Source organism: Arthrobacter sp. B2060 (genome assembly GCF_059090445.1).
The window spans coordinates 56449-112346 of sequence record NZ_JBNHFR010000012.1; the positions used below are offsets into that span (position 1 = coordinate 56449).

55 protein-coding genes (1 of these 55 running past the window's edge) are annotated in these 55898 nt (G+C 65.6%); 18 read left to right on the top strand and 37 right to left on the bottom strand.

Translation table 11 applies throughout. The annotated features are described in order from the left end of the window. Positions 1 to 963 precede the first annotated feature (963 nt). Positions 964 to 1395 (bottom strand): hypothetical protein, encoded by a 432-nt coding sequence (locus AC5RUM_RS18400; protein WP_494036303.1) that lies wholly within the window; start codon positions 1393 to 1395, stop codon positions 964 to 966. A gap of 1119 nt (positions 1396 to 2514) precedes the next feature. Here AC5RUM_RS18400 and AC5RUM_RS18405 point away from each other — a divergent pair. Continuing rightward, the gene (locus AC5RUM_RS18405; protein WP_494036304.1) at positions 2515 to 2913 is read left to right on the top strand and encodes a hypothetical protein; all 399 of its coding nucleotides are present in this window, start codon (positions 2515 to 2517) and stop codon (positions 2911 to 2913) included. A 133-nt stretch (positions 2914 to 3046) separates the two neighbouring features. Here AC5RUM_RS18405 and AC5RUM_RS18410 read toward each other — a convergent pair whose 3' ends face one another. From AC5RUM_RS18410 to AC5RUM_RS18420, 3 genes are all read right to left on the bottom strand, one after another. Beyond that, positions 3047 to 3277 carry a hypothetical protein gene (locus AC5RUM_RS18410; RefSeq protein WP_494036305.1) on the bottom strand — a complete coding sequence of 77 codons (231 nt, stop codon included), beginning with the start codon at positions 3275 to 3277 and terminating at the stop codon, positions 3047 to 3049. 3 nt (positions 3278 to 3280) lie between these two features. After that, the gene (locus AC5RUM_RS18415) at positions 3281 to 3514 is read right to left on the bottom strand and encodes a DUF7336 domain-containing protein (RefSeq protein WP_494036306.1); all 234 of its coding nucleotides are present in this window, start codon (positions 3512 to 3514) and stop codon (positions 3281 to 3283) included. A 171-nt stretch (positions 3515 to 3685) separates the two neighbouring features. Further along, positions 3686 to 4150, bottom strand: coding sequence for a hypothetical protein (locus AC5RUM_RS18420; protein ID WP_494036307.1), 465 nt, complete (start codon positions 4148 to 4150; stop codon positions 3686 to 3688). A 1369-nt stretch (positions 4151 to 5519) separates the two neighbouring features. Between AC5RUM_RS18420 and AC5RUM_RS18425 the strand changes: the two genes are divergently transcribed. Further along, positions 5520 to 5735, top strand: coding sequence for a hypothetical protein (locus AC5RUM_RS18425; protein WP_494036308.1), 216 nt, complete (start codon positions 5520 to 5522; stop codon positions 5733 to 5735). Positions 5736 to 5866: 131 nt separating this feature from the next. On the opposite strand, the gene AC5RUM_RS18430 is transcribed toward AC5RUM_RS18425, so the two are convergent. After that, the gene (locus AC5RUM_RS18430; RefSeq protein WP_494036309.1) at positions 5867 to 6424 is read right to left on the bottom strand and encodes a hypothetical protein; all 558 of its coding nucleotides are present in this window, start codon (positions 6422 to 6424) and stop codon (positions 5867 to 5869) included. A gap of 84 nt (positions 6425 to 6508) precedes the next feature. After that, positions 6509 to 6919 (bottom strand): hypothetical protein, encoded by a 411-nt coding sequence (locus AC5RUM_RS18435; protein WP_494036310.1) that lies wholly within the window; start codon positions 6917 to 6919, stop codon positions 6509 to 6511. Positions 6920 to 7190: 271 nt separating this feature from the next. Here AC5RUM_RS18435 and AC5RUM_RS18440 point away from each other — a divergent pair, with 271 nt between their 5' ends. The 3 genes from AC5RUM_RS18440 (at position 7191) to AC5RUM_RS18450 (ending at position 9614) form a co-directional block, all read left to right on the top strand. Continuing rightward, positions 7191 to 7820 (top strand): recombinase family protein, encoded by a 630-nt coding sequence (locus tag AC5RUM_RS18440; protein WP_494036311.1) that lies wholly within the window; start codon positions 7191 to 7193, stop codon positions 7818 to 7820. Positions 7821 to 8010: 190 nt separating this feature from the next. Beyond that, positions 8011 to 9150, top strand: coding sequence for an LLM class flavin-dependent oxidoreductase (locus AC5RUM_RS18445; protein ID WP_494036312.1), 1140 nt, complete (start codon positions 8011 to 8013; stop codon positions 9148 to 9150). Beyond that, positions 9150 to 9614 (top strand): MarR family winged helix-turn-helix transcriptional regulator, encoded by a 465-nt coding sequence (locus tag AC5RUM_RS18450; RefSeq protein WP_494036313.1) that lies wholly within the window; start codon positions 9150 to 9152, stop codon positions 9612 to 9614. Before AC5RUM_RS18445 ends, AC5RUM_RS18450 begins: the two co-directional genes overlap by 1 nt. Before the next feature lie 23 nt (positions 9615 to 9637). Here the strand turns inward: AC5RUM_RS18450 and AC5RUM_RS18455 are convergent, their stop codons facing one another. From AC5RUM_RS18455 to AC5RUM_RS18465, 3 genes are all read right to left on the bottom strand, one after another. Then, on the bottom strand, positions 9638 to 10375 hold the full coding sequence (locus tag AC5RUM_RS18455) for a VOC family protein (RefSeq protein ID WP_494036314.1): 738 nt from the start codon (positions 10373 to 10375) through the stop codon (positions 9638 to 9640). Between the two features lie 45 nt (positions 10376 to 10420). Then, a complete protein-coding gene (locus AC5RUM_RS18460) occupies positions 10421 to 11239 on the bottom strand; it encodes a transglutaminase-like domain-containing protein (RefSeq protein WP_494036315.1) in 819 nt (272 codons plus the stop codon). 72 nt (positions 11240 to 11311) lie between these two features. Next, positions 11312 to 12103, bottom strand: a complete 792-nt coding sequence (locus AC5RUM_RS18465; protein WP_494036316.1) for a hypothetical protein — start codon at positions 12101 to 12103, stop codon at positions 11312 to 11314. A gap of 121 nt (positions 12104 to 12224) precedes the next feature. Here AC5RUM_RS18465 and AC5RUM_RS18470 point away from each other — a divergent pair, with 121 nt between their 5' ends. After that, positions 12225 to 12887: a DUF1684 domain-containing protein gene (locus AC5RUM_RS18470; protein ID WP_494036317.1), complete on the top strand. Its 663-nt coding sequence runs from the start codon at positions 12225 to 12227 to the stop codon at positions 12885 to 12887. A gap of 63 nt (positions 12888 to 12950) precedes the next feature. Further along, a complete protein-coding gene (locus tag AC5RUM_RS18475; RefSeq protein ID WP_494036318.1) occupies positions 12951 to 13817 on the top strand; it encodes a fumarylacetoacetate hydrolase family protein in 867 nt (288 codons plus the stop codon). A gap of 23 nt (positions 13818 to 13840) precedes the next feature. Here AC5RUM_RS18475 and AC5RUM_RS18480 read toward each other — a convergent pair whose 3' ends face one another. The 6 genes from AC5RUM_RS18480 to AC5RUM_RS18505 form a co-directional block, all read right to left on the bottom strand. Beyond that, positions 13841 to 15004 (bottom strand): cysteine desulfurase family protein, encoded by a 1164-nt coding sequence (locus AC5RUM_RS18480; RefSeq protein ID WP_494036319.1) that lies wholly within the window; start codon positions 15002 to 15004, stop codon positions 13841 to 13843. Between the two features lie 7 nt (positions 15005 to 15011). Next, positions 15012 to 15884 (bottom strand): carboxylating nicotinate-nucleotide diphosphorylase, encoded by an 873-nt coding sequence (gene nadC / locus AC5RUM_RS18485; RefSeq protein WP_494036320.1) that lies wholly within the window; start codon positions 15882 to 15884, stop codon positions 15012 to 15014. Further along, on the bottom strand, positions 15877 to 17604 hold the full coding sequence (gene nadB / locus AC5RUM_RS18490) for an L-aspartate oxidase (protein ID WP_494036321.1): 1728 nt from the start codon (positions 17602 to 17604) through the stop codon (positions 15877 to 15879). The genes nadC and nadB overlap by 8 nt, the downstream gene beginning before the upstream one ends. A 20-nt stretch (positions 17605 to 17624) precedes the next feature. Beyond that, entirely contained in the window at positions 17625 to 18929 is a 1305-nt protein-coding gene (gene nadA / locus AC5RUM_RS18495; protein ID WP_494036322.1) for a quinolinate synthase NadA, read from the bottom strand. Beyond that, positions 18926 to 19636, bottom strand: coding sequence for an NUDIX hydrolase (locus tag AC5RUM_RS18500; protein WP_494036323.1), 711 nt, complete (start codon positions 19634 to 19636; stop codon positions 18926 to 18928). The genes nadA and AC5RUM_RS18500 overlap by 4 nt, the downstream gene beginning before the upstream one ends. A gap of 153 nt (positions 19637 to 19789) precedes the next feature. Beyond that, positions 19790 to 20269, bottom strand: coding sequence for an Lrp/AsnC family transcriptional regulator (locus tag AC5RUM_RS18505; protein WP_494036324.1), 480 nt, complete (start codon positions 20267 to 20269; stop codon positions 19790 to 19792). Between the two features lie 178 nt (positions 20270 to 20447). On the opposite strand from AC5RUM_RS18505, the gene AC5RUM_RS18510 reads away from it, so the two are divergent. From AC5RUM_RS18510 to AC5RUM_RS18535, 6 genes are all read left to right on the top strand, one after another. Continuing rightward, positions 20448 to 21899: an amino acid permease gene (locus AC5RUM_RS18510; protein ID WP_494036325.1), complete on the top strand. Its 1452-nt coding sequence runs from the start codon at positions 20448 to 20450 to the stop codon at positions 21897 to 21899. A 143-nt stretch (positions 21900 to 22042) separates the two neighbouring features. Beyond that, the gene (locus AC5RUM_RS18515) at positions 22043 to 23080 is read left to right on the top strand and encodes a thiamine pyrophosphate-dependent dehydrogenase E1 component subunit alpha (RefSeq protein ID WP_494036326.1); all 1038 of its coding nucleotides are present in this window, start codon (positions 22043 to 22045) and stop codon (positions 23078 to 23080) included. Then, positions 23073 to 24116, top strand: coding sequence for an alpha-ketoacid dehydrogenase subunit beta (locus tag AC5RUM_RS18520; RefSeq protein ID WP_494036327.1), 1044 nt, complete (start codon positions 23073 to 23075; stop codon positions 24114 to 24116). Before AC5RUM_RS18515 ends, AC5RUM_RS18520 begins: the two co-directional genes overlap by 8 nt. Next, positions 24109 to 24438 carry a biotin/lipoyl-containing protein gene (locus tag AC5RUM_RS18525; RefSeq protein WP_494036328.1) on the top strand — a complete coding sequence of 110 codons (330 nt, stop codon included), beginning with the start codon at positions 24109 to 24111 and terminating at the stop codon, positions 24436 to 24438. The genes AC5RUM_RS18520 and AC5RUM_RS18525 overlap by 8 nt, the downstream gene beginning before the upstream one ends. Before the next feature lie 4 nt (positions 24439 to 24442). Continuing rightward, positions 24443 to 25270: an alpha/beta fold hydrolase gene (locus AC5RUM_RS18530; protein ID WP_494036375.1), complete on the top strand. Its 828-nt coding sequence runs from the start codon at positions 24443 to 24445 to the stop codon at positions 25268 to 25270. A gap of 159 nt (positions 25271 to 25429) precedes the next feature. Further along, complete coding sequence (locus AC5RUM_RS18535) at positions 25430 to 26170, top strand: phosphoribosyltransferase (protein WP_494036376.1); 741 nt, start codon at positions 25430 to 25432, stop codon at positions 26168 to 26170. 103 nt (positions 26171 to 26273) lie between these two features. Here AC5RUM_RS18535 and AC5RUM_RS18540 read toward each other — a convergent pair whose 3' ends face one another. From AC5RUM_RS18540 to AC5RUM_RS18550, 3 genes are all read right to left on the bottom strand, one after another. Further along, complete coding sequence (locus AC5RUM_RS18540; RefSeq protein ID WP_494036329.1) at positions 26274 to 27605, bottom strand: MFS transporter; 1332 nt, start codon at positions 27603 to 27605, stop codon at positions 26274 to 26276. A 153-nt stretch (positions 27606 to 27758) separates the two neighbouring features. Further along, positions 27759 to 29213 carry a 4-hydroxyphenylacetate 3-monooxygenase, oxygenase component gene (hpaB, locus tag AC5RUM_RS18545; RefSeq protein WP_494036330.1) on the bottom strand — a complete coding sequence of 485 codons (1455 nt, stop codon included), beginning with the start codon at positions 29211 to 29213 and terminating at the stop codon, positions 27759 to 27761. 54 nt (positions 29214 to 29267) lie between these two features. Beyond that, positions 29268 to 29798 (bottom strand): flavin reductase family protein, encoded by a 531-nt coding sequence (locus AC5RUM_RS18550; RefSeq protein WP_494036331.1) that lies wholly within the window; start codon positions 29796 to 29798, stop codon positions 29268 to 29270. A gap of 186 nt (positions 29799 to 29984) precedes the next feature. Between AC5RUM_RS18550 and AC5RUM_RS18555 the strand changes: the two genes are divergently transcribed. Then, the gene (locus tag AC5RUM_RS18555; RefSeq protein WP_494036332.1) at positions 29985 to 30719 is read left to right on the top strand and encodes an IclR family transcriptional regulator; all 735 of its coding nucleotides are present in this window, start codon (positions 29985 to 29987) and stop codon (positions 30717 to 30719) included. Between the two features lie 97 nt (positions 30720 to 30816). Here AC5RUM_RS18555 and AC5RUM_RS18560 read toward each other — a convergent pair whose 3' ends face one another. The 4 genes from AC5RUM_RS18560 to AC5RUM_RS18575 all read right to left on the bottom strand — a co-directional run bounded on the left by AC5RUM_RS18560 (position 30817) and on the right by AC5RUM_RS18575 (position 37664). Next, the gene (locus AC5RUM_RS18560) at positions 30817 to 32247 is read right to left on the bottom strand and encodes an MFS transporter (protein ID WP_494036333.1); all 1431 of its coding nucleotides are present in this window, start codon (positions 32245 to 32247) and stop codon (positions 30817 to 30819) included. A gap of 129 nt (positions 32248 to 32376) precedes the next feature. Continuing rightward, positions 32377 to 35406, bottom strand: coding sequence for an AAA family ATPase (locus AC5RUM_RS18565; RefSeq protein ID WP_494036334.1), 3030 nt, complete (start codon positions 35404 to 35406; stop codon positions 32377 to 32379). Beyond that, positions 35403 to 36584, bottom strand: a complete 1182-nt coding sequence (locus AC5RUM_RS18570; RefSeq protein WP_494036335.1) for an exonuclease SbcCD subunit D — start codon at positions 36582 to 36584, stop codon at positions 35403 to 35405. The genes AC5RUM_RS18565 and AC5RUM_RS18570 overlap by 4 nt, the downstream gene beginning before the upstream one ends. Positions 36585 to 36656: 72 nt before the next feature. After that, complete coding sequence (locus AC5RUM_RS18575; RefSeq protein WP_494036336.1) at positions 36657 to 37664, bottom strand: aquaporin; 1008 nt, start codon at positions 37662 to 37664, stop codon at positions 36657 to 36659. Between the two features lie 205 nt (positions 37665 to 37869). Here AC5RUM_RS18575 and AC5RUM_RS18580 point away from each other — a divergent pair, with 205 nt between their 5' ends. Beyond that, positions 37870 to 39000 (top strand): ADP-ribosylglycohydrolase family protein, encoded by a 1131-nt coding sequence (locus tag AC5RUM_RS18580; protein ID WP_494036337.1) that lies wholly within the window; start codon positions 37870 to 37872, stop codon positions 38998 to 39000. Here the strand turns inward: AC5RUM_RS18580 and AC5RUM_RS18585 are convergent. Next, a complete protein-coding gene (locus AC5RUM_RS18585) occupies positions 38987 to 39523 on the bottom strand; it encodes a DUF4395 domain-containing protein (RefSeq protein ID WP_494036338.1) in 537 nt (178 codons plus the stop codon). The two genes, AC5RUM_RS18580 and AC5RUM_RS18585, sit on opposite strands and share 14 nt — an antisense overlap. A gap of 9 nt (positions 39524 to 39532) precedes the next feature. Further along, positions 39533 to 40630, bottom strand: a complete 1098-nt coding sequence (locus tag AC5RUM_RS18590) for a 3'-5' exonuclease (RefSeq protein ID WP_494036339.1) — start codon at positions 40628 to 40630, stop codon at positions 39533 to 39535. 68 nt (positions 40631 to 40698) lie between these two features. Here AC5RUM_RS18590 and AC5RUM_RS18595 point away from each other — a divergent pair, with 68 nt between their 5' ends. Beyond that, positions 40699 to 41466 carry a DedA family protein gene (locus tag AC5RUM_RS18595; protein WP_309987298.1) on the top strand — a complete coding sequence of 256 codons (768 nt, stop codon included), beginning with the start codon at positions 40699 to 40701 and terminating at the stop codon, positions 41464 to 41466. 82 nt (positions 41467 to 41548) lie between these two features. Here AC5RUM_RS18595 and rdgB read toward each other — a convergent pair whose 3' ends face one another. From rdgB to clpS, 6 genes are all read right to left on the bottom strand, one after another. Next, on the bottom strand, positions 41549 to 42226 hold the full coding sequence (rdgB, locus tag AC5RUM_RS18600) for an RdgB/HAM1 family non-canonical purine NTP pyrophosphatase (RefSeq protein WP_494036340.1): 678 nt from the start codon (positions 42224 to 42226) through the stop codon (positions 41549 to 41551). Positions 42227 to 42240: 14 nt separating this feature from the next. After that, complete coding sequence (rph, locus tag AC5RUM_RS18605; protein ID WP_240460304.1) at positions 42241 to 42999, bottom strand: ribonuclease PH; 759 nt, start codon at positions 42997 to 42999, stop codon at positions 42241 to 42243. Positions 43000 to 43045: 46 nt separating this feature from the next. After that, the gene (locus AC5RUM_RS18610; protein ID WP_494036341.1) at positions 43046 to 43843 is read right to left on the bottom strand and encodes an MBL fold metallo-hydrolase; all 798 of its coding nucleotides are present in this window, start codon (positions 43841 to 43843) and stop codon (positions 43046 to 43048) included. Then, positions 43840 to 44865: a glutamate racemase gene (gene murI, locus AC5RUM_RS18615; RefSeq protein WP_400578391.1), complete on the bottom strand. Its 1026-nt coding sequence runs from the start codon at positions 44863 to 44865 to the stop codon at positions 43840 to 43842. Before murI ends, AC5RUM_RS18610 begins: the two co-directional genes overlap by 4 nt. A 139-nt stretch (positions 44866 to 45004) precedes the next feature. Next, positions 45005 to 45571: a DUF2017 domain-containing protein gene (locus AC5RUM_RS18620; protein WP_494036342.1), complete on the bottom strand. Its 567-nt coding sequence runs from the start codon at positions 45569 to 45571 to the stop codon at positions 45005 to 45007. Then, positions 45564 to 45944: an ATP-dependent Clp protease adapter ClpS gene (clpS, locus tag AC5RUM_RS18625; protein ID WP_494036343.1), complete on the bottom strand. Its 381-nt coding sequence runs from the start codon at positions 45942 to 45944 to the stop codon at positions 45564 to 45566. Before clpS ends, AC5RUM_RS18620 begins: the two co-directional genes overlap by 8 nt. Positions 45945 to 45981: 37 nt before the next feature. On the opposite strand from clpS, the gene AC5RUM_RS18630 reads away from it, so the two are divergent. Next, complete coding sequence (locus tag AC5RUM_RS18630; RefSeq protein WP_494036344.1) at positions 45982 to 47310, top strand: nicotinate phosphoribosyltransferase; 1329 nt, start codon at positions 45982 to 45984, stop codon at positions 47308 to 47310. Positions 47311 to 47319: 9 nt separating this feature from the next. Beyond that, entirely contained in the window at positions 47320 to 47955 is a 636-nt protein-coding gene (locus AC5RUM_RS18635; RefSeq protein WP_400578398.1) for an isochorismatase family protein, read from the top strand. A 108-nt stretch (positions 47956 to 48063) separates the two neighbouring features. Here the strand turns inward: AC5RUM_RS18635 and AC5RUM_RS18640 are convergent, their stop codons facing one another. The 7 genes from AC5RUM_RS18640 to AC5RUM_RS18670 all read right to left on the bottom strand — a co-directional run. Beyond that, entirely contained in the window at positions 48064 to 48735 is a 672-nt protein-coding gene (locus AC5RUM_RS18640) for a hypothetical protein (protein ID WP_494036345.1), read from the bottom strand. Between the two features lie 202 nt (positions 48736 to 48937). Beyond that, a complete protein-coding gene (locus AC5RUM_RS18645; protein WP_494036346.1) occupies positions 48938 to 50803 on the bottom strand; it encodes a vWA domain-containing protein in 1866 nt (621 codons plus the stop codon). Between the two features lie 305 nt (positions 50804 to 51108). Beyond that, positions 51109 to 52887 carry a DEAD/DEAH box helicase gene (locus AC5RUM_RS18650; RefSeq protein ID WP_494036347.1) on the bottom strand — a complete coding sequence of 593 codons (1779 nt, stop codon included), beginning with the start codon at positions 52885 to 52887 and terminating at the stop codon, positions 51109 to 51111. After that, a complete protein-coding gene (locus tag AC5RUM_RS18655) occupies positions 52887 to 53228 on the bottom strand; it encodes a DUF3039 domain-containing protein (protein ID WP_400578402.1) in 342 nt (113 codons plus the stop codon). The genes AC5RUM_RS18650 and AC5RUM_RS18655 overlap by 1 nt, the downstream gene beginning before the upstream one ends. A 78-nt stretch (positions 53229 to 53306) precedes the next feature. Then, positions 53307 to 54089 carry a glucosamine-6-phosphate deaminase gene (nagB, locus tag AC5RUM_RS18660; protein WP_494036348.1) on the bottom strand — a complete coding sequence of 261 codons (783 nt, stop codon included), beginning with the start codon at positions 54087 to 54089 and terminating at the stop codon, positions 53307 to 53309. Between the two features lie 133 nt (positions 54090 to 54222). Next, positions 54223 to 55794, bottom strand: a complete 1572-nt coding sequence (locus AC5RUM_RS18665; RefSeq protein ID WP_494036349.1) for a transporter — start codon at positions 55792 to 55794, stop codon at positions 54223 to 54225. Then, positions 55776 to 55898 carry the final stretch of an ABC transporter ATP-binding protein gene (locus AC5RUM_RS18670; RefSeq protein ID WP_494036350.1) on the bottom strand. 642 nt of this gene lie beyond the right edge of the window, so the window shows 123 of its 765 coding nt (coding positions 643-765); its start codon lies off the right edge, out of view; the stop codon is at positions 55776 to 55778. The genes AC5RUM_RS18665 and AC5RUM_RS18670 overlap by 19 nt, the downstream gene beginning before the upstream one ends.

Below are 55898 nucleotides of genomic sequence, written 5' to 3' on the forward strand. Positions count from 1 at the left end.
TCTCTTAAATTGGGGATTTTCTCCGGAAATGCTGCGTGAAAAAATTCGCTCGGTTGTGCAGAGCGAGAGAAGGTTTTCAAGAGTTGAAGAGACTCCCGGCGGCGGAGTAAAGGTTTTTGTCCGACATAATCTGTGGACCTGGGGTGAGGTCATCGAGGTTACATTCACTGAGACCGCAGACGGCACCGAAATCAACGCAACGTGCCGTCCCCGAGTCCCCACGACGCTTTTCGACTATGGCCAGGGCGGCAGTGACCTGGGCTTGTTTATCGACTTGCTGGTACACAGGACGGAATCCGGCCGGCGGGGCTATGGGACATAGGCTGTTGCGTCAGTTGGGTCATCAGCCGAACCTCAATCGGGCTCGAGAGGAACCTCCGACACTATCTGATGTAGTTCGCCGTGATTGTTTGCACTGCACCCCAAACGACCAAGAGCAAACCAAATAGAACTATGGCTATTGAAACCTTGCGCCTTGTGTCAAAGGGTTCACCTTTGACGCGAGGTTTGCTCGCGCCGTAGAAGGCAGCAGCCAGGCCGAGTACGGTTCCCGTCATCACGAGTATTAGGTTCATGCCTCACTCATTTCCACAGACTGTGGTAGCGGCAAATAATGAGTTGTGCGTGAGCCTACTGCTCTCCATCACCGGAGTAAATGGCGATCCGAACACTGCTCACGGCCCCTGAGCGCCAAGCAATCAACGACGACCGAACAGTCCCTATCGGGAACCCTTCACGGCACACTTCGATAGGTCTAGTCCATGTTTGCCCTTCCGGAACCCAGAACGTCGGAGCGTTTAGGGTTCCCGAGAATCCTCCTTAGGCGGGCAGTCCAAAGTCCTGGGACTCGTCCCCTTCATTCGGAGTTGACATGTCGTTTTCGCAATATCGGTTCGATCGAGCAACCCGGTTCGCTTGCCGATGTTCAGCCACAGAATTAGCGGAGGCAATCACGGGCGCTGCCTAGCCGTGACTCGGAAGACCGCCGCGGCGGGCGTCGAGCTGATCCTCGAGTGCCTGGATCTGCCGCAGCCTCTGTCGTGTGGTGGCTTCACCTTTGACGGCTATGACTGCATAGAAAAGCGCACTGATCCAGTAAAACCATGCACCGTCCGGGTCAACGAATGAGTCATAGAAGTTTAGGCCGACAATTCCGACCATCAAGATCGGAATCAGCCAGCGGCCAGACTTCAGATCTCGTCGCCTCTTGTTTAGGGCGGGACCCCAGTCAGCAAAAAGACTGGCGACGGGAAGCACGCCCGTGCGCAGCGCCAGCTCCAATGCCGCCGTCTGCTCGTCGCTGAGCCGGGTATCGTCCTCGACGGCGACATCGTCCTTGACGATAAGCCGCCCGAGGAGCGGGGCAAGAAAAGTGACCCCAAAGGCAAAGATCACTGACCATGGCCACAGATGATCCCGGAAGGAGGTTTGGGGAACAAGGGCCACTTGAGTGGCAACCCAAAGCTGGGCTGTTGCTATTAGCTGGAATGCATAGGGTAACCAGAAACCCGGACGACTCAACTTCCGGCTCCAAGTCCTCTTCATTGCTGCATGCCCCCATAGGCCATCAACCATGTCGGCGTTTCTTGAGAGGACTCTACGCCTTCCGCGACGACTGACAAGCGGAACGCGCTCAACGGACAGTTTCGCAGCACGAACACCGTCGAACCTGTTAACGCCCGCTACCGGCGCCCAGATCCTGGCCAACGGACGTTTCCCCGACCGGCGCTGAGCACCTTCGCTATCACTTTTAGGAGGAATCAACTAAATGCCGCCTGTGGAACCACCGTTAGACTGACAATCCCAAGGTGCTAGGAGCTAGCGGTGCGAATACTCATTGGATCCAGCAGTGCACAAAGCGTCCATGCTGTCGTAGCATCCACAGCCGCAGAGAAGGCTTCATGGCTTACTGGGATCGCTCTTGTCCCAGCAGCTCCTGGCGGGATCACGTTATCGACTCATGCGGAGTTGTTGGGCTCAGGAACGGTGCAGCTTGAAAGTTTAAGCTTGGCAGCAGTTTCAGCCGGGGCGGAAACCTTGCTGGGCGTCCCCTCAGCTCCCGTTGGCGAGCGGAGGACGTTCGAGGCTCATTTGTCGCTCACCGCACGGGAAGTTGCAGGCTTTCTCCACGTCGATTTGGAGTTGCCGCGCCTAGCGGCAGGCGAGCAGAGTGACGCATCAGCAGCGTGGGAGGAAGTGCCTCCAAACGGTCATGTTCTCTTGGTGGATACCCACATCATGGGCAGGGCGGAGATGGACATAACCTACCTGCTTTTTCGTTATGTCTGACGGAAACTCGTTTTCCAAACTGTCCGGACGCACCGCTGAAGGACCGGTGTCAACGCCGGCGCTTCCTTTGGTGAACGTTCTACGGGGCACCGCTGAAGACATAGAACCCGTAGAGAACGGCCGGACACCTACTCACCTATGACTGGTCCGCTTTACGGGGCCGGGTATCGTGGGCTGGACTTGGCAATAGCGCTCTGTGACATCAACCCGGGATGGAGCATTTAGGTGAAGAGATACACCATGGAGGATAGCTTCACGGTCTCGGGGGACGTTGATTTAATTACGCGTCGCATCGTCGATCGCTTGAGTTCCGCTGGGTTAAAACCAAATCAGGTTCAGAACAGTATTGAAGTCCGCACCGGATCGGATCTCCTGCTTCGTCTCTTTGGCTTCCTCTTGGCACCCAATAGCTTTCCTGTTGGGCTTACCGTGCAAGTGGTCGCAGATGAGGAAGGAACCAGGGTCAAGTCTTCCGCCTATGACCGGCTCGGATGGTACGTGAACAAGAAGCTCTTCTGGGGCGAAGATGTTCTCAATCGCAAGCTCACGGACCTGCTGAATGAAGTACGAGCCGCAGCCGGACAGTCGACGCTTCCTCTGGGAACCGCAACCTTCAATCCCTGAACCGCTACCAGATCGACGAGGAGTCATTGACGCCTCTTTGCATTCAGCCTTTGCGTTTCTTTGGCCCCTGGGAGAATCCGTCTGAGGAACCCTGATCGGGCTCCTTGGTGTGGCTCCGTCTCTTGTGTGGAATTTAGTCAGAATCCGGAAACTCAGTTACGAAGCCATCGTTCCATTCTTCAAAATCCAAGTCATGGGGGACGATCTCCAATTCACCCACCGCCTGCGGGTCTTGCCGCTGAACCGCATCGAGGGCGATTTGTGCGAGTTCCTCGATGGAAAAGAAACCCAGGAGACGAGTGGGGTTCCCTGATTCGATCTGGTCGTCTTGCTGGACTCTATACAAGCTAAAGATTTGGTTCACCGGTTACTCCCATAACTCGATCGGGTGGGCCAGAAGGCTGTCCAGCTCGATCCGGTGAATTGCGAACCCTTCCGGGGAATCTTTGAATCCCTCAAGGAGGGCATGCCTTCTCAAAGAGTCTGAGGCCTTCTCCTCCGAGCTGAAGACGCCGATGACCTTAGATGCCCGGCCGGCGAATAGGTCGGGATGGATGCGGGTGTGCAGCAGCAGGAAAACGGGCCCAGCCGATCGCGTCATTAGTTCCTCTGTTATCCCAAGCGCGGTTAGTAGTTCGAAGCCTACCGGCAAGACGTTTGGGTGCGTCGTGGTCCCGCGAGGAGTGAAGGCAGTTCAATTCGGTGCCACCCCAACAGCAAGGCGACTCTCCGCTTGAGCAACCCTAAGCGGACAGTCTTAGAGGGTCCTCCGTTACGAGAACACCAGGTTCAAGGTAAGCAACAGAATCCCGGTCGAGAAGAGCAAAACGCTGAAACCAATTCCGATGGACTCCATTGTCTTTATCTGTCGTTGCGCTTCATCCTGCTCGGGTCGAGGACGCCCGAACATCGTCATGGCGGTTTGGTATTGATACCGCGCTATGTCCCTGCGAAATACAAACCAAATCGCAGAGACGAGAAGAAGCATCAGCCCAAATCCGTTCGTGTTCGCGGTGCCCGGAGGCAAACCGAGCCCGTAAATCGCAAGCAAGTAAATGCCCGCGGCTGCCGCCACACACAAAGCAAACTGCAGCTGGCGACGTTTGTCGAACATCCGACGGGGATCCGTCCAACCCTGGCGGCTTGCCCTGCGCTCTAGAGTGCGTATCCATAGAAAGGTTGCTATGCCTCCGACAACGAAGAAGGCGCCGAAGACGACTAACAGGGGCTCGCGCATAGTACTGACATTATCTTGGCTGGCTGCTGAAAGGGCTGAGGCTGCTGCCTCCAACGGCGCAGCGGTCACTCCCCCAGACGTCGTGGTTATGTCGTTCCTTAGAGGAACGCTTAGCGGGCGGTTTCTCTTCGAGAGGTAGGTCCCTTAGCCCGGTCCATGCACCAGCATGCGTTGCCAAGAGGTGCCGCCAAGTCTGCCTGTGGCCCCGCCTACGTGCCAAGTATTGACGGGGATGGCAGAGATCGGGATCGTTTGCTTATCAATACTTACGGCGATCCAGGGATGGGTTGTAGCGAACAGATGAATAAACCAACTCCGAATAGTGTGCTGATCTGGTCTGTACTCGTCACTATTTGTCTATCGCTTGCCGTCCTCGGAAAAGGCCACCTGCTTTGGATTCCAATCGTCTTCGGAGCGGCTACATTACTGGCATTTCTTAACAACCTTCGGCTCGATCGCAACAGCCGCCGAAACCTCTAAAGCGTTCGGCCCCGCCCCATCATGGAACCCTGAACGGTCGCTGAGTCAGTCTGAAGGAATGCTTCAAAAATTTTTGGGGCTAATGATCGATACATTTCCGCTCTTCAAGCTCCGACGAAGGCAGTCTGCGATGCGGACAGCGTCTCCTTTTTACGCCGCTTCGCGGAGTTTGATGCTCAAGTGCGTGGATGGCAGATTTGCGCTTGCAATTGACTCTTCGATAATTGGGTCTTTCAAGCAAGGGTCGATCACGCCGCTCCGCGGGCCGGACACGCCCACGATCCAGCGGTCGGATGTGCCGGAGGTGAGGTCTGCACCGCCAGGGTTCACTGCGCAACTTCCCAAGGCAAGGGGAAGAACACTTATACCAACGATCCACTGGTATTTCGCCCTCTTGGCCGTTCCCTGAGCTCGCAGCATGGCCTGAGCATACTCCCGAAGATCGAAAGATTCCGCGAGAGAAAGTCATCTTGAGCTACCGGGGTAGAGCCATATAGCCAACGATGAACGGACAGCAATTCCCATTGTCTAGTGTTCCCATCGAACAAACTCTAGGATGGCCGCATGACGCCTCGACGCATTGGAACCGCTCTACTCTGTGTGGCGCAGTGAACGCCCTCCTGGGGACAATGTTGGCTTTGCAGTCCGCATCGAACGACGCCTGGGCATATGTCATCGTACTTAGCGGCATTGTTGTAATGATTTGCGGCTACCTGATCGGAAAACGCAAAAGCTGGACATGACCCCCATCAGGAACCTTCAACGGGAGGTTCGCGCGGGGAGCAGGGGCACCATCGACTTCATCGTGTAGGTAAGGGACACTTGAGCCTTAATCCCCCTTGGTGGGCCGCGTATCCATTCGATGGCATTTGGGAGTCAAGGAAGACCAATGGCACGTTTTTGGGATAAGAAAACACCGACTGTGACCCTTATCCTGTCTGGGATCGTGTGTATCTCGTTATTCATAGCTGTTTCAGATGACAGCCGCTTTGGCTATTGGCCCCCGATGGTTCTTTTAGCAGCCATTGCTTTTACTATCTTCAACAACCGCAGGATAGACCGTCAGGAAGCACGAAAACTCAAGGGCGATGCAACTGGTAGCTAGGATGCTTGGCCGAGCAGGACCTTCGGGGGTGCGGGCCTGGCGCCTACATCCGGACAGGGCGTTTCGGGGAACCCGTGGCGGCTCTTTCCCTCTTCGAGGGCCCGGCCTTCTTGGCTGCTGTGCTGCTGCGTCTATTTGGTGGGGGATCCGAGGCCGAACAGGCGGAGTAGGTACCTGACCGGTTGAGGTATGAGAGCCCGCTTTTTGTAGTGCTCTCGCAGGCCACGAAGAAGTTGCTCGTATTCGGTCCGGTCAAAGGTAAAAGACCGCCCCGGGAATGGCTGAGGCTCGTCATCGTCGGCGTCGCCCTGCCAGCCGAAATTCTGCCACGTTACTGTCTGCGACAGCAGGGTCAATTCCATGGTGAGTGCCCCGCACCACAGGTCGCCGCAGACTGGGCAGACCAAAAGCGAAACGCGCCCATCGTCATAGTCTCCCGGCAAGACTCCAAGCAGTCGGTCCAGGTAGTCCATCACTTCCTTTGGAAGCCAATCATCGCGCAGAACCGTGGTTTCCTGCAGGGGCTGCTGCTCCCAGTCCTCAGGGACATCCAGCAGATCCCGGATTGGCCGATCGTTTACGAGGAAGTCAAGAAATGCCACCGGGCGCTCACGTTGCTGATCACCATTCCACTCAACCAAGCTCGAGGTCGAGGGCGCAACGGTGAGCCGGGACACTGCGTTTTCCATGCATTCAGTATCCCGCGCTAACGTTCCCGCCGGCGGAGAAGCTTCTCTGATCCGCCGCATGCCGAACCTGCGTGAAGCGTGTTTTTATGCGGACGCGAGCGTGAACACGTCTCGTCGGCGTTTTACGATCCAGCGGTGAGTGGCGCCAGTTTCATCACGCGCAGTCACGGTCTGCTTAACCTGAAGGATGTCTAGGTCGTCCGGGGGTGTTGGGGTGCCTGTGCGCAGCATAAATTCGACGGTCAATCTCTCATTAATGCGCGGAATCAGCTTGTTCTCCCGGTTCCAATAGGCGAGTGTGAGTGCTAATTGCAGTCCGCCAAACACTAGGAGGACGCCCAAGTAAGGGCCATCTCCCATCCCCTGTCTCGTTCCGATGGTCGCGAGTATAAGCATCAGCCAGAGTGCCGAGCTGATCAGCATCCTTCTGACGAGACGGTCCCAAAACTCGTGGATTTCCGGAAATGTGAAGCTGATGGACTGCTTGCCGTGCATCGCGCCCCCTCGGAAGAGCGCAAATTCTGTACGCCGCTATCAATTTCGCACCTGAGTAAGTGGCCGTCAATGGCAACCATGCCGCCCCCTTGTCGTAAAAGCTTTCAAAACGTCCGAAAGGGCCCTGTCCGCATAACGTCCCGAAAGAGGGTCCCATACCGGGCAAACCCCGCAGCCACCAGAGCGAATAGAGCATCGTCCGAGCAGTGTCCCGCAAGACCCGTCCGGCGGCCCGTCCGGGGACGGGGTGTGATATGAGACACTGCTACTCATGCCTGAACTATTGGTCGGCTACGCCAGGGTTTCCACAGACGAGCAGGACCTCACAGCGCAACGGGACGCTCTTCTAGCCCTTGGCATCGAGGCATCACGGATCTACGTCGACCACGGTCTGACCGGCAGCAACACGAACCGCCCAGGCCTCCGTGAAGCGCTGGCAGCGTGCCGCGAAGGCGACACGCTCATCGTCACCAAGCTGGACCGGCTCGCCCGCTCTGTCCGGGATGCTCACCAGATCGCTGATGACTTAGCCGCACGCGGGGTAAAACTCAGCATCGGCGGTTCTGTTCATGATCCCACCGACCCGATGGGCAAGCTGCTGTTTAATGTCCTGGCCATGGTCGCTGAGTTTGAAGGTGACCTCATCCGCGCACGCACCCGGGAGGGGATGAGGGTGGCCAAGGCCAAGGGCCGGCTGCGCGGGAAGAAGCCAAAACTCTCGTCCAGGCAGGAAGCACACCTGGTTCAACTGCACGCCAATGGCGAACACACCATGTCCGAGATTGCCGAATTGTTCTCCGTGGGCCGTTCCACCGTCTACCGCGCGCTGGAGCGGTCCCGCCAGAAGCAGGAGCCGCGGCTGGCGCCTGACCATAACCGCCAGGGCAAGACCACCCCGTAGGGCCGCACCTCCTGGGGGCCATTCTCAGCAACGGTCACACGGCAGGCGCTCGGTCCGGCGCACGGCACGGGGGAAGGCGTGGGAATAACCTCCCGTGCTGGACGTTACACGGACTGGTAGATGCAAATGCATCTAAATCCGGTTACAGTTGAAGCAAGCCCGGAACAGTTCGGACAACGGAAGGCACATCATGCAGATCGGCGTATTCAGCGTCAGCGACATCACCACGGACCCCACGACGGGCCGGACGCCCACCGAGAACGAGCGCATCAAGGCGTCGGTGGCCATCGCCAGGAAGGTCGAGGAAATCGGCCTGGATGTCTACGCCATCGGCGAGCACCACAACCGGCCCTTCTTCTCCTCCTCCCCCACGACCACCCTTGCCTACATTGCCGCCCAGACCGAGCGCATCATCCTTTCCACGGCCACCACGCTGATCACCACGAACGATCCCGTGAAGATCGCCGAGGACTTCGCCATGCTGCAGCACCTCGCCGACGGCAGGGTGGACCTGGTGCTGGGCCGGGGCAACACGGCTCCCGTCTACCCCTGGTTCGGCAAGAACATCCAGGACGGGGTCGAACTGGCGATCGAAAACTACAGCCTGCTGCGCCGGCTCTGGGATGAGGACACCGTGAACTGGTCCGGCAAGTTCCGCACGCCGCTGCAGAACTTCACCTCCACGCCCCGGCCGCTCGACGGCGTGGCCCCCTTTGTGTGGCACGGTTCGATCCGCACGCCGCAGATCGCCGAGGTGGCTGCCTACTTCGGCGACGGCTTCTTCGCCAACAACATCTTCTGGCCCAAGGAGCACTACCAGCAGCTCATCGGCCTCTACCGCGAGCGCTACGAGCACTACGGCCACGGCAAGGCAGACCAGGCGATTGTCGGCCTCGGAGGGCAGTTCTTCATGCGGAAGAACTCCCAGGACGCGGTCAAGGAGTTCCGGCCGTACTTCGACAACGCCCCTGTCTACGGCCACGGCCCGTCCCTGGAGGATTTCACGTCGCAGACTCCGCTGACCGTGGGCAGCCCGCAGGAGGTCATCGAGAAGACGCTCACGTTCCGTGAGTTCTTCGGCGACTACCAGCGCCAGCTGTTCCTGATCGACCATGCCGGCCTGCCGCTCAAGACCGTTCTTGAGCAGCTTGACCTGTTCGGCGAAGAGGTGCTGCCGGTACTGCGCAAGGAATATGCGGCCCTGAAGCCGGCCCATGTCCCGGATCCGCCCACCCATGCCGGCCGCGTGGCCGCGAAGCTGGCCGCCGAGGACGCGGGCACGGAAGCCGTTGCCGCTTCTTCCGCCTCGGCGCCGGCACGGGAGGCGTGATGGCCGCCCGGACGACGCCGGCGGCGTCACCGGTGCGTCTCGCGGCCGAGACCTGGGAATCCCTGTTCCGCGCGCAGGTCGCCGTGATGCGGCGCCTGCAGTCGGGGCCGGCTTTCAAGGCTCTGGCCGTGAATGAGTACGACGTCCTGTTCACGCTGTCCCGGTGCCCCTCCGGCTGGCTGCGCCTGAACGAGCTCAACGACAACGTGCTGCTGAGCCAGTCCAGCCTCAGCAGGCTGGTTGAGCGGCTTGAAAAGCGGGGACTGGTGGCGCGGATGCAGGCCCCGGATGATGGACGGGGCATCCTGGTGAAACTCACGGACGAAGGGGCGGAACTGCAAAAACAGATTGGCCGCGAACACGTCCGGGATATCGCGGAGCTGATCTCACCGGCGCTGACGGCTGCCGAACAGAGGGAGCTGCTAAGGCTGACGGCGAAACTGCGCAACTCCCTGCCACGCTAGCCTGGGCGGCGGCGAGTTCTGCGTCAGCCCGGGGTGAGGACGCAGAACTCGTTGCCTTCCGAGTCGGTGAGGCACACCCATGGCACATCGCCCTGGCCAACGTCGGCGTCAGTGGCGCCCAGATCCAGCAGCCGGGCCACCTCTGCCGCCTGATCGTCACCGGGGTACGGCTTCAGGTCCAGATGGACACGGCCACACACGGTCTTCACGACGGGTGTGCGAAGGAACTCCAGATACGGGCCGACGCCCTTGGCCGAACGCAGCCTCGCGTGATCGTCGGTCACCTCGTGCAGGGTCCAGTCCATCGCCTCGCCCCAGAACCGGGCCATGGCCCGCGGATCCGCACAGTTGACCACCACCGCGGCGATCGGCCCGGTGTCGCAGTAGACGGATCGAGGCTCCAGCACGCGGAACAGGTTCCCCTCCGGGTCGGCCAGGACCGTCCACGGCACATCACCCTGGCCCACGGCCGCGGGCGTCGCGCCGAGCTCCACCAGGTGTGCGACCAGCTCCGCCTGATGGGCCGCAGAGGTCGTGGCGAGATCCAGGTGCGCGCGGTATCCCACCGTCTCAGGGTCCGGGACGGTGACAACATCGATGCAGACGGCGGCGGGATCGGGCCAGACGACGCCTACGGGTTCAACATTGGTCACGCCGGGTCCCTCGCTGGAAACGCCCCAGCCGAGCGCGTCTGCCCAAAACCGGCCGAGCGCTGAATCATCCCGAGCCTTGAAATTCACCTGAACGAGTCGCAACCCCATACCGCCCGACCCTATACGAGGCACTGCCCGATATGGGAGACATGCCTAGCGGAGGACGGCGAGTTTGTCCGGGTCCTCGGTCGGCAGCTCGCCGTTGACCACCGCAGTGATCTTCAGTTCCCGCAGCGACAGGCTTCCGCCCACGGTGGACAGGAAGGCCGTGTCAGAGGAGTCGCGGCCGGATGTGATCCTCAGCATCGTCTCCCTGGGGGCGAGCCCTGTGGGATCTATGACATGCCACGCGCCGTTGATGTGTGCCTCGGCCACGGCATGGAAGTCCATCGGCGACAGGCCGGGTGCGTACACCGCGGCCAGGCGCGCCGGCACGTTCTTGGCCCGCAGCAGTGAGATGGCCAGGTGGGCATAGTCCCTGCAGACCCCGCGGCGGTTCAGGAGTGTTTCCACTGCGCCGTCGGTTCCGCGGGACGAACCGCTGACGTAGCGGAGCTCGTTGCAGACCCAGTTGCGCACGGCGCGGAGGAGTTCCTGCCCGTGCAGGCCGCTGAATTCCGCATAGGACGTGGGGAGCAGCCGGTCCGATTCCGCGTACCGGCTCGGCCGGACGTAGCGGATGAGCTCCATCAGGGATGCTTCTTCCGGTTCGGCGAAACCCTTGACGGTGGCCGTATAGTCCACGGTGACTTCCGTGGGATCGGCGAACTCCATGTAGTGGAACCTGCCGCCATGGTGGTCGGAAAGCTCAGTCAGGGGAACCTGCTGGTCTCCGCCCGAGTCAGAAGTCGACACCGAAAGAGATTCGTCGAGGGAGATATAGCCCGGATTCCTGGCCACGGAAATGGCCAGGGCCGCCTTGGTATCGGCCACGGTCTGAAAGACCAGGCGTGCAGCCACAGTGCGTTCCATTATTCTCCGGAGTCTGAGGAAAGTGGAAGCCAGTCGCAGCTGCGGACCGTTGGGTATGCCGGCGGCAGCGGACTAGTTCTTGATCTCCAGAGACATTAGCATCCGTTGGACGTTGGCAAATTCGGAGCCTTCGTTCACGTAGTCCGCGGCCTGGTCCAGGGTGTCGAAGGCTTTCGCGGGTGCCACCTTCTCGTCCGGCGCGAAGGACTTCAGGGACCGCACATCGCTGAAGGAGTAATTGCCCTGGCCTTCCAGCCCGCGGACCACGTTCTGCAGCTGGCACGCCTTGGAGTCGGCTCCGCCCACCACATTCGTGATTCCGTAGGAGCCGAAGAACCGGTACCCCTGGATCACCCGGAACACCACATGCGGCGAAATCGTGCCCTCACCGCCGCTGTGCGGCAGTTCCACCGGCACACTGCTGACCACCACATAGGACTTCTTGGCGGCGGCGGTGCACGCTGCGGGCGCGGATTCCGGCAGCCCGGTCTGGAGGGTGGCCAGATAGGTACCCTCGGCGTCCTTGACCTCGATTTTGACTGCGCCGGGCAGTGTGCCCTTGTCCGGCTCCACAGCCTGGGCTATCCATTCCTTCGGCAGTTCGAAACTGACTTTCTTGGCGGGATCGGCGAAGACTTTCCAGGCCGACGCCGTCGTGCCGGGTTGGGCGGACGGGGCGCCTGACGCGGTGGCAGTCGGGGACGCTGTTGCCGGCGTTGCGTCGGCGGATGCGCTGCCGCCGCTTGGTTCCACGGTCCAGGCCGGGGAACCCTTGCTGTCATTGCCACAGCCGGCCAGGAGGGTCGCAGCGAGCAGCGCGACGGCGGCCGCACCGGTCCTGCGGGAAGCTGTCATCCCAGTCATGCCTCCAGCCTAATGTGCGGCACCGCCCGGCCAGGGTCTTCGGCCTTCGTGTTTCGCGGACGGAGCTGCGCCTTCCGGGATCCGCGCGTGCCGGGATCAGAAAGGAGGCTAGGCTGGGGACATGGCGGAACACGAGCTTGACGCAGCGGAGAAGGCCCTGGCGGGCATGTCCGCCGTCGACGTTGCTGACTGGCGGCTGCGTACGTTCGCCCTTTATGACAATGTCCGCAGAATCGCCGCGGACAACCCTGCGGAAGCGCATACGTACTGGCGGCAGGAGCGGGACCGCATGTTCGCCACGCACCCGGCGTCGGCCCTCACGGCGGAGGCTAAGGCGAGTTTCGGCGGCCTCAAGACAGCCGACTACGATCCGATCTACCGCTTCCACGTGCCCCTGACCAAGGAGGGCGCCGGCCGCGAGATCAGTGTGGAAACCGGCACCGACGGCCTCGTCAGGTTCTTGCGGCTGGGAACGTTCGATCTGCCGGAGATGGGTCAGCTGGCTGTCTGGAAGCTCATTGGCTACGGCGGAGGCATCTTCGTGCCGTTCCGCGACGCCACCGCAGGCCAGCCCGGCGGCAGCTATGGCGCCGGCAGGTACCTGCTGGACACCATCAAGGGCGCCTTTCACGGCGTCCGCGGCTCGGGCCCGGATGCGGCGTTCGTGCTGGACTTCAACTTCGCCTACAACCCTTCGTGCGCCTACAACGAGGCCTGGGCGTGCCCGCTGGCCGGTCCCGAGAACCGCCTCGCGGTCGACATCCCGGTGGGCGAACTGTACTGACGCGGCGCAATGTCAGCGGCATGGAGTTCACTGCGAACACCTGCCCCTGCCTAGGATGGCTGAATGACCCCTGCTCCCCCGCGCCGGATAGCCCGTGTCCGCCCCCTTTCCCCCACGACTGACGGGAGGACAGCACGGGGTGGTGAATGTGGCGAACAGTTCTACGTCACCAACGCGGCCGCTGGCTTCGAGACCGACGCCGGGCGGCAGTGGACGGTCATCGACAGCCCCTTCCCCGGCTCACCGGCCAACGCCAGCAGTGCGCCGCGGACCGGCTGGGAGCCCGGCGCCACGGTGCCGCAGGACGCCTTCCGGTTCCTGGCCCCCAGCGTCCCCGGCAATGTACTGGGCATGGCCCACAACACCGGCCGGGCAGGCCGTGACCTCCCGCCCCAGGCCTTCCACAAGGCGGCCACGAGTGTCGTCGGCCCTGGTCAGGCGATTGAACTGCCCCACGGAGCCGGCCTGGTGGAGCCGGAAGCGGAACTGACCGTCGTCGTCGGCCGCAAGGCCAAAGCCCTGACCCTCGACACTGCACGAAGCGCCATCCTGGGCTACACGATCGGCAACGACGTCACCGCCCGGGACCTGCAGAAGTCCGACGACCTCTGGCTCAGTGCCAAGAGCCAGGACACCTTCACGCCGGCCGGCCCCTGGATCGTCACAGGGCTGGATGCCGCCGACCTTCCCGTCAGCATCGTCCACAACGGCACCGAACTCTCGCCCGCAAGCACTGCTGACCTTGGCTGGAAAGTGGACGAAATCCTGGTCTACCTCAGCTCCTTCATGACGCTGCATCCAGGCGACCTGGTCCTCACCGGCTTCCCGGCCACGGCTGCAAGGCTCGCGGCCGGAGATACCGTCACCTGCCGGGTCGGCGGCATCGGCGAACTCACCAACCCGGTCAGGCTGGCCGCACCGCTGGATTAGCCCGCTTCGGCCCGCGAGCGCAGCTACCTGCTGGCGGAGCCGAGCGTGCGGACGCTTCCGACGGCGGCCCGCACGGCCACCGCCGCTGCGTCCAGGTCCGCTTCGGTCACCGAGGAATCGAAGCTGAACCTGACGGCGGTCTGGGCGACTTCAGCTTCTATGCCCAGCGCGAGGAGCACCGGGGAGGGCGCGTCGGATCCTGCGGCGCACGCCGAACCGCTGGAGCACACCACGCCCTGCCGCTCCAGCTCCAGCAGCACCGACTCCCCGCTGGTGCCCGGGAAGCAGAAGGACGCGACGGACGGCAGCCGGTGCACGGGATGGCCGGTCAGCACCGCTCCCGGGACTCCCTCCAGTACCGCGGCGATGAACCCGTCCCTGAGGCCCGTCACCCGTTCCGCAAGCCGCGCCTGATCCTTGTGGGCCAGGGCCAGCGCGGTGGCCAGGCCAACGGCCCCCGCCACGTTCTCCGTGCCGGACCGGCGGCCGCGTTCCTGGCCGCCGCCGTGCACGAGCGGCTCCACGCGGGTGCGGCCCCGCACGAACAGCACACCGCAGCCCTTCGGCGCCCCGATTTTGTGGCCCGAGATGCTGAGGGCATCGACCCCCAGGGTCTTCACGCCCACAGGCAGCCAGCCGGCGGCCTGCACGGCATCGGTGTGGAACGGCACGCCGTGCTGCCGTGCCAGTGCTGCCAGTTCGGCCACCGGCTGGACCGTTCCCACCTCGTTGTTGGCGAACATGATGCTGACCAGCGCCGTTTCGGGCACCAGCACGGCGGCCAGGGCGTCGGCGGTCACGCGCCCGGTGCTGTCCACCGGCACCACGTCCACGCTGAAGCCGTGAAAGCGTTCCAGGTAGCGGGCCGATTCCTCCACGGCGGGATGCTCGATGGCGCTGATCACCACCCGGTTCAGTGCCGGGTCCGCGGCCTGCCGCGCCAGCGCCATGCCCTTCACGGCGAGGTTGTCGGCTTCCGTTCCGCCGGACGTGAAAGTCACTTCGCCCGGGCGGCAGCCGAGCACGCCCGCCACCGTACTGCGGGCATCGGCGAGCGCCGTTGCGGCTGCCCCGCCCAGCGAGTGATGGCTGGACGGGTTGCCGAACTCTCCGGTGAGCAAGGGCCACATCGCTTCCAGCACTTCACGCCGGACGGGCGTGGTGGCGGCTGCGTCAAGAAAGATCATGGCCTGCTCAGCTGACCGTCAACTCGACGTCCAGGCCGAGGTCCAGGGACGTGACCGTGTGGGTCAGTGCGCCGATGGAGATGACATCCACGCCCGCCGCCGCAATGTCGGCGACCGTTCCCAGATTGACGTTGCCGCTGGCCTCCACCACGGCCCGGCCTCCCACCTGCCGCACACCGGCCCGCAGCTCCTCCAGGGAGAAGTTGTCCAGCATGATGGTGTCCACGCCGGCGGCCAGCACGGGCTCGATCTGATCCGCGCTGTCCACCTCGACCTCGAAATGCGTGGTGTGCCCGAGCTGCGCCTTGGCGGCCGCCAGGAGGGTGGTGAGCTGTTTGGGATCGCCCCCGGTCATCACGGCGAGGTGGTTGTCCTTGGCGAGCACGGCGTCGGACAGGCTGTAGCGGTGGTTTGCCCCGCCGCCGCAGCGCACCGCGTAGCGCTCCAGGACGCGCAGGCCCGGCGTGGTCTTGCGGGTGTCCGTGATGCGGGCCTTGGTCCCGTCCACGAGCCGGACGAACTCGGCGGTCCGGGTGGCGATGGCGCTCATGCGCTGGGCAAGGTTCAGTCCGACGCGTTCCGCAAGCAGCACGCTGCGTGCCCGGCCGCTGACCCGCGCAAGGCGGGTTCCGGCGTCGAACGCTTCACCGTCAGCCACCAGCAGTTCCACCTCAGTGTCCGGATCGACGAGCAGCATGGCGTCCCGGAAGACGGTGCCGCCACTGAAGACGCCGGGAACGCGGGCGTTCAGCACGGCCGTGGCCCGTGCTTCTGCCGGGATCAGCAGCTGCGAGGTGATGTCCCCGCTGGGCGCATCCTCGGCGAACGCCCGTTCCAGGATTTCCCGGACGGGTGCTGCAGGGAGGGTCAGGCTAGTCATGGACGAGGCTCGCTTTCCGGCTCATGGTGTAACGCGTATCAGTGTCTGCAGCGGCCGCCGCAGCCGGGACGGCGGGTGTGCCATCGGCGCGGTAGTGCGCCCCGAGCGACGTCCGCCTCTCCCGGGCGGCGTGGACCAGGAGCTGGGCGGACAGCAGAAGGTTCGCGTCCTCATGCTCCCGCGGGTCGTCCACGGTGGGCAGGTATTCGGGACGGACGACGGCGGCCCACGCCGCGAGCGCGGCCCCCGCCTCCCGCAGCTGCGCACCGGTTCGAAGCACACCCGCCTGGGCAGTCATCAGCCGCCGCAAGGCCTGGCGGGAGAACTCCCCCGGCTCAGCAAAGGACGTCTCAATCGGCCCCGGAGCAGGAGCGCTCTCGAACTCCCATGCTGACTCCCACTCAAGGGAATCACTGGCAGTCCGTCGCAGGTCCGATTCGGCGGAATCCACATCACCACCCAGGAACGCCTCGACTGCGCGCCGGCCGAAGACCAGCCCTTCCAGCAAGGAGTTGCTGGCCAGCCGGTTCGCGCCCTGGACTCCGGTGCGGGCGACTTCGCCGGCGGCGAAGAGCCCGGGCACCGTGGTGCGGCCGTGCAGATCGGTGGTCACGCCGCCCATCCAGTAGTGGGCTGCGGGCGCGACGGGGACGAGTTCCGTGGTCCAGTCGACGCCGGCCTCACGCGTGCGCCACGTGATGGTGGGGAACCGGCGCTCCAGATATCCGGGCCCCTTCACTGCCTCGATCACGCGGGCGTCGAGGTACACATGGCCGTTGGGATCGCCCAGTGCCGAGAGGTGGAGGGCGATACAGCGGGAAACGACGTCCCGCGGGGCGAGCTCGGCGTCCGCATGGTAGTCCGGCATGAAGCGGTGGCCACGGGCGTCCACGAGGATGGCGCCCTCACCGCGGACTGCTTCGGAGATCAGCAGCGGGTCCTGGTTGCCCTCGGATTCAGCGGCTTCGGCGCTGCGGACCATGCAGGTGGGGTGGAACTGGAAGAACTCGAGGTCCGTCACGGCCGCACCCGCCCGCCAGGCGAGCGCCAGGCCGTCAGCGGTGGCAACGGAGGGGTTGGTGGTCTGGGCGAAGAGCTGCCCGGCGCCTCCGGTGGCAAGCAGCACAGCGTCGGCCTCAATGCTTTTCAGCTGGCCGTCGTGCAGGTACTCCACACCCGTCACGCGCCGGCCGGTCCGAACGAGCGCCGTGGTGCGCGCATGGCCCAACAGCCGGATTTTTCCGCAGGCCTGAGCGGCCAGCACGGCGCAGATCAGGGCGTTGGCTATCCCCGCCCCGGTGGCGTCGCCCCCGGCGTGCAGGATCCGCGGCGCAGAGTGGGCGGCTTCAAGACCCAAGGCGGGATCGCCGTCGTCGTCCAGGTCAAAGCGCACGCCGAAGCGTTCCAGCCCTGCGATGTCCCGGCGCGCCTCGGTGCAAAGCACCCGCACGGCGTCCGGGTCGCAATGGCCGGCGCCGGCCTTCAGCGTATCCGCGATGTGCGCTGCCACCGTGTCCCCGGGCGACGGTTCGTCCAGGACGGCCGAAATGCCGCCCTGGGCGTAGTACGTGTTGCTGTCCGCGAGCGCGGCCTTGGTGAGCAGCACGACGTCGGCCCCTGCTTCCGAGGCGAGCAGGGCCGCGTAAAGGCCGGCGATGCCGCTGCCAACGACAATCAGCCGGCGGCGGCCGGGCGCCGGGGGTCCGCTGGATGTGGTCATCCGTGCCTCACTTCGGGTTACTAGGGTTTGGCGGCCAGCATGCGCTCGAGAGCGGTCCTGGCGTTCTGCTGCACCGCGTCATCCACGGTGATGCGGTTGACCACGTGGCCTGCGACGAGTTCCTCCAGCACCCAGGCCAGGTAGCCGGGGTGAATCCGGTACATGGTGGAGCACGGGCAAATAACGGGGTCCAGGCAGAAGATGGTGTGCTGCGGGTACTGGGCCGCGAGGCGGTTCACCATGTTGATTTCGGTGCCGATCGCGAACACCGTCGGTTCCTCGGCGGCCGCGATGGCCTTTTGGATGAAGTCCGTGGATCCGGCGGAGTCGGCGGCATCCACCACCTCCATGGGGCACTCGGGGTGGACAATCACGTTGACGCCGGGAAATTCAGCGCGGGCCTTCTCGATCTGCGCCACGGTGAAGCGCTTGTGGACGGAGCAGAACCCGTGCCAGAGGATCACCCGGGAGTCCAGCAGCGCCTGTTCGTCGTTTCCGCCGAGCTCCTTGCGCGGGTTCCACATGGGCATCTGCTCCAGCGGCACGCCCAGCGCTTTGGCGGTGTTGCGGCCCAGGTGCTGGTCCGGGAAGAACAGGACGCGCTGGCCGCGCTCGAAGGCCCATTCCAGCACGGTCTTGGCGTTGGAGGAGGTGCAGACGATGCCGCCGTGCTTGCCGCAGAAGGCTTTGAGCGCAGCCGACGAATTCATATAGGTGACGGGGATGACCGGAACACGGCCCTCGGCGTCGGGCTCGGTGCCGAAAATTTCCTCCAGCTGTTCCCAGCAGTCCTCTACGGAGTCCTCGTCGGCCATGTCCGCCATGGAGCAGCCGGCAGCGAGGTTGGGCAGGATGACCGCCTGCTCCGGCTTCGAGAGGGTGTCGGCGGTCTCCGCCATGAAGTGCACGCCGCAGAACACGATGGCCTCGGCGTCAGGCCGGGTGAGGGCGGCATTGGCCAGCTGGAAGGAGTCGCCGACGAAATCGGCGTACTGCACCACTTCGTCGCGCTGGTAGAAGTGCCCCAGGATGACGGCACGGTCGCCCAGGGCGTCCTTGGCTGCACGGATGCGGGCATCGAGCTCGGTGTCGCTTGCGAGCTTGTACTCCTCCGGGAGCTGGCCCTGCCGGGGCGTCGAGGGCGGTGCCACGTCGGCGCTGGAGGCTCCCGGACCGTACGCGGGGACGCCGGCCAGGGCTTCGGCCAGGTCATAGTCCCAGGGGCCTTTGGCCAGTGCCGGGCTGCAGGTGCTGCCGGCAGCCGCTGCGCCTTTCTCGGCCTGTTCACGCGTGATCAGCTGGATTGCTGTGTTGACGCTGCTCATGGGGTGCTCCTGTTATCTGGGTCAAGGCCGGGGCGGCCGGTAAATCGGTAGAGACGTGGCGGGCGGTGTTTGCCGCCCTGGAGGTACTCACCGGTTTCTTCGATGTCCGGTGTGGCCTTGATGTGGCGGCGGAAGTTGGCCGGGTCCAGCCTGGTGTCCAGGACGGCTTCGTAGACCTCCCGGACCTGGGCGAGGGTGAAGTATTCGCCGAGGAAGTGGTACGCGATGGAGCCGTAGGTGAGCTTGTTCCGCAGCCGCCAGAGGCCATAGTCAACGATCGCGTTGTGGTCGAAGGCCAGGTCCCCCAGCCTGTCCGCCCGGAACCATCTGACATTCTCCGACTCGCCGGTGAGCGCGGCCTCGGTGGGCTGGACCAGCGCCCAGTAGACAATCGACACCACACGCTGGGTGGGTGAGCGGTGCAGGCCGCCGAAGGCGTACAGCTGTTCGAGGTAACTCGGCGTGAGGCCGGTGGTTTCACGCAGGTTCCGTGAGGCGGCGTCCTGCAGGGATTCCGAGTGGGTCAGGGGGCCGCCGGGGAGCGCCCAGAGGCCCTTGAACGGTTCCCGGATGCGGCGCACCAGCGGCAGCCACAGCGTCGGACGGCCCGAGGCCTCGCTGGGACGGAGGGCGAAGATCACCGTGGAGATGGCCAGCGACGGCGGCGCAATCTGCCGCTCCGCCACGTTGGCTGAGGTGGTGTACACGGTTTTTCACCCGCTTCGCTGCGTCATCGGGCCGATCCTGCTGACCGCCCTCCAGTTAAAGTCACAATGACTAAAACTGATTCTACGGCCCACCGGACTTGGAGCAAAATGTTGCAGCTGGGCGTGCCCTGGCAAGAGGGGCGGCCGCCGCCGCTACCTGTGCTTGCCGGCTGCCTCGGCTTCCAGAAGTGGGAGCGTCCGGCCCTGGAAATGGGTGTTGAGCACGATCACCGAGGAGGAGCGCACCACCGTTTTCGTGGCGATCATGGCGTCGAGCACGCGCTGCAGGTCCGGGTTGGAGCGGGCGGCGATGCGGGCCATCAGGTCCGAACTGCCGGACACCGTATGGATCTCTATCAGCTCCGGAATCTCCGCGAGCGCCTCAACGACGGCGTCGTGCCCCAGGTCCTGGTTGATAGTCAGCGAGCAAAATGCCACGACCGGAAAGCCGAAATGGGAAGGGTCCGGAAGCGGCACCCACGATCCGATCACACCACTGTCCGCCATGCGGTCCAGCCGCGCCTGCACTGTAGCGCGGGCGACCTTGAGCACCCGGGAGGCTTCGAGCACCGAGGCCCGCGGTGCATCGGTAAAGAATCGGACAATTTTGGCGTCCAGTCCGTCGACCACCATCGCTATTCCCCACCCCTTGGGATGCCGTCAACGCAAGATGGAGCCGATCCGGCACTTATCCTGCACAATTTGCATCCATGGTCTCACACGCGGATGCAGTGGCGTCCGTTACAAGGCGGTAAATTCGGAACGTCCCAAAAGGGCCCCTCTCCCACCGACCCCAAGAAGGTACGCAGGCATGACAATGAAGTCCACGGCAGAGCGTCCGGCCGTAGAACTCGGCCACAGCATGAAACCCAGGCAGCTGACCATGATGGGCCTGGGCAGCGCCATCGGAGCCGGGCTTTTCCTCGGCTCCGGCGCAGGCATCCAGGCCGCGGGGCCGGCGGTCCTGCTCTCCTATCTGGTCGCCGGAACGCTGATCATCCTGGTCATGTGGGCGCTTGGCGAAATGGCTGCCGCCAACCCCAACAGCGGAGCCTTCTCCGTCTACGCCGAGAAGGCCATGGGCAAGACTGCTGGAGCCACCGTGGGCTGGCTGTGGTGGCTGCAGCTCGTGGTGGTCATCGCTGCGGAAGCCCTCGGCGCGGCCGGGCTGCTGTTTTCTGTCTGGCCCGTGATTCCCGTCTGGGCCCTGTCGCTCATCTTCATGGTGGCGTTTACGGCCATCAATCTTGCCGGCGTGAAGAATTTCGGCGAGTTCGAGTTCTGGTTTGCCATCCTCAAGGTCGCGGCCATCGTGCTGTTCCTGGCCATCGGCGCCGCGCTGCTCCTGGGAATCCTGCCGGACGTCGCCTCCCCCGGCCTGGCCAACATCACGTCCGATTTCGCCCCGGCGGGACTCGGCGGCATTGCGACAGCGCTGTTCGTGGTGATCTTTGCCTTCGGCGGCACGGAAATCGTCAGCGTCGCCGCGGCGGAGACGGAAAATCCCGAGCGCAGCGTGGCCAAGGCCATCCGCACCGTGGTCTGGCGCATCCTGGTCTTCTACATCGGATCGGTGTTCGTCATAGCGGCAGTCCTCCCGTCCACCTCCGAGGCCCTCGCTTCGCCGTTCGCCGGGGTCCTGGATGCGGCCCGCATTCCGGGCGCCGGTACGGCCATAACCCTGGTGGCCGTCGTGGCCCTTCTTTCCGCCCTCAACGCCAACCTCTACGGCGCCTCCCGCATGGTGTATTCGCTGTCGCAGCGCCGCGAGGCACCCCGCTTCCTGTCGGGCCTCAGCAGCGCCAAGGTGCCGGTGGTTGCCGTGGGCGTCTCCGTAGCTTTCGGCTTCATTGCCACTGTCCTCGAACTGCTGTTCCCCGAACGGATCCTGCCTGCACTGTTCCAGCTTGTCGGCTCGACGTGCCTGGTGGTCTGGGGCACGGCCCTGGTCTCCCAGCTAATCCTGCGCCGGCGAGCCGACCGGGACGGCACTCCCCTGCCCCTGCGCATGAAGGGGTTTCCGGCCCTGACGGTGTTCGGTCTGGTGCTCCTCGGGCTGGTCTTCGCCGTGGGCTTCAGCGCCGAGAGCAGCCGGATCCAGCTGCTCAGCACCATTCTGCTGATCGCCGGCATCGCCGCAGCCTGCCGCTTCGGTGCCCGGCTTGTTGCGAAATCCGCAGCAAAGGCAGCAGCCGAAGATCCGGAATCCGGCGCGGCCGACGAAGGATCACGCGCCGCCTCGACTGCCCGCGTGCGCAAATAGGCGGCGGCACGCAAGAGAAGAACGCCGGCCCTGCTGCACAATTTGTGCAGCAGGGCCGGCGTTTTACTGCGCAGTCCTGACAGTCTGATGAGCCCGCTGTGTGTTGATTGCCGGGCACCAAGGCTATGACTAGGGTCACAGCTATGGACACTTTGCCCCTGCCGGCTGACGGCAGCGCCGCTGCCCCGCCCACGCCCGACGAGCTGCGCGAGCTGTACTCGCTCATGGCCGCGGTCCGCCACCTTGATGTCGCGGCTGTCGCCTGGCAGCGCCAGGGCATCATTCCCGGCTACGCTCCGGAGCTGGGCCAGGAAGCTGCCCAGGTGGGCAGCGCGTACGCCGTGGACACCGCCCGGGACTTCGTCTTTCCCACGTACCGCGAGATGGGCGTCGCCCGTGCCATGGGCGTCAACATGGTGGAGTACATGTCCACGCACAAGGCAACCTGGCATGGCGGGCTGTACGATCCCAGGAAGTGGCGCCTCGCCCCGATCCAGGCAGTCGTGGCCGGCTCGGTGCTGCACGCGGTGGGCTGGGCCCACGGCCAGACGCTGGACGGCAGCGACGCCGTGGCAATGACGTACCTGGGTGACGGTGCATCATCGCAGGGCGACGTCCACGAGGCCATGAACTTCGCGGCTGTGCTGAAGGCCCCGGTGGTGTTCTTCGTCCAGAACAACGGCTGGGCCATCTCCCTGCCCACCGAGCGCCAGGTGGCCGGCGGCTCAGTTGCGGCGCGCGGCGCCGGCTACGGCATTCCGGGTGTTCAGATCGATGGCAACGACGTCCTCGCGGTCCTGGGAGCCGCCCGGCGCGCCTTCGCCCACTGCCGGACCGGGAATGGCCCGGTGATCATCGAGGCCATGACCTACCGCCGGGGCCCGCACTCCACCTCGGACGATCCGGGACGCTACCGCTCACTGGACGAGGAACGCGAGGGAGCGGGCGAGGATCCGCTGCGCCGATTCCGGCAGCGACTGCTGGCTGACGGTGTCGCCGACGAAGGGTTCTTCGCCCGGACGGAGGCCTCCGCCGTCGCCGAAGCGGAAAAGATCCGCGAAGGCCTCGAAGCGCTCGGTCCGCGGCCGGGCAGCGAGATGTTTGACCTGGTGTTCCAGGAAACAACGCCCACACTGCAGTCCCAGGCCGCCAGCTGGCGCGAGGAGTCAGAACATGTCTAATGGAATTCTTGAGGACGGGGCGACCATGACAGGAAGCCGGAGCGGAGCCACCCTCACGCTCTCCATGCAGCAGGCGCTGAACCGAGCACTGGACGAGATCCTCACCGAGAACCCCAGGGCCGTGGTCTTCGGCGAGGACTGCGGCCGGCTGGGCGGTGTTTTCCGCATCACCGACGGGCTGCAGGCGAAACACGGCGGCAGCCGCGTCTTCGACACCCCGCTGGCGGAGTCCGGCATCCTCGGCATGTCCGCCGGACTCGCCATGGCCGGCTTCCACCCGATCCCGGAAGTCCAGTTCGACGGCTTCGCCTATCCCGCCATCAACCAGATCGTCTGCCAGATCGCCCGGCTGAACTACCGCAGCCGCGGCGCCCTGCCGATGCCCATCACGCTGCGCGTTCCCAGCTTCGGCGGCATCCGCGCCCCTGAACACCACGGCGAAAGCCTGGAGGCACTCTTCGCCCACGTCCCGGGCCTGAAGGTTGTCTCGCCGTCGAACCCCCACGAGGCGTACCACCTGCTCAAGTACGCCGCCACCCGGCCCGACCCGGTGATCTTCATGGAACCGAAGTCACGCTACTGGCAGAAGGGCGACGTCGACCTGAGTGCCGCCGGCGGCGGTGCGCCCACAGGCGCCAAAGTCATGCGGGAAGGGCGGCACGTCACACTCGTTGCCTGGGGTGCGATGGTGGCCCGCTGCCTGCAGGTGGCGGACCTCGCCGCCGAGGACGGCATCGACGTCGAGGTCCTGGACCTGCGCTGGCTCAAACCCATCGACGCCGCCACCCTGGTGACATCCGTGCGAAAGACGCGGCGCGCCGTCGTCGTCCATGAAGCGCCCCTGACCTCCGGCCTCGGGGCCGAAGTTGCCCAGCTGGTCACGCAGGGCTGCTTCGACACGCTCAAAGCCCCCGTGGAGCGCGTGACGGGATTTGACGTTCCGTACCCGTCCGGGGACCTGGAAGATGAGTACATTCCCAACATTGACCGGATTCTTTTCGGCATCCAGCGGGTATTGGAGTATCGACGTGGCTGAAATCACCTTCCCGCTGCCGGACCTCGGCGAAGGCCTCATCGAGGCGACCGTGCTGGAATGGCTCGTTTCCCCGGGCGACCAGGTGGAGCGCAACCAGCCGCTCGTCGAGGTGGAAACCACGAAATCCGCTGTTGAATTGCCCAGCCCGCAGGCAGGTAAGGTGGTGCGTATCCACGGCGGGCCCGGCGACAAAATCAATGTCGGCGAGCCCCTGATTGTGTTTGAGGTGCCGGACAACACCGCCGGCATCGTGGGCACGGTCCCGACGGAAGAAGCACCGAAGCGCCGGGTCCGCCTGAGCGCCGTACTTGATGAGGACTGACATGATGAGCGGCAGACACACCGGCGAACAGCACCTGCACACGGTGGAGGGGACCGATCCCCAGCTGTACGTCGCTGTGCACGAGCCCAACACCGACGCCGGGCTCCGGCCCATCCTGCTGATCCACGGATTCTCCTCCTCCAGCAAGCTCAACTGGGAGGACACCGGCTGGCTCGCGTTCCTCCTGGAGGCGGGCCGGAGGGTAATCACGGTGGACCTGCCGGGACACGGCCGCAGCGGCGCTCCCGAAGACATGGACTCCTACTCGCCGAGCCGGATCCGTGCGGATCTCCTGCAGATAGCGTTCGACGCCGGCGCCCGGCCTGTCGAGGCCGGTGACCCTTCCAGCGGGCTGGACGTGATCGGCTACTCGCTGGGTTCCCGGCTCGGCTGGGAGTTTGGCGCCACCCAGCCGGAGCTCGTGCACCGGCTGGTCCTGGGCGGACCGAACATGGCTGATCCGCTCGCCGAATTCGACCTCGTTGCCGCCCAGCACTACCTGGCCGACGGCACGCCGATTGAGGACGAGTCCACCGCCGGGCTCCTCAAAATGGCCCAGGCACTGCCGAGCAACAATATCTTCGCCCTGCTGTCTCTGGTGGAGGCCATAAAGACCGAGCCCTACGACCCAGCAGAAGCCGTGCCGCACATGCCCATGCTGCTCGTGGCCGGTGAAAACGACGAGCGCGCGGCGTCCCTGCCGCAGCTCGCGGAGCTGGCCGCCAAAGCCGGTTCCATGGCGGAGCAGCTCGTGTTGCCCGGGCGGAACCACACCAGCGCCATCACCAGCCGCGCCTTCAAGCAGGCCGCCGTCGGCTTCCTGGGCAGCTAGGCCGGCCGCCCCGGCGTCCCGGGTTGTCCAGGCTGGCACAGGTTCTTGGGGCGAGCAGGGATTCTTTGGGCTGGCACAGTCCTTGGATAGGCAGGGGTCCTTGGATAGGCGACGGCGGTAGGCTGGATTTGACTGGTGGAGAAACCGGAAGAGGATCCCATGGGCATGGTTTTTGAGGACCGGGAAGATGCCGGCAGGCGCCTTGCCGCGGCCCTCCCGCAATTCCGCGGCCAACCGGACACCGTGCTGCTCGGGCTCGCGCGGGGCGGCATCCCTGTGGCGGCCGCCGCCGCCGCGGCACTCGACCTTCCCTACGGCGCCCTCCTGGTCCGCAAGCTCGGCATCCCCGGCCATGAGGAGACGGCCTTCGGCGCCCTGGCCTACGCGCGGGCGATAGCGGCCTCCGGCACGTCCGGGGAGGAAGAGGGCGGGAGCGAGACCGGATCTCCGGAGTCTGAAGCCGGAAGCGCTGAGACCGGCCGGATTGTCCGGCTGCTCAACCGGCCGCTCGTGGAGCGCATCCTTGAGACCGGCGCCAGGCAGGAATGGCTCGACCTGGTGGAACACCGCGAACGGAACGAACTGATGCGCCGCGCCGGCTCCTATCCCGGCGCCCACCTGCCGCTGGGCGGCAAGACCGTGCTGCTGGTCGACGACGGCCTCGCCACCGGCGCCACCATGCGGGCCGCAGTGGAGGCGGCCCGGGCCGCCGGCGCCGCACGCGTAGTGGCTGCGGCCCCCGTGGGTTCGATCGAGGCGGAACGGTCCCTCTCGCGGGTCTGCGATGTGTTGTGCCTCCATCTGCCGGGCAAGTTCCATGCTGTGGGAAATTTCTACCGGCGCTTCGAACAGTTGACCGACGATGACGCCATAGGCCTGCTGCACGGCGCGAACGCCTGAGTCTGATTTCCTGTGTGGCGGCTGCGAGTCACGGCTGCGGGCCCGGACCTCCGGCCCGGGCCCGCAGTCTTTGCGAACTTACTCTAGGTGTGCGGCATCGGCGTCAGTGATGGCTGATGCCCAGCGGTCGGCCCTTGGTTTCCTTGGCGAGAAGCACGCCGACAGCGGAGATGACGCAGAGGACCATGATGTAGATGCCGATGGATCCGGTCCAGTTCGTGGCTTGGAGCAGCGACTCCGCGATCGTCGCGGCGAAGGCGCCGCCAAGGATGGCACCGAAGGCGTACCCGATGGAGATGCCCGAGTAGCGGACGTTCGCCGGGAACATCTCCGCGTACATGGCTGACATCGGTCCGTAGGACAGGCCCAGGCCGATCGTCAGAACGAACAGCGCGACGCCGTAGAGCACGATGTCCCTGGTGTCGATGAGGGCGAACATCGGGATCATCCAGGCGAAGACGATGCCGTAGCCGATGAGGAAGGTCTTGACCCGCCCGATCTTGTCCGACAGCCACCCGCCGACCAGCGTGAAGATCAGCCAGCCGAAGGACGCCAGGGTGGTGGCCAGCAGCACCGGCGGAACAGGCATCTTCAGCGACCTGGTGGCGTACGCGATAAAGAAGGCGATCAGCAGGTAGCCTGCCGCGTTGTTGCCGATGAAGATCATCGTGGAATACAGAACCGACTTCTTGTGGTGGCGGATGAGCTGGCCCAGCGGCGCCTTGCTTTCAGCCTTGCGCACGGCCATTTCCCTGAACACGGGACTCTCGGCGACAGCCCGCCGGATCAGATAGCCGACGACAATCAGCACGATGGAGAGCAGGAAGGGCACACGCCATCCCCAGGCAGCAAAGTCCTCCCTTGACATGCTCGAGTTGAGGAAGAACAGCAGGCCGGTGGCCAGGATCATCCCGACCGGAACGCCGATCTGGGGATAGGCGCCGAACAGTCCGCGCTTGCTCTTCGGCGCGTGCTCCACGGCCATCAGCGCCGCGCCGCCCCATTCGCCGCCGGCGGAGAAGCCCTGGATGATGCGGAGGGTGATGAGCAGGATCGGAGCCCATACCCCGATCTGGGCGTAGGTCGGCAACATGCCGATCAGGGCTGTGGCGGCACCCATCATGATGAGCGTGAAGACCAGCATGGCCTTTCGCCCCAACCTGTCGCCGAGGTGGCCGGCGATGACTGCGCCGAGCGGGCGGAACAGGAAGCTGATGCCAATCAGGGCGAAGGAGAGTATCTGCGCCAGGCCGGGATTCGAGGCCTGCAGCGGCGTGAGGAACAGCGGCGACAGCAACGTTGCCGTCAGCTGGGCGAAGATGAAGAAGTCGTACCACTCGATGGTGGTGCCGACCAGCGTCCCGGCAAGGACTTTCCGTTCCTCGCGCTTGCTGCTGGGGCCCGCCTCTGAATCGACGGTGGAAAATGCGGTCATTGAAACTCCGTGGCTGGGGGCAGCTAAAGAGTACTGCCGGGATTGGATGCAGAGAGATTTACTGATCGAACGGTCAGTTAGTAAGAGGATACTATGAAAATGTGACAAAGCACACTGAAAATTTCCGCCCGGATGGATTTATAACCGAATGGATCAATCCGTCCGTTTCAGGAATTCGCGCAGCCTGGCCCTGACCGGTTCGCGGTTGTAGGTGTTGACGAGGGCCCCGGCCATCCGGACGGGGTCGCCGAAGAAGAAGTACTCATAGAGGGACTGCCGGCCCGAGAAGCCGGAGATGGAGGCGTCGAAGGCCAACTTGAAGAGGCGCACCCGCTCTGGCCCCGTGAGCGTCTTCCCCTGCAGGTAGAGGTCAATGTCCGCCCTCGCCCCGCTGTTGACATCTGCTTCACCAGGGAGCGCCATGAGTCCGGAGGCCGAGAACTTGCGGATGATCTGGGGAAAGCGCTGGGCGACCTTCGGGTACCAGTTGCGCGCGGCGTTGAGCGTGCTCCATTTCGGCAGCATGACGCCTGCATCGTTCAGCTCGGCGTCAGCCTCCGAGGCGCGCACCAGGGCTTTGCCGATTTCGACGTCGATGATCAGTTCTGCGATGTCCTCCTGGATGTGCTGGAAGCCGTCGATGCCGATGGAATCCGCCAGCTCGGACGCCAGTCCAAGGAAGAACTCGCTCTTGGCAACCGTGCGGGTCACCACCTGGTGTGTCATGAGTGCGCCCGCACCGGTCTCGGTATAGAAGGCGTTGCAGAGCTGCGGGTTCCCGAGCATGAAAATGCGTTCACCCGGGACGAAGACGTCGTCGAAAATGGCCACGGCATCCATTTCCTCGTAGCGGGAGGCCAGCGGCTCGTCGTGGGTGCTGCCGCCGTTGTAGAGCGAGGTGCGGCACAGGTACCGGAGTCCCGGCGTGTCGTTGGGAATGGCAAAGGCGTAGGAGTACGGCGCGTCCTCTGGCGTGCCGCGCAACACCGTAGACGGAAAGACGAGCAGCTCGTCGGCGATGGGAGCTATGGTGGCCAGCATGCGGGCACCGCGGATGACGATCCCGTCCCTGCGCTCTTCGACAACATGCGCGGAGAGCTGGCCGCCGAGCTGTTCGGAGCCGGACACTGACCGGTTGACCTGCGGCGGGATAAGCGTGTGGGTTGCCAGCGAATCATTCTCGCGCGCCCACTCGTAGTAGTTGCGGATGTTCTCGGCAAATTTCGGGTCAGCCTGGGAGAACCACTTCCCGGCTGTGGCGAGTGCCGTCAGGGAGGAGTTCATGTAGTCCCCGGTGCGCCCCAGGAAACCGTTGGACGCCTCCGCCCAGGTGGAAAACGCGCGCCGCCGGTGGCGCAGGTCTTCCACGGTTTTGGGAACCAGGAAGGAGGCGTTGACCAGGTCCCCCGTGGTGGGGGATGTGTAGGTCAGCGCTTCCTGGTGCTGCGGATCGTGCTGCATGTCGAACAGCTTCGCGTAGGACCTCGCCACGTTGCGGAAGGCCGGGTGCTCCGCAACTTTCTCCTTGACGGCGTCGCCGTCAATCACGACGTGCGGTGTCATGGCGTTGAGTTTGTCGAGATACTGCTGGCCGGTGCGGATTCCCATTGTTCTGTCTCCAGTCGTCGTTGAACTGCAGGTTGTTCGGGCGGGGGCTGCGCGTCAGAGGAGGTCTTCCATGCCCAGCTGGCTTTCCGGGATGGTGGTGAACGCGCTGTTGGCGAAGGCCAGCGCGTCCCCGTTGCGGTAGTTGAAGTCCACGACTTCGCCAAGGTAGAGCGTATGGTCGCCGCCGTCGTACGCCGCCCACGGCTTGCATTCAAACCAAGCCAAAACGTTGGACAGGCGCGGCGCAGTCGCGCTCTCCACCCACAGCGGTTCGGGACCCGGGCGGCCGGCGAAGTGCATCGCCAGCTGACGTTGTTCCGCCCCCAGAATGTTGACGGTGAACGGGCGCCCGGCCAGCTCATCGTGCGCCGTGCTGGTCCGGGCAATGCTGACCAGCACCAGCGGCGGCTCCATGGACACCGAAGTGAACGAGTTCACCGTGATGCCATGGCGCTTGGTAACGCCGTCGAACGTGACGATCGCGACGCCGGTGGCGAACCTGCCCAGGCTGCCCCGGAAGCTGTGGGCGCGCGGAACCGAGGTCCGCCCCGGAACTTCCGGGGCCGCTTCCGGCTTCGCAATCATCCTCGGTTCCTTGTGTGACGGGGAGTGAGTCCGGTGAAGGACCGCCGGTGGTGCAGCACCGGCGGCGTACTCAAAGGAGTATTCTATAGTTGAACTTGCGATTCCTATATGGAACGCTAGCCGAACGTGATCCCCAACACAAGACCCGGGAATAATCCGCCCCTTCCCCCGCCTAGGATGGACAGCATGAATCCAATCGCCAGCGCCGGTGCACGGGCCGCGCAAGCCCCGGTCTCCCCGTCGCAGACGCTTTCCAGGGGCATCCGGGCCTTGGAAATCATGGCCGAAGCCGAGAATCCCCTTACGATCGCCGAACTCGCGGACGCCATGGGCGTCCACCGCTCAGTCGCGTACCGGATCCTGCGGACCCTCGAGGACCACTCGCTGCTGGTCCGGGACGACGCCGGCAGGGTGCAGCCCGGTCCCGGCCTGGCTGTCCTGGCAAGGGGAGTCTCCCGCAACCTCCAGACGGCGGCCCTCCCTGAACTCACCCAGCTTGCCAATGCCCTCAACATGACAGCATTCATTGCCGTCTGGGACCACCAGGACTGCGTCACGCTCGTCACGGTGGAGCCGCGGCACTCTGCCGCCACGGTGGTCCAGCACCCCGGTTCCCGGCATCCCATCAGCAGCGGGGCTCCCGGCATCGCCATCCAGTCGGCCCTGCAGGAAGACGACTGGAACCGGCTGGCCCCCGGAGTGCCGTACCGTGCGGAGGCTGCGGAGGCGCGCGCGCGGGGCTACGCTGCAAGCCACGATGAAGTCATTGCTGGGGTTTCCTCGCTGGCCGCCCCCGTCAGGGTGCCGGGAGGACGGCCGGCAGCGGTCGCCGTCGTCTACATCCGCTCGTCCCAGGACCCCGCCGATGTTGCCGCGGCACTCACCGAGAGCGCCGCGCGGATCGAAGCGCAGCTCGCCTGATCCTGCCGGCACCGGCCGCACTTCGTGCGCCGCTGTCAGGCCGTGACGCTGTTAACTTTGACGCTGTTCAGCTGTGACGCCGGAAGCAGCTGGACGTTCAGGAGACGGGTGCTGCCGCCGGATTCGCCTGGCTGCGCGGGATGCAGCGGACGACGACGGCGGCAAGCGCGCCGAGCACGAACAGCGCCACTGCGGCCGCCACCGCAACACTGAAGGCCGCCGTGTAGCCATGGTCCTGGGCCAGCTGGCCGGCGATCCATGACCCTAGTGCCGTGCCGGCCACAATGCCGCTGGCCAGCGCCGTCATCACCGTTCCGAGACGCCCGGCAGGCGCCACCGTTCCGCCGATCGCAAAGACGGTCACCATGACGGGCCCGACCGGGAGGCCGAGGACCAGCAGCACCAGGACCATGGTCCACGCAGAGTCCGGCAGGAGCAGCAGCGCTGACAGTCCCGCCATGACGGCGGCGCAGGCCAGCCAACGCGCTGAGGCGGTGAACCTGGCCGGCCAGTAAGCCACCGTAATCGCCGCCGCCGCCGAACTCAGCCCCATCACGGAGTACAGGAGGCCGGCAGCCTCGGTTGTCGCGAAGGCTTCGGAGAAGGAGCTCAGGGCCGTCTGCGTGGAGCCGAAGAAGGTGCCCATGCAGATCATCGCCAGCACCGGAACAGCGACGGCGGCGATGTTTGCCCACCTGCCGCGCCGGGCAGTGCCTGCCGCGGCGGAGCCGCGTTTCACGGCACCGGAGGAATTGCGTGGCGCGGCGGTCCTGTGTGGAACCGCCAGGTGCGTCCGGTGCATTGCGAAGGCCGGCACGAGTGTGATGGTCAGCGCCGCGGCAAGAGCCAGCGGCAGCCAGGGCGCCACCAGGCTGGCGAGCATCCCCACGAGGGCCGGCCCGAGGACAAAGGTCAGTTCGTCCGCGGTGCCTTCATACGCCAGCGCCGTATCCAGATCAGGGCCGCTGCCTTTGCGGCTTCCGCCTGACGTCAAGGCCACCCATCTGACGCGGGCCAGGGGTCCTACCTGGGGACAACTGAAACCGGCGAGCAGCGCGGCCGCAAGGACCGGCGCGGCTGCAGCGGAAACCCCGGCAACAACACTGCCGGCAGCGGGACTGCCTGTGCCGGGAAGCGTATGGGCCAGGGCAATCAGCATGAGGACGGCCAGGGCATTCAGGGCGGCCGCCACCAGCAGCACGGCGCGCTGGCCACGGCGGTCGGCGAGGGCGCCCAGGACAGGCGCCCCGACGGCCGAGCCGATCCCCACCGCTCCGGCCGCTGCGCCGCCAGTGGCATATGAGCCGCTCATGGATGTGACCAGGGTCAGCGTTCCGACAGTCAGCATGGCAAGCGGGAGGCGCGCGAAAAGGCCGAGCGGAATGAAGCCCTTACCGGCCAGCTGCGCCAGCCGGGCGAACCTGCCGCCGGAAGGGGCGGGTACAGGGTCGGCAGGTGCGGTGTCCGCCTGGACATTCTGGGTGGGGAAATTTTGGGAGGGGCGCTTGGGCGCTGTGGAAGTTGTCATGTTTCCGGGCTCGTTCAGTCGTGCGCACCGTCCCCCCTCCCGATGCGCGAAACCCGGTGACTATCCGATTGTACTGGACGCGTTGTAAAGGACCGGTGCCACCGGACCTGGTGTCCGCCGCGCGGTGTGTCAGGCTGCCATGACGGCATCGGAGATGTGGAGGGTGGAACCGTTGCGGCCCTTCACCACCTGCAGTTGGGTGCCGATCCGCTGCTTCATTTCCGCCACGTGGCTGACAAGCCCGACGACGCGACCGCCATCGCGCAGTCCCTCGAGGGCGTCCATGACCTGCTCAAGGGCCTGCTCATCGAGGCTGCCGAAGCCCTCGTCCACAAACAGCGTCTCAATGTCCACACCGCCCGCCTCGTGCTGCACAACGTCTGCCAGACCTAGCGCGAGCGACAATGAGGCCATGAAGGACTCCCCGCCAGAGAGGGTGGACGTGTCGCGCCGCTGGCCGGTCCACGCATCCACCACTTCGAGTCCCAGCCCGGATTTTGCGCCCCGCGCGGCTTTCGCATCCGTGTGCTGGAGCGTGTACCGGCCGTCGCTCATGGCGACCAGCCGCTCTGACGCAGCGACGGCAACCTGTTCCAGCCGGGCCGCCAGAACATAGCTGTTGAGGCTCATGCGGTAGCTGTTGTCGCCGCCGCCCCGAACGGAGTCCGCCAATGCGGACAGGCGCTCTGCCCTATCACGCGGAGTCCGTCCTGATTCGGCCAGCTCCTCGTAATCTTCCCGCAGACCGCGCAATGCTGTGCACTTCTGCGCTGCCAGCCCAGCGGCGAGCGCAAGATCTTTCGCCTCTCCGGCTGCCCGTTCGGCCTCGGCCCGCAGACGGTCTGTTTCCCCCGCCTCGGCTGTGATGCCGGCTGCGTGCTCTTCCTCGGCGAGGATCAGCTCCTCACTCGCGAACAGTTCCTCCAGCCGCGCCTGTTCGTCCCTTCCCGCCAGGACTGCCGCTTCCAGGCGCGCAGCGTCCTCCGGGTCCAGCAGGGCCCCATGGGCTTCGGCGGCGGTGCCGAAACCGGTTTCCGGCAGGGCAAGCTCGAGCTGGGCGTGCGCTTCATCCAAGCGGGCGGATGCCAGCTCCCACGTGGAGTGGGCAGAGGCAGCCCGTTCCAGGACGGCAATCGTTTCGCCGATGCCGGCGGAGCGCCGGCGCAGGCTGGGGTACCCGGCCCGCAACGCGGCAAGCGCGGATTCAAGGGCTGTTGACTGCTGGTCCAATTCGGCCAGCGTGGATTCCAGCTGCGCGCTGCGCGACAGGCCCTCGGTTCGTGCCTGCTCTGTGGCGGTGACGCGGTCCTCGAGGCCTTCGTACCGTGCCCTGGCCTCGGCCAGTTGCACCTCCGCGGCCTCCGCTTCAGCTGCCGCTGCGCGGGCAACCTTGGCTGCTTCGGCTGCGTCAGCCGGATCAGTGTCTCCACCCTGCCCCGCCAATACGGCAACCTCCTGCCGGGCTGCAGCAAGCTCGGCATCCAGGGCAGCGAGACTCAACTCTGCGGCATCGCAGGCCTCCCTGGCCCGTTCCTCCTCCTCGGCAAGGCCCCGGACCGAGGCTGCGGCGGGCACGGGATCCGGATGCTCGGTGCCGCCGCAGACGGGGCACGGTTCCCCGGCTTCCAGATGGGCCGCCAGTTCCGCGGCGGCGTTGGCCAGCCGCTGCTCACGTATGTCGAGCCATCGTTGACGGGACTCCTGGTATGCATCACGGCCCTTGAGGTGCCGCTCCGTGGCGGCTGCACATTTTCCGGCCGCAGCTCCGTAGCGCCGGACCACGTCCACGAGCTCGTCGGCAGCCATCGACTCCTTGGTCCGGAGCACTGCCTCACTTGCCAGCTGGGCCAGTGGCTGCAGCCCGGCATGGAGCCGCTCCATTTCGGTGCGGAGGGCGGTGAGGGTTTCGGCCTGGTTCTCGGTGGCACGCAGCAGATCCTGGCGCCGGGCGGTGAGGTCTGTGCTCCTCGCAGCCAACACTGTGAGCCGGTCTTCGTCGGCCGCGCGCTCGTTCACGACGGCCAGCAGCGCCCGCAGCCGGCCAAGCTCGGCGGCGGTGTCGACGTCTGCGGGGTCTGTGAGCGCCAGCTCAACGTCCGTGCGGGCCGCAGCTTGAAGGTCGGCTGCAGCGCGTGCCATGGCGCTGGCTGACCGCTCCACGGCTGACTCGGCCGCGGCCACGGCTTTGAGCTGCCCCCCGAGGGTTTCTGCTTTTCGGTGCAGGGCAAGCCGGGCAGCGTTCTGTTCCAGGACGGGGGCGGCCTCGCATGCTGCTGATTTTCGGCGCATCGCTGCGGCGAGTTTCAACTGGCGGCTTTCACGGGCCAGTTCGGCCTCGAGCCGGCCGGCGTGCTCGCGGTGGAGGGCATCGGAGGATTCTGCCGCGGTGCCCAACTCCGCTGCCCGGCGTGAGGCGGCATCCTCGAGCCAAACCAGAAGTTCCGTGTCTTTGCCGGCAGCCGGAGCATCGCCGAGCTCCAGCCCCAAGGCCTCAGCCTCGGCCCGCGCCCGCTCCACCAGAAGGGCAAGCCTGCCGTTGTGCCCGCTGACTTCCTTGGCGGCTTCGGCAGCCTTCAGGGCCAGTTCACGCTCAACGGCTTCAAACCGTTCCGTTCCAAAGAGTTTCTGCAGAAGGTCCATCCGGTCTGAGGCCTTTGAGCGCAGGAACGCCGCGAAGTCTCCCTGGGGCAGCATGACCACCCGGGTGAACTGCTCCCTGTCCATGCCGAGAATCGCGGCGATCTCACCGCCGGCTTCGTCGTTTCTGCCGGACTTCTCAATCCATTCCCCGCCGACCCGCTCCCGCAGGAGCGTTTTGGCCTTCTGCGCGGTGAAGCCGTTCCGGCCGCGGGCGCTGGGCTTGTCCCACGCCGGAAAGCGCGAGACCTCGAAGCGCCGGCCCCGGGCTGTGAACTCGCAGGTGACGCTGGGTTCTGTCGCTGCCTCGGCATGGTCGCTGCGGAGTCTCTTGCCGTCCTGCCGCGCCCCGGGCACCGAGCCGTAGAGGGCGTAGCAGATCGCGTCCAGCACGCTGGTCTTCCCGGCACCGGTGGCACCGTTGAGGAGAAACAGCCCGTGGGCGCTGAGCCTGTCAAAATCGATGGTTTCCGTGCCGGCGAAGGGCCCGAAAGCACAGATTTCCAGCCGGTGGATCCTCATAGCGATACTCCTTGCAGGCGGACGGTTTCCAGCGCCTCGGCCAGCAGGTTCCGCTCGGCGTCGTCGGGCTCACGGCCGCGGACGTGCTCCAGGAACCCGCAGCAGATCGAGAGGTCGTCTTCGGCTTCGGCGAGGCGGCTGCTGTAGCTGACCCTGGCCGACGGCGTGGCGCCTTCGGGGTCAAAGCCGAGCACGAGGGTATCCGGGAACCGCGCCCTCAGCCGTTCCATTGCCTGGGCCGGGCGCTGGGCGTCAGTGAGAGTCACCTGGCAGTAGGCGTCCTCGGCCCAGGCATGTTGACCGGACTCGAGGAGTTCGGAAATGGTTCCCCGGAGGACGGCCAGTTTTCTTGGCGCATCCCAGTGAACCGCCTCCACCGCCGTGACGCCCGATTCGTCAACGTCAATGAGCCAGCCGCCCTTTTGATGCTGTGCCTCAGAGAAGGAGTAGGCCAACGGAGATCCTGAGTAGCGCACCTCAGGCGACAGCGCCTGCCGTCCGTGCAGATGGCCCAGGGCGGTATAGCTAAAGCCTGTAAAGAGGTCCAGCGGAACGGCACCGACTCCCCCGATGCTGAGATCCCGCTCGCTGTCCGAGCTGATTCCGCCACTGGCGAAGGTGTGCGCCAGCACCACGGAGTGGACGTCCCGCGACCTGCTGCGCCGGGCGATGTCTGCCCGGATACGGTTTGTGGCCGCGCGGGTGACCTCGAAATGGCTGGCAGTCTCCACGCCGAGATGGTCGGCGACGAGCCGCGGTTCCAGCCACGGTATGCCATAGATCGCCAGCGCCGGGCCCTGCCCATCGTCCGGCCGTCCCCCAAGCGGAAGCAGCAGCGGCGTATCCATTTCCGCGAGCCGGGTGCGCAGATGCACGCCGCCCCGCTCCATGAGCCGGGATGCAAAGCCGAGCCTGATGGCGGAGTCATGGTTCCCGCTGGTGAGCACCACCCGGGCTCCGGCCCCGGTCAGCCGGACCAGGGCGTCGTCGAGCAGGCCTACAACGTCCACTCCGGGCAGCGCGCGGTCGTACACGTCGCCGGCGATGAGGACGATGTCGACGGACAGTTCCTGGACGCGGGCGACCAGTTGGTCGACAAACCCACGCTGGGCATCGAGCATTCCAACGCCGTGAAAGGACCGGCCAAGGTGCCAGTCGGAAGTGTGCAGTAACCGCATGTTTTTAAGCTATCCGTAGGGACTGACAGTTTTGCCGACCGCGCCCGGGCGCGTCCGAAGCCCACGATGCGGCTACTGGCGGCCAGGGCCGTCGAAGAAGTCGCGGGCCTCGTCGGGTGCAGTCGCGGGCCTGGACTCCGGCGTGGCTGGACGGCCCGGTGTCTTACTGTCCGAGGTGTCCCTGTCAGGGGTGTGGCTGCCAGATGTGCCGCTGTCCGATGTGCCGGCGGCCGTCTCCTCAGTGGCCTCTTCGCCGCCGTCCGGCCCTCCAGTCTCTTCAACGTCAACGCCGCCCTCCGGACCCGTTGCAGGCTTGCCGGCCGTGCTGTCGGAGAAGCCCCGGAAAACCAGTCCGGCAATGGCCGCGCCCACCAGCGGGGCGATCCAGAACAGCCACAGCTGCCCCAGCGACCAGCTGTTGCTGAACAGCGCTGAGGCGGTGGCCCGTGCGGGGTTGAAAGGAGCGTTGCCGATGGCCTGGCCGAACTGCAGGAGCACCGCCAGCGACAGACCGACGGCGAACGGTGCCGCCGCCGCGTGGACGTTGCGGCGTGCCGTGGTGCCGAGGAAGACGGCGACCAGCAGTGCGGCGCCGAGGACCTCGGCCAGGAGGACACCTGCCATGGACGCCTGGATGACGGAGTGCTCGCCGAAACCGGCAGTGACCGTATCGAAGGCGGCCCGGGTGTCCGGGATGTTGGGGATGGTCCGGAGGACGCCGAACAGCGCCAGCGCGCCGGCGGCGGCACCCGCCAGCTGGGCGCCGACGTATGCAGCGGCGTGGCCTGCCCTGATCCGCCCCGCGACGAGGTTGCCGAGCGTGATGGCCGGATTGAAGTGCCCGCCGGAAACATAGGCGAAGGCGAGCATCGCGGCCGTCACAGCCAGGCCTGCAGCCAGCGCCGCCGGCAGCGGGTTCGACTGCGGGAGGGTAAACAGCGGCACGCCCAGTCCGGCGACGACCAGGAACAGGGCTCCGAACGCTTCGGCCGCCAGCCGGGAAAGCAGTCCGGGCCGGAGGCCGGGGTCACCCGGGTGCGGCTCGGCGTCGGTCGTGGATACGGACACAGGCGTGGTCATGTTCGGAGAATCCTTTGTTTGTCGGCCGGGAACACCGGCATGTGCCGGGTCAGCCTCTGCAGTCTGCCAGTCGAGTCTGGACGGTTGCTGAATCCGAGCTTAGCGCCCCTCGGCCGGGCCCGTTCGGGAGTGAGGAAGGCCACACAGCGGAGGGCCCGTTTTGGCGGTCGGAACCATGACGTCCCGGACGGGTAAATTTACCTTCATGAGCAATGTTCCCGGCACTGCCGCCGCGCCGTCCCCGAAGTCCCGCATCCACGGCTGCCTGTTGGGCGGCGCCCTTGGAGACTCCCTCGGCTACGCCGTCGAGTTCGACTCCATTGCCGCGATCCGGAGCCGGTTCGGCCCGCAGGGGTTGCAGGACTTCGCGGCGCTCGACGGCGGCAGCCACTTTTCGGACGACACGCAGATGACGCTGTACACGGTGGACGGGCTCGTCGAGGCACTGGAGTGGGCGAATTCCGGGGTGGGCGCCGATGCCAACGCCTGCGTGTGGCTCGCCTATCTCCGCTGGCTCAACACCCAGGGCATGTCGGCCCCGGATCCGGCACCCAGGCCGCAGCAGCGCTGGATTGACAGCCAGCACGTGCTCAGGCACCGCAGGGCCCCCGGCGCTGCCTGCCTCAGCGGGCTGGCGACCGGAGAGATGGGCACGGTGTACCGTCCGGTCAACCCCGATTCGAAGGGCTGCGGAACGGTCATGCGGTCGGCGCCGTTCGGGCTGATCCCGCACATTCCGGCCGAATCCGTCTACAAGCTGAGCTCGGATGCTGCCTCCCTGACGCACGGACACCCTTCGGCCCGCCAGAGCGCCGGGGTCTTCAGCCTCCTGATCCATTCCCTGGTCCAGGGGCAGGGCCTGCTGGAAGCCGCACAGCTGGCCGCTGACCACGTCCGGTCCGATGCGGAAGCGGTGCCGGAACTCCGCGAGCGCCTCGACGCCGCCATCCGCTGGGCCGGCGAAGCGGCCGCGCAGGGATCGGAAACCCGCGCACTGCTCGCCCCCGAGGACCTGGTCCGCGAACTCGGCGAGGGCTGGGTGGCGGAGGAGGCACTCGCCGTCGGGCTTTACGCCGTCCTGGCCACAGCGGCAGGTGGTCCAACAGCGTCAGATGGCCAAGCGGCAGCGCCCACTCCGGTGGAGCACTTCAAGGCAGCCATTGCCGTGGCCGTCAACCACAGCGGCGACAGCGATTCAACGGGGTCGATCGCCGGAAATATCCTCGGCGCCTATTACGGCGAAGCGTGCCTCCCGGCGGACTGGCTGGAGGCACTCGAGGCACCCGAGGTGATCCGTGCCATGGCGGACCAGCTGGTGGCTGTTACAACTGCCTGAGGGAAATGTTGTTGCAGGCTTCGCAGACGTCCTCGGGGATCATGCCCTGGCGCTGCAGGAAGCCGAAAATCGCGCAGCCGAGGCAGAACCCGGCAAAGGCCTCCAGCGAAGCAGCGGCGATGAGGACGGTGAGCAGCACCCAGGCCGCGGGTGCCAGGCCCGCAAAGAACAGGACCGCTGCTGCGGTGGAGACCGCGGCCCCGATCCCCTGGGCGAAGCGCTTGGGCGGTCCGGGAACCAGCTTGGGGCGGCCGAGCCGTGGAGCGAGCACCTTGACTGAGAGCAGCGCCAGCGGAGAGATCCGGGGGCCGAAAAGCACCCGGAGCCAGAAGCCGGCAGCAATGATGGCAAGTCCCCAGCCGAAGCCGGTGAGGAGGGTGGCGGCGGCGAGCAGCACCACGAGTCCGGCCGTGATTCGGGCGGCGTACTCATTGACCGGATTGGGAAAGGCGAACACCGCCCGCCAGTCCACCCCGCCCGTTGCGGTGGCCGGGGAAAAGCTGGTCTCGCTTGGTCTGCTCATGGAGCAAGGCTAGGAGCGGAGGGCCCCAACGGGGAAGCTTTGTTGCGCCACATGAATTCCGGCCCCGGCCAGCCCGGCGTCCATCATGCCGGCGTCCATCATGCCGGTATCCATCGTGCCGGCAGCACCGCCGACCATCTGCAGGAATTCGCCCTCGGACAGGACCTCGATGGCCTGCCCCCGTTCGTGCAACTCCAGCACGCGCCTGGCCTTGCCGGTGAGCCGTCCCGACCGGAGGTCGCGGGCGTCGAATCCGTCGCCCACCACAAGGACGCTGGTCCGGGCGGTGACCCGGCTTTCCGGCCGGGCCCCCATCTCGGCGGAGCGGATTTTTGCCTCCGGCCGTGGCATGGCCAGCTGGCCGGTGAACACCACCGTCTGGCCAAAGAGCGGGTTGCCGGGTTCGGCGTCCGGATTTGGCGAGGGGTTGTCCCCCTCCTGGGGCCATCCGCTTCGGAAGGGCCGGGCAGGTCCGTCACTGCCGACGGAGGCGAGGGCAGTGAGGGTCGCCTTGGACAGGGCGTCCGCGGCCGGGTGAAAGGCCTGCTGCTGCGGTATCGACAGGCCGAGTGACAGGTAAAGCTCCGCAACGCTGTTTGCCCGGTTGCGGCCTGCGATGTCGATCAGGATGCCGGCGCAGGCCCTCGCATCCTCGGCGGCATCGTGGTGGTTGATCAGGGGCACGCCGGCCTCTTCGGCAGCGAAGGGCAGCGAGTTGGAGACCAGTGAGTAGCAGCGCCGGGACAACATGACGGTGCAGACGTAGTCGTACGCCGGACCGGGCAGACCGGAGACCTCGAGTCCGGAGCGGATGACGCCCAGGTCGAAGGCGGCGTTGTGCGCGGCGATGATGTCGCCGCCGATAAATGCGCCGATTTCAGCGAAAAGCTCCCCGAAGCGCGGCTGGCCGGCAACCTTTTCGGGCGTGATGCCGTGGATCCGCACGTTGTGGTAGTCGAACGTGTCGTGGTTTTCCGGCGGTCTCATCAGCCAGGACGCTTCCTCGACGATCACACCGCCGCGGACCTTGCTGAGGCCAACGGCGCACGGAGAACCGCGAAAGCCGTTGGCGGTCTCGAAGTCGATCGCCGTAAAGTCCAAACTCACGGGCTCAACTTTAGCGCCGCGGGAGCAGTGGCAAGGTCAAGTACCCTTGGAAGGTGAACTTTAATGCCATCAGCGACTTTGCCGTGCCCATGTTGGGAGGAGCCGGACCGGTCCAGCCGCAGCTGGCTTCGTTCCTTCCCGACTGGCTTAATCCCCAGGTCTTCCTCGCCGACCCCGCCCTGGCTCCGTGGGTGGTGCTGCTGGTCTGCGGAATCATCTTCGCCGAAACCGGCCTGCTCATCGGGTTCTTCCTGCCCGGCGACTCCATGCTGTTCACCGCCGGCCTGCTCGTCGCGACCGACACGATCAAGTTCAACATCTGGCTCTTCGCGGCGCTCATCATCGTGGCGGCCATCATCGGAAACCAGACCGGCTACCTCATCGGCTCCAAGGCAGGCCCGGCGATCTTCAACAAGCCGGATTCGCGCCTGTTCAAGCACGAGAATGTTGAAAGCGCCCACAAATTCTTTGAGAAGCACGGCGGCAAGGCACTGATTCTGGCCCGGTTCGTCCCCATCATCCGCACCTTCGTGCCGGTCATCGTCGGCGTGGCCCAGATGGACAAGCGGAAATTCTTCCTCTTCAACGTGATCGGCGCGTTCCTGTGGGGCGGCGGAGTGACGCTCCTGGGCTATCTGCTGGGTGACAGGATTCCGTGGGTCCGCGAGAACCTGGACATCATCTTCATCGTGATCGTCCTGCTCTCCGTGATTCCGATCGGCATCGAGGTCGTCCGCGGAATGGCCGCCAAGCGCCAGGCTGCCAAGTACGGCACGGATGTGGTGGAGGAGTTCATCGAGGAGCACGAACCCGAAGAGGAACGCAAGACGCCGTAGGTCCTCACACACGAACGGCCGTTCCCCGCATAGGCGTTGCTGGCCAGCGACGCCTATGCGGGGAACGGCCGTTTAACGGGACCTAGCCGGCGAGGGCTTCGACTATGGCAGGCAGCAGTGCGCGGAAGGCCTGCCCGCGGTGGCTGATGGCATTCTTCTCCTCGGGGGTGAGTTCTGCGCAGCTGCGGTCAAGCCCAAGGGGCTGGAGCACGGGGTCATAGCCAAAGCCTCCTTCACCGCGCGGTTCCCGCAAAAGAGTGCCGGCGAGCTGGCCGTATTCCACCACCTCGCGTGCCCCGTCCCCGGACGCGGAGCCGGATGCCGACGCCGGCACTGCCAGGGCCGCTGCGCACACGAAGGCGGCGCCGCGGTGGGCATCCGGCACGTCAGCGAGCTGGGCCAGCAGCAGCCGAAGATTGGCGGCATCGTCGCCGTGCCGCCCGGACCAGCGGGCAGAAAAGATGCCCGGGGCCCCGCCGAGCACGTCCACCGACAGCCCGGAGTCGTCGGCGATCGCCACCAGCCCGGTGGCCTCGGCCACGGCCCGAGCCTTGAGCAGCGAGTTCTCCGCAAACGTTACGCCGGTCTCGGCCACGTCCGGGCCCCCGACGGCGGACGCGTCCACCACCTGCGTGTCGACGTCCAGCCCGGGAACCTGCCCGCGCAGCAGCTCGCGCAGTTCCCGCAGCTTCCCCTTGTTGTGGGTGGCCAGCACGAGCCGGGGAGCGCCGGGATGTCTGCCGGCGGTGTTTTCGTTCACGGTTCCCTTGCCGGTCACGGCGCTTCGGCCAGGGTCTCGCGCTGGATGGCTGCGAGCTGCTCAGTCCCCAGAAGTGCAAGGTCGAGCAGCTTGTTGAGCTCATCCCGGTCGAACGGGGCACCCTCGGCTGTGCCCTGCACCTCGACGAACTTGCCCGAACCCGTCACCACGACGTTCATGTCGGTCTCGGCCCGGACATCCTCGATGTACGGCAGGTCAAGCATCGGAACGCCGTCGATGATGCCAACGGACACGGCGGCGATGGTATCCACAAGCGGCTGGGCGTTGCGGGCGATCATCTTGTTCTCGCGGGCAAAGCGGATCGCTTCGGCGAGGGCCACATAGGCGCCGGTGATGGCGGCAGTCCGCGTCCCGCCGTCGGCCTGGAGGACGTCGCAGTCCAGAACGATCGTGTTTTCGCCGAGTGCTTTGGTGTCGATGATCGAACGCAGCGAGCGTCCGATCAGGCGGGAAATCTCATGGGTGCGGCCGCCGATCTTGCCCTTGACCGACTCGCGGTCGGACCGTGTGTTCGTGGCGCGCGGGAGCATGGCGTACTCGGCCGTGACCCAGCCGCGGCCTTCGCCCTTTAGCCAGCGGGGGACGCCCTCGGTCAGGGAAGCCGTGCACAGCACCCGGGTGTTGCCGAACTCGATCAGGGCGGATCCTTCCGCCTGCTTGGACCAGCCGCGGGTGATGCTGATGGGGCGGAGCTGGTCCGGGGTGCGGCCGTCGGCACGGATGACGGGGGCAGTGGTTGCTTCGGAAGTCATGCCTTTAGCTTATCGATTTATCCGCTGGCGGCTGGCGCCCCAAGCCTCAGACGGTGTAGTGAACTCCGGCGACCGCAACCGCGACATCGCCGCCGAAAGCCGGACGTGCCTCGGCCATGACCTTCGTCTGCGACGTCCAGACCGGGATGTGCGTCAGGAGCAGACGGCGGGCGCCGGCCACCGCAGCGGCCTCGCCGGCCCGCTTGCCGGTCAGGTGGACGTCCTTGATGCCGTCGTCGCGGCCCTCTTCGAAGGCCGCCTCGCACAGGAACAGGTCAGCGTCCTTGGCAGCTTCTTCGAGCCCGCGGCACGAATCGGTATCGCCGGAGTAGGTCAGGACGCGCGTCACGGCCGCCCCGGCCGCGTCGGGTTCGGTCGCCTCCACGCGCAGCGCGTAGGCCTCCTCCACGGGATGGTTCACCGCGAAGGGCGTCACCGTGAAGGGCCCCACGGTGACGGACTGGCGCTCGGTCCAGTTCGTGAAGTCGAATTCCTCGTGCATGCCGGGGTCGAGTTCGAGGCCGTACGCGGTGGCCATCCTGTCGGCCGTTGCGGCAGGTCCCCAGACCGGGATGCGCCCCCGGTTCCAGCCGCCCGGTTTCCAGCGCACGGCCACGTGCAGGCCGCACAGGTCCATGCAGTGGTCCGGATGCAGGTGCGTCAGGAATATGGCGTCGATGTCCTCGAGGTCCGTGTAGCGCTGGATGGCGCCGAGGGCTCCGCTGCCAAGGTCCATGACGACTTTCCAGGTGCGTTCGCCGTCGTGCGCTGTCAGCAGGTAGCAGGACGCGGGCGAGCCGGGGCCGGGGAAGGATCCGGTGCAGCCGACGATGGTGAGCTTCACAGGGCGGAACCTCCGGAAGAGGGGTTGCCGCCGGCACCCTGTCCCACAAAGTTCGAGATGCGCGGCCGGGCAGCCGCGCCCTGGGCGGCGGCGATCATCTCCGGCGTAATGCGCGCCAGGCTGCCGGTAGGATACTGTGCCGCCACATGGTCGACATGTTTGACGCTTAAGACCTCGGGCCCCAGGAACCTGCGCGCCAGCGCCTCGAACTGGCCGGCGTCGCCCGTGGCGATGAAGCTGTGTTCCGGCGCGGCGGCGGCAGTCCGTTCCAGGCCCCGGCTGGCGAGCGCGCGGTACACGTCCTTGGCCGTTTCCTCGGCGCTGGACACGAGGGTGACGTCCTCGCCCATGACGTAGGAAATGACGCCGGTCAGCAGGGGGTAGTGCGTGCAGCCCAGCACAACGGTGTCCACTCCCGCAGCCTTCAGCGGCTCAAGGTACTCCCCCGCCACTGCCAGCAGTTCGGGCCCGGTGGTGATACCGGCCTCCACGTAGCTGACGAACGCGGGGCAGGCCACGGAGGTGATGGAAAGGTCCGGGGCCGCAGCAAACGTGTCCTCGTAGGCACGCGAACCCACGGTGGCCGAGGTGCCGATGACGCCGACGCGGCCGGTGCGGGTGGCCGCCACGGCCCGCCTGACGGCCGGCTGGATCACCTCGATCACGGGTATCCCGTAGCGGGCCGTGTACCGTTCGCGGGCGTCCCGGAGGACTGCGGCCGACGCCGAGTTGCAGGCGATGGTGAGCAGCTTGACGCCGGAATCCACCAGTTCATCCATGACACCCAGGGCGTTGGCGCGCACCTCGGCGATGGGGAGCGGGCCGTAGGGCCCGTGGGCCGTGTCACCGACGTAGAGGATCGATTCGTTCGGCAACTGGTCGATGATGGACCGTGCCACCGTGAGTCCGCCGACGCCCGAATCAAAGACCCCGATCGGCAGTGATCCCAGAGTCCCGCCGATGGCCGTTGCGGAATCCGGCGCAGCTCCTGCTGCCGGATCCGTGCTCGATGCTGAAGTCATGATTATTCGAGGATAGGTCTTCCCGGTAGGCGCGGCCATCAAATGTGGTGTCCGCCTCGTGTCAAATTTGTCACAATTGGGAACCCACGCGCACGCCCATACGTGGAGGCCCGGCGGACGGAGTGCCCGGATGTAAAGCCTAGGGCCGGGTTTCCAGGGACTGCAGCATGGCCTGCACGAGTGACTCCTGCAGCCACGTGGTGAAGTTGTAGACGAGGGCCAGGTAGCTCTCCACGTCTTCCGCCTGGGACCAGTCCTGCATCTGGTGGACGTGGTCGGCATCGGCCTCGTCCCGGATGTCGAGCCGTTCGGCCAGGACCAGCCGGACGTCATTCAGGGCAGTGGACCAGTGCCGGGCGTCCGCCGCCGTCAGGACCAGCTCATCCTTGTCCAGGTCCAGCGCGGCAGCGCGCAGCGCGCCGATCTTGCTTTCCCGCAGGGAACGTTCCGTGAGCTGGCGGAACTCGAGGGAGGCGGCGCCGTCGTCCTTAACAACGTTTGGCAAAAGCCTTCGGAGCGCCCGGTCCGACGGTTCCTTGACGTCCATGTCCAGCCCGATCATGGCGGCGAGCGGATCCTGCCTTCCCCGGTCTTCCGGCTCGAGCATCGAGATGACGTCGTCGAACAGGCTGCGCAGCAGCTCCCGCTCCGTGGGCTCCAGGAATCCCGTGATGCCTTTGAGCCCGTATTTGAAAGCCTTAGCCACGTTTTCCCCTGCCCTTGCCCGGGCCGCCGTTCTTGCCGCCCCCGCTGTTTCCGCCCGTGGCCTTCTCGACCGTCGCCCACAGGCCGAAGCCATGCATGGCCACCGCGTGCTGTTCCACCTGCTCCTTGCTGCCGTGGGCAACAATGGACCGGCCCTTCTTGTGGACCTCCATCATGAGCTTGTTCGCCTTCGTTTCCGAGTAGCCGAAATAGCTCTGGAAAACGAAGCTGACATAGCTCATGAGATTGACCGGATCATTCCAGATCACGAGGTTCCAGGGGATGTCAGGGGCCGTCAGGGCGTCGGTGGACACCTCTGTTCCGGTTTGGGTGCTCTCCTGGGTGTCAGGGCCGAGCGCAACGCTTAAGGTCATCTGTCCATTCTATGGGGAGGCGCACTAGAGTGATTTTGTGAGTACCTCCCCGGGCTGGAACCAGCCACGCACGTCCCTGTTCACCGATCACTATGAGCTGACGATGCTGCAGGCCGCGCTCCATTCGGGCACCGCGCACCGCAAGTCAGTCTTCGAGGCGTTCGCACGCAGGCTGCCCGACGGCCGGCGCTACGGGATCGTGGGCGGCACCGGCCGGCTGCTGGACGGCATCGCGGCCTTCCGCTTTGGCGAGGCTGAACTGGAGTTCCTGGGCCGCACGCAGGTGGTCAACCAGAAAACCCTGGACTACCTGGCCGACTTCCGCTTCACCGGGGACATCTGGGGCTACGCGGAAGGCGAGGCCTACTTCCCGAACTCCCCCGTCCTGATCGTCGAATCGACGTTCGCCGAGGCCTGCATCCTGGAGACCTATATCCTCTCCGTGCTGAACCACGACAGCGCCATCGCCTCGGCAGCCTCCCGGATGATCACTGCTGCCGGGCACCGGCCCTGCATCGAGATGGGCTCCCGGCGGACCCAGGAGGAATCGGCCACGGCCGCTGCCCGCGCCGCTGTCATCGCCGGATTCGACAGCACCTCCAACCTGGAGGCCGGGCTGCGCTACGGGCTGAAGACGGTGGGCACCGCCGCCCACTCGTTCACCCTGCTCCACGACACCGAACGCGACGCGTTCGAGGCACAGGTCGCCTCCCTCGGGGCGGGCACCTCGCTGCTCGTGGACACGTACGACGTCGAAACCGCCGTCCGTACGGCCGTGGACATCGCCGGGGACAAGTTGGGCGCCGTCAGGCTCGACTCGGGGGACCTGGTGGAACAGGCGCAGTGGGTGCGGCAGCTGCTCGATGAGCTGGGCAATGAGAACACCCGCATCGTGGTCACCTCCGACCTCGACGAGTTCGCCATTGCGGCGCTCCAGTCCGCGCCGGTGGACGCCTACGGCGTGGGCACGTCCCTTGTCACCGGCTCCGGTGCACCCACGGCGAGCATGGTGTACAAGCTTGTCAGCCGCACCGACGACGACGGGGACTTCGTGTCCGTCGCCAAAACCGCCAAGAACAAGATCAGCAAGGGCGGGCGCAAATACGCCCTCCGCCGGCTCAATGAGCACGGCACGGCCACCCAGGAACTCATCGGCGTGGGGCACCGCCCTCTCGACGACGGCAACGACCGGCCCCTCCTGCAACAGTTCATCAAGAACGGGGAACTGCTGCCGGGCTGGACCGGCCACGAAGGAGTGCTTCGCGCCCGCCAGCGCCACGCCGACTCAATGGCCGAACTGCCGGCGGTCGTTCACCGCCTGCAGCGCGGCGAGCCGGCCATCCCCACTCTTTACGAGGAAAACTGAGGAGAACTGATGTCACGTGCACTGATCATTGTCGACGTCCAGAACGACTTCTGCGAGGGCGGCGCGCTGCCGGTGGAAGGCGGCGCCGCAGTGGCAGGGGCCATCAGCGAATACGTTGAAGCGCACCACGGCCAGTTCGACCACATCGTGGCCACGCAGGACTGGCACATAGATCCCGGTGCGCACTTCTCGGACACCCCCGATTTCAAGGACAGCTGGCCGCCGCACTGCGTCGCGGGAACGCAGGGCGCCGAGCTTCACCCGGACCTCGAGACCGAACACATCCAGGCTTACTTCCACAAGGGGCTGCACACCGCCGCATACTCCGGCTTTGAAGGCCTGCTCGCCCCCGAGGACGCTGTGCCCACCGGCGACCGGAAGCCCGGTTCCCTGCCCTCACCCGGTGATGCGGACTACGCGCCCGAAGAGGACAACATAGGCCTGGACGACTGGCTCCAGAGCCACGACGTGGAAGACGTCGTGGTGGTGGGCCTCGCCACCGACCACTGCGTCATGGCCACGTCCCTGGATGCCGTGCAGGCGGGCTACTCGGTCACCGTGATCAAGCGGTTGACGGCGGGCATCGCCGAGGACCTGGACGACACCTACGCCGAACTGGAACTGGGAGGCGTCGACCTCGAATAGCAGCCTGGGGCCCAGGTGCGTGGGTCAGTAATGTGTCCAGTGATCTATCTGACCGAGGCATTCAAGAACGTCCGCGCGAGGGTCAAGGCCAGCGCAGGTGAGTGCCCGTCAGGTCGACTTCAGGGCGCGCTGGCTGTCAGGGACGGATGTTGTCGGATGCTTCCACATGCTGTACGCCACGGGCAGCATGGCCACGAGAGCGGCGACACCGTGGACGTAGAACTGGACGGAGGACAGCGGGACAACGCGCGACAGGGCCATGACGAGCAGCGCCACGACGACGACCCTGGTAAGCCAAGGGCTCAGCATTCCCATACGCGAGATACTGATGGCAAAGCCGACCATCCCGACTGCAAATATGACCGCCGCGGCGATCAGCAGCGGGATGAACCATGGGATCAAGGCGTCTTGAGCCGCCCTCACGTCTCCGCCCGATTCACTCGCGGTGAGCGGCGCGAATTCCATTGCCGGCAGCATCGCGTACAGCGTGCTGCCGATGACGACGAAGGGTAGCGCGGCGGCGCTCCAGCGTTCTTCGCCTAACTCGTGCAGGTGACTTCTGATCGCGAGGAATGCCACGGCCAGGACTGCTGAAGCGACTCCTGACGCCAAGTGCACAACCCCCCAGCGTGTCGGGTCGGCGGTGACTTCCGCAACCAACGCATCGATGTTCGGCGGTAGGCCGGGCAGGTACGGGTGGTAACTGAGAGCGGCCAGCAGAATCACTGGCGCGATCGCCACGACGCCCGCCCGAAGCGAATGCTTGGCCTGGATAGACATGACGAGCCTCCTGCAGCAGGTGCCACGCCGGGCTCCCTCCCACCGGAGTCGCGGTTCTGGAAACTCAGTATAGGCCCAGTGAAGGAAGATCATGGGAGCGATGCGGGCGCAAAGCAACACACCCGGCCAACGGTCCATATCCAAAGCAACGACCGCAACCGCCACCGGACATCAACCGGACGAATCACTACCGACCGGGCTCCTAAAAGCTGGTCACGAGGTCACCCAGCACGGCCTCCAAGTGGTTCGGGTCAGTGGCGTCGTAGAAGTGTGCACCACTGGCCATGGCGATGGCCCGCAGGGATTCAGTGTCAGCGTCGGCACCATAGGCGAGTGTGAACACGAGGACCGGGGTGCTGTGGTGCTGGTGGCTCAGCTGCTCCGTCAGCGCCTTGAGGTCGCCGGGGTGGGTCGTGTCGTTCTTGCCATCGCTCAAGAGCACGATCGTGTTGATCTCGGATTCGTTGTATTCGCTGGCCTGTTCGGCGGCGAACTGCCCCACGGCTTCGTACAGCGGTGTGGCAGCCACGGGCTGCAGGGCATCGAGTTCCGCCAGCAGGTCGCCCTTGTTCGTCCTGAAGGGGGCCACAGGGCTGACCAGACCGGGAGTCAGCGGGCCATCCGCCACGTGGGAGAACGCTGCCAGTCCCAGTTTGTCGTCGTCGGTGAAGTGATCCAAGGCACGGGTAACGGCGTTCTTGGCGCCCTGCAAGCGGGTTACCCCCGGGGCAATCTCCTGCCTCATGGAACCGGAGACATCCAGCAGGAACAGCGCCCGGGCCCTTTTACGGATTTTCGGAAAGCTCTTCTGGACGTTGACCAGGACGTCCGCGCTCGGAAGCGGGACCGGCTGCAGGAACCGCGCATAGTGGCCGGTGTTGGCGACAGTGGGTTCCACCTTGTCCTGAATGGTGCGGTAGCCGGTGGTCTTGACCACGTCCTGGCCCTGCTCCGTCCGGGCGTAGGCCACGAAGTCCTCGGCAGCGAGGCGCTGCTGGCTGCTGACCCAGTCGCCGGAGAGGACCACAGCGGGATTGTCAGCAACCATGACGCCGTCGCTGGGGTAGATGGCCAAAAGCGACTCCCTTGGTGCCGGACCTGCCTGCTTAGTGACACCGTCGTTGCTCGAAATTCCCCGGTTGTAGTCCCATACTGACTTTTCATCGACGATGACGGCCGAGAGGAATTCTGAAACGTCTCCGGCGTCGTCCGCCTGCCGGGCATGCCAGAGGAAGTGCTCCGGCGTGGCCATGTAATGGCTTGTGCTCAGTTCGCCGTCCTTGACTTTCGCCATGACGGAGGGCTGGGCCAGCTGATCGCTTTGGATGTCCTTCAGGTTCCCTCCGGCCACGCCGTAGGACGCCAGCAGGCCCATGAGCCCGGACGTGGAAACTGTGGGGCTGGCCTTGCCGAACTTGAATTTGCCCCAGTCCGCATGGCCAAGGCGTTCCCAGACACCGGGGTCCTTCGACACCGCGAAGACTTCGGCCCAGGTCGGTGCCTTGGTGTCCCAACCGATCGCCTTGGCCATCGAGGCCGGCATGGCCACCACGATCCCGCTCCTCGCCACACTGGCACCATCCTGCGGAACGGCGCTCCCGGCGCGGTCCTCGGCCACGCGCAGCCAGGCCGTGGAGTCCGGCAGCCACACGGCAGGCCGTTCGGCAGCAGGAATGGAGGCAAATCCGTCTGCCATCCGGGTGGCCGCCACTCCGGATTTCTCCTGGCCCACGTCTACCGAGACGCACTTGCCGTCCACACTGCGCGGCTTGGCAAGGTAGGCAGCCGCCAGCGACCGGACCATGTCGGCGTTTTCGAGTGATGCCAGGACCCTGAGGGGGATGCAAGGTGCCGCGCCTGTGCTGGTGGCAGGCCTGTCCTCCGGAAGGACCGCTTCTGCCTGCGTCCCAGTGGCGGCGGACTGTGATGAGCCAATACCGCCCGGACTGAGGACGGGCGGCAGGACCAGAGCCGCGGCGATAAGGCCCACAACTACGGCTGCCGCCACAACTGAGGTCCGGATCCAACCGGGGTAGCTTGGCTTGGTGGGGGCACGGCGACGGCCCATATTCGTATCCTTGACATCCAGGGATATGCCGCAGTTGCAACATACCGACAGAAACTGGCTGGCGGCGCTGTGGCCGCCAAGTGCGCCTAGCCCCCGCCCCGACGCGAATGGCATCCGGATACGCACCTTCGAGGATATACAATGCCGGCCGTTAGGGGTGAATCGAGTCACATAGCGGACATCGTCCTGGATGCGGACTGTCCGGATACACAGACTGCTCCCCGGCAGATGGACCTGGTTTCACAGTCCAACCACTGGGGAGCAGTCCAAGGGGGCAGGCCGCGCCACCCCTGCTTTCGGCTCGGCTACTTGCGGCCGACGAACCAATCCTGAAGCTTCTTGAGCCTGGACTGCAGCTGCTCCTCGTTGGCCTGCGCCACGGGTGGGCCGCCACAGACAGTACGCAGCTTCGTGTGGACCACGCCGTGGGGAGTTCCCGTCCGGGCGGACCAGGCGGCCACATTCTTGGCAAGCTCGTTCCGCAGGTCCATCAGCATCCGATGGTCCGGAACTGCCGGCGCCGCCGGAGCCGCCGCGGGACCCTGGCGCTTTTTCCGGCTCTGCTGCTCGTGCTGGCGCTGACGCAGCAGGGTACCCACCTGTTCGGCGTCCAGCAGGCCCGGAATGCCGAGGAAGTCCAGCTCGTCGTCGGACCCGATGTCTCCGCCCGTGCCGAATTCGCCGCCGTCGAACAAGACCCGGTCGAAGGACGCCTGGGAATCAAGGGCCTCGAACTTGCCCTTGGTCAGGCTGTCAGAGGCCTTGTCCTCACGGTTGGCCTCGTCCATCAGCGAATCTTCCGGATTGAAGAGGCCGTCACCGTCCTCCTTTTCCGGCCGGTCCAGGGCATGGTCGCGTTCCGCCTCCATGCTGTTGGCCAGCGCCATCAGCTGCGGCACGGAGGGCAGGAACACCGAGGCGGTCTCGCCGCGCTTCCGGGCACGGACAAAGCGTCCCACCGCCTGGGCGAAGAACAGCGGCGTGGAGGTCGACGTGGCATACACGCCCACGGAAAGACGGGGAACGTCCACACCTTCGGACACCATGCGCACGGCCACCATCCAGCGCTTTTCATTCGCCGAGAACTCTTCGATCTTGCTCGATGCCTTGGCGTCGTCCGACAGAATGACGGTGGGCGATTCGCCGGTGATCTTCTTCAGCTGGCCCGCATACGCCCGTGCGTCCTCGTGGTCCGTCGCAATCACCAGGCCGCCAGCATCGGGTACGGAGCGGCGCACTTCGCTGAGGCGCTTGTCCGCTCCGGCCAGCACGGCCGGAATCCACTCCCCGGCGGGGTTCAGGGCAGTGCGCCATGCCTGGGACGTGACATCCTTGGTCACCGCAGCCTCGCCCAGGGAAGCGGCCATTTCCTCGCCGGCGCTGGTGCGCCAGCGCATCTGGCCCGAATAGGCCATGAACATGACAGGCCTCACCACGTGGTCGCGCAGCGCATTGCCGTAGCCGTAGGTGTAGTCCGCCTTGGACCGCCTGATGCCGTCCCGGTCCTCCGCATACTCCACGAACGGAATGGGCGAGGTGTCGGAGCGGAAAGGCGTACCGGTCAGCGACAGGCGCCGGACCGCCGGATCGAAGGCCTCGCGCAGGCCGTCTCCCCAGGAGAGCGCCTCGCCACCGTGGTGGATCTCGTCCAGAATGACCAGTGTGCGTGCGGCCTCGGTCTTGGCACGGTGCAGCAGGGGCTTGCTGGCCACCTGGGCATACGTGACCGCAACCCCGATGAAGCCGCGGCCGTGCTGGCCGTCGGAATTCTTGAAGTTCGGATCGATGGCGATGCCCACCCGTGCTGCAGCGTCAGCCCACTGCCTCTTCAGGTGGTCCGTGGGGGCAACGATGGTCACCCGGTTGACGGCACCGGATTCGATGAGCATGGACGCCACACGGAGGGCAAAGGTGGTCTTGCCAGCGCCGGGGGTCGCCACAGCCAGGAAGTCGCGCGGACCAGTGCTGAAGTAGCGGTCAAGGGCTTCCTGCTGCCAGGCACGGAGCTTCGGGGCGGTTCCCCAGGCTGCACGTTCCGGATAAGCCGGAGGCAGGGTGGGACCGCCGAAGAGTGTCTCCGTCACTACTTGTTGTTGCCTGAGTCCCCGCCGGACCCCTTGCCGCCGTCATTTCCCGGGCGCAGGCCGTCATAGACCTCTTTGCACATCGGGCAGACGGGGAATTTCTGCGGGTCACGCCCGGGCGTCCAGACCTTGCCGCACAGCGCGATGACGGGCTCACCGGTCAGCGCGGACTCCATGATTTTTTCCTTGCGGACGTAATGCGAAAAGCGCTCTCGGTCGCCGGGCTCCACTTCCTGGCGCTGTTCCTCGCGCTCAATGGTGGCCGTGGACGATCCGGCTCCGGAGAGCTCACGCATGGGGTCGTTGTCGAGAGGATCCGTCATGCTAGTCATGCCATCCATCTTAGCCCGTCCCGGAACGAGGGCTGCGGACCCCGGACCCGAGCCGCGCAGCGGGCGCAGATCGGCGGGCCGCGGCGTCTACAGGTCCTGCCAGGCCGGCTTGTGGTCGTACGAGTGGCGGTAATAGTCGGCCAGTTTCAGCGACGACGCCGCAGCCTCGTCAATGAGGATGGACGCGTGCGGGTGCAGCTGCAGGACCGAGGCGGGGCACACCGCCGCCAGCGGCCCCTCGACGAGATCATGGACCGCCTGGGCTTTCTGTGCCCCGGTGGCCACGAGCACCGCGTGGCGTGATTCGAGGATGGTGCCCAGTCCCTGGGTCAGCACGTGGTGGGGCACCTCGCCAAGGCTGCCGAAGAAACGGGCGTTGTCCCGGCGTGTCTGCTCTATGAGCGTCTTGATGCGCGTCCGGGAAGCCAGCGATGAACCCGGTTCGTTGAAGCCAATGTGCCCGTCGGTTCCCAAGCCGAGCAGCTGCAGGTCCACTCCGCCGCTCGCCCTGATGGCGTCCTCATACGCCCGGCACGCGCCGGGTATGTCCTCGGCGCTGCCGTCCGGGCCATGAACATTTTCCCGAGGAATGTTGACCCGGCCGGCAAAGTCCCTGCGGATGACTTCCAGGTAGGACTCCGGATGACCGGCTTCCAGCCCCACGTACTCGTCCAGCAGAAAGCCATGGACCCGGCTGAAGTCCAGCAGGCCGCGCTCGTGGCGCGAAGCCAGTTCGTCGTAAACGGGAAGGGGCGACGAACCCGTGGCCAGCCCCAGGACCGCATCGGGCTTGCGGCGCAGCAGCGCCTGGATGGCATCCGCTGCCAGCGAGGCGATCTGTCTGTTGCCGGGAAGGATCACGACCTCCACGGTCCACCGCCTTTCATCTCTCGGTGTTGACCGGACGTGTGCGGTCCAGGCCGCCGGACTCCTGCCAAGTCAACATCCTGCACAGTCAACCTCCTGCATAGTCAAACACGTGGGGAGCTGCACCGGCAGGCCCTTATCTGTTGACTGTCAGCTGCGCCAGCAGCTCGGGTCCGCGGGCGTCCAGCCAGCGTCCGCCGATGCGTACGCCTGCCACGAAGAGCGCCATGCCCAGCAGCGGCCCGAGGGCAAGGTTGGCCCAGCCAAAGGCAGGGTCGCCGGTTACGGACTGGGCGATGACCAGGGCGGCCTCGGGAATCGTCAGCACCAGCAGGACGCCCATGCCGCAGAACTGAACGGCCAGGGTCTGGCCGACGTTGCCGGGCGGTTTCTTGAAGGGGCTGTCTCCGGGAAGCGGAACCGCCGCCGTATAGCGGGCCGACACCACGGACGCGAGGCCAAGCCCACTCAACAGCACTCCGAGGGACAGCCCCAGTATGGCGGGCAGCCACTCCCAGTCCCCGGTCAGGAAGAACGGCCCCACCGCGAGGACCAGCACGGTGGGCAAGGCAAACGTGAGACAGGCCAGAGCGCGTCCCAGCCGGTCGTGCAGGCCGCGGACTCCCGCGGCGAGGTGCAGGGCGAATGCGGTGTTGTCGTAGGACACATCGGCCGAGATGGACCAGGCCAGCAGGAATGCGGTCAGCGGGCCGACGATCATGATGATGCCGAAGTTGCCCGTCTGGCTTCCCTGGAACGCGAGCACCACTGGCAGGAGCGGAATGGCCACGAGGGATCCGGAGTACCGGGGATCCCGGAACCAATATGTTAGGGAACGGGCCGCAATGGCGCCTGTGGGCGAGGCGGGAAACAGCCCGAACAGCCCCATCCGGCCGCCGGTCCGGCGGTTGCTCCCGGCGTAGGACGGCGTGACCAGGGCCCGCTCCAGCAGGAGTTTCCAGCACCAGGCCATGCCGGCGAGCGTCACCACTCCGATAAGGAGCTTCAGGCCTGCATCAACGGAACGTCCCGCCGCAAGGTCCCCGCCCACTGACCAGGCTGCGCCGAGGGGCGTCCAGGACAGAACCCTCGCAAGTTCGGTGAGAAAGTCCCGGGAGTCCGCGATCCCCTGTGCTATTGCGGCCACGATCGGACCCATCAGGATCAGGGGCACCATGAAGGCCAATGCACTGGCATCCTTGAAGCGCCGCGACGCAGCGAGGCTGGCTGTGGCGGTGGTGACCACCTTGGACAAAACAACACAGCTCAGCACGGCAAGGACTGCACCAACGAGGGCTCCGGCAGCCGGAATGAACCCACGCCACCAGGTGCCCACCGTCGCCAGGGCCACCAATGCCGTAGCCAGCCCGGGAATCCCGATCAGGCCCCCCACAGCAAGACCTGCCAGCAACTGGGGCATGGGGATGGCCGAGGTCGTGAACCGTGCGGGGTCCAGCGTCATGTCGGCCGTCGCGGCGACCACGGGCACAATCCCCCAGCCGAGCAGGGCCGCCGAGCCGCCCAGCACCACAACGGTCTGGGCCAGCGCCGGGTCTTGCTGGCGGAGGAAGAGCAGCGCAGCGACGCACATGCCCACGGTCCCCAGGGCGTATAGCCCGCCGATTGCCAGGCCGAAGAGCTGCAATGGACTCCGCCGCAGCCCGTTCCGCAGCAGGGTGAGTTTCAGTCTCAGAAGGTGCGCAACCACTCGAGCCCCCCGGTCTGGACCTTGCCGCCCACCAGTTGAACGAACCGCTCTTCCAGGCTGAGGCCGCCGCGGACGTCTGCCACCGTCCCCGCGGCCAGCAGCCT

Coding starts and splice junctions, on each gene's coding strand:
- AC5RUM_RS18415 (WP_494036306.1), bottom strand. CDS start 3,514: ATGACGCGATCGGCTGGGCCCGTTTTCCTGCTGCTGCACACCCGCATC.
- AC5RUM_RS18420 (WP_494036307.1), bottom strand. CDS start 4,150: ATGCGCGAGCCCCTGTTAGTCGTCTTCGGCGCCTTCTTCGTTGTCGGA.
- AC5RUM_RS18425 (WP_494036308.1), top strand. CDS start 5,520: ATGGCACGTTTTTGGGATAAGAAAACACCGACTGTGACCCTTATCCTG.
- AC5RUM_RS18430 (WP_494036309.1), bottom strand. CDS start 6,424: ATGGAAAACGCAGTGTCCCGGCTCACCGTTGCGCCCTCGACCTCGAGC.
- AC5RUM_RS18435 (WP_494036310.1), bottom strand. CDS start 6,919: ATGCACGGCAAGCAGTCCATCAGCTTCACATTTCCGGAAATCCACGAG.
- AC5RUM_RS18440 (WP_494036311.1), top strand. CDS start 7,191: ATGCCTGAACTATTGGTCGGCTACGCCAGGGTTTCCACAGACGAGCAG.
- AC5RUM_RS18445 (WP_494036312.1), top strand. CDS start 8,011: ATGCAGATCGGCGTATTCAGCGTCAGCGACATCACCACGGACCCCACG.
- AC5RUM_RS18450 (WP_494036313.1), top strand. CDS start 9,150: ATGGCCGCCCGGACGACGCCGGCGGCGTCACCGGTGCGTCTCGCGGCC.
- AC5RUM_RS18455 (WP_494036314.1), bottom strand. CDS start 10,375: ATGGGGTTGCGACTCGTTCAGGTGAATTTCAAGGCTCGGGATGATTCA.
- AC5RUM_RS18460 (WP_494036315.1), bottom strand. CDS start 11,239: ATGGAACGCACTGTGGCTGCACGCCTGGTCTTTCAGACCGTGGCCGAT.
- AC5RUM_RS18465 (WP_494036316.1), bottom strand. CDS start 12,103: ATGACTGGGATGACAGCTTCCCGCAGGACCGGTGCGGCCGCCGTCGCG.
- AC5RUM_RS18470 (WP_494036317.1), top strand. CDS start 12,225: ATGGCGGAACACGAGCTTGACGCAGCGGAGAAGGCCCTGGCGGGCATG.
- AC5RUM_RS18475 (WP_494036318.1), top strand. CDS start 12,951: ATGACCCCTGCTCCCCCGCGCCGGATAGCCCGTGTCCGCCCCCTTTCC.
- AC5RUM_RS18480 (WP_494036319.1), bottom strand. CDS start 15,004: ATGATCTTTCTTGACGCAGCCGCCACCACGCCCGTCCGGCGTGAAGTG.
- nadC (WP_494036320.1), bottom strand. CDS start 15,884: ATGACTAGCCTGACCCTCCCTGCAGCACCCGTCCGGGAAATCCTGGAA.
- nadB (WP_494036321.1), bottom strand. CDS start 17,604: ATGACCACATCCAGCGGACCCCCGGCGCCCGGCCGCCGCCGGCTGATT.
- nadA (WP_494036322.1), bottom strand. CDS start 18,929: ATGAGCAGCGTCAACACAGCAATCCAGCTGATCACGCGTGAACAGGCC.
- AC5RUM_RS18505 (WP_494036324.1), bottom strand. CDS start 20,269: ATGGTGGTCGACGGACTGGACGCCAAAATTGTCCGATTCTTTACCGAT.
- AC5RUM_RS18510 (WP_494036325.1), top strand. CDS start 20,448: ATGACAATGAAGTCCACGGCAGAGCGTCCGGCCGTAGAACTCGGCCAC.
- AC5RUM_RS18515 (WP_494036326.1), top strand. CDS start 22,043: ATGGACACTTTGCCCCTGCCGGCTGACGGCAGCGCCGCTGCCCCGCCC.
- AC5RUM_RS18520 (WP_494036327.1), top strand. CDS start 23,073: ATGTCTAATGGAATTCTTGAGGACGGGGCGACCATGACAGGAAGCCGG.
- AC5RUM_RS18530 (WP_494036375.1), top strand. CDS start 24,443: ATGAGCGGCAGACACACCGGCGAACAGCACCTGCACACGGTGGAGGGG.
- AC5RUM_RS18535 (WP_494036376.1), top strand. CDS start 25,430: ATGGGCATGGTTTTTGAGGACCGGGAAGATGCCGGCAGGCGCCTTGCC.
- AC5RUM_RS18540 (WP_494036329.1), bottom strand. CDS start 27,605: ATGACCGCATTTTCCACCGTCGATTCAGAGGCGGGCCCCAGCAGCAAG.
- hpaB (WP_494036330.1), bottom strand. CDS start 29,213: ATGGGAATCCGCACCGGCCAGCAGTATCTCGACAAACTCAACGCCATG.
- AC5RUM_RS18550 (WP_494036331.1), bottom strand. CDS start 29,798: ATGATTGCGAAGCCGGAAGCGGCCCCGGAAGTTCCGGGGCGGACCTCG.
- AC5RUM_RS18555 (WP_494036332.1), top strand. CDS start 29,985: ATGAATCCAATCGCCAGCGCCGGTGCACGGGCCGCGCAAGCCCCGGTC.
- AC5RUM_RS18560 (WP_494036333.1), bottom strand. CDS start 32,247: ATGACAACTTCCACAGCGCCCAAGCGCCCCTCCCAAAATTTCCCCACC.
- AC5RUM_RS18565 (WP_494036334.1), bottom strand. CDS start 35,406: ATGAGGATCCACCGGCTGGAAATCTGTGCTTTCGGGCCCTTCGCCGGC.
- AC5RUM_RS18570 (WP_494036335.1), bottom strand. CDS start 36,584: ATGCGGTTACTGCACACTTCCGACTGGCACCTTGGCCGGTCCTTTCAC.
- AC5RUM_RS18575 (WP_494036336.1), bottom strand. CDS start 37,664: ATGACCACGCCTGTGTCCGTATCCACGACCGACGCCGAGCCGCACCCG.
- AC5RUM_RS18580 (WP_494036337.1), top strand. CDS start 37,870: ATGAGCAATGTTCCCGGCACTGCCGCCGCGCCGTCCCCGAAGTCCCGC.
- AC5RUM_RS18585 (WP_494036338.1), bottom strand. CDS start 39,523: ATGAGCAGACCAAGCGAGACCAGCTTTTCCCCGGCCACCGCAACGGGC.
- rph (WP_240460304.1), bottom strand. CDS start 42,999: ATGACTTCCGAAGCAACCACTGCCCCCGTCATCCGTGCCGACGGCCGC.
- murI (WP_400578391.1), bottom strand. CDS start 44,865: ATGACTTCAGCATCGAGCACGGATCCGGCAGCAGGAGCTGCGCCGGAT.
- clpS (WP_494036343.1), bottom strand. CDS start 45,944: ATGACCTTAAGCGTTGCGCTCGGCCCTGACACCCAGGAGAGCACCCAA.
- AC5RUM_RS18635 (WP_400578398.1), top strand. CDS start 47,320: ATGTCACGTGCACTGATCATTGTCGACGTCCAGAACGACTTCTGCGAG.
- AC5RUM_RS18640 (WP_494036345.1), bottom strand. CDS start 48,735: ATGTCTATCCAGGCCAAGCATTCGCTTCGGGCGGGCGTCGTGGCGATC.
- AC5RUM_RS18645 (WP_494036346.1), bottom strand. CDS start 50,803: ATGGGCCGTCGCCGTGCCCCCACCAAGCCAAGCTACCCCGGTTGGATC.
- AC5RUM_RS18655 (WP_400578402.1), bottom strand. CDS start 53,228: ATGGATGGCATGACTAGCATGACGGATCCTCTCGACAACGACCCCATG.